This window comes from Streptomyces sp. NPDC127106, from assembly GCF_042677605.1.
Lineage (GTDB): Bacteria > Actinomycetota > Actinomycetes > Streptomycetales > Streptomycetaceae > Streptomyces.
On sequence record NZ_JBHXTC010000063.1, the window covers coordinates 1 to 40835 of the forward strand.

Sequence of the window (40835 nt, forward strand, 5' to 3'; positions counted from 1 at the left end):
ACTTTCACACCCACCCCCCGCCAACCGCGATGACGCGTGGTCTGGTGGGCTGGGTTTTGTGTAAATCAGCCGGGGGGGGGCCGCGGCGGGGCCCACCCACTCCCCGTGCTTCGCACGGGGAGTGACGCTTCGTCCGCTGCGCTTCCGAAGCGGTAGGACTACGTCCTACGCCTGGGCCTTCGCTTCGCTTGGCCCAGGCCGGCGGGTCCGCTGCGCTCCCCCGCCTCAACGGTCCTTCCGGCTGCGCCTCCAGGACCGTCTGGCCCGCTAGCGCGGGCCTGGCTGGCTGGCGGGTGGTGCCTGTCTGGGTTTGCGGGAACTGTTTCTGGGTGATGCAGCATGTAGGGTTGGCAGAAGGTAGGGACACCCCTTCTGGTGTCCTGGGTGGAAGGTGGGGGTCTCTGTGGGTAATGCGATGGCATATCCGGTCTACCGGAGTGAGGGCGGGGATGTGGCGGCGGTGATCGCCGTGGCCGTGTCTCTGGTGGGGTGTGGGGAGCTGTCGGAGGGGGCGAGTGTCGACCTGGATGCCGAGTTGCTTCGGGTCGAGGACGTCGTGGGGGCGCGCGAGGTGTTCCCGCAGGGCTGGTTCTCGGGAGGCGGTGAGCATTTCCGGGGGGTCGACCTTCCGGATGACGCCACGGTGCTGGCTCGTCTGCTGCCGATGACGCTCTCGGCCGTGGAGCCGGTGGAGGGTGATCTGCTGGACAGAGCGCCGGAGGTGCTGCGTCAGGCGGGGTGGGGGCAGATCGCGTGGATGGCGCTCAGTTGGCCGGCTGTGCCGGAACTCGGCCTGGGTCCGGAGCATGCGCGGACCGGAGTACAAGCGTGCTTCGGGACCGACGCCAACCACGAGCCGGCCCAGGGCCACACCGTGTACGTCCACGTCCGGCCCGGGGAGGATGAACGGGCGCAGCACCTCGCCCAGCAGATCGGACACGACGTCATAGGGCCTGGGGAGCACGGCTGGTGAAGAACGGCTGAATAAGGAACGGGGTTCGAGCGGTAGAGCAGCCCGTCCGCAGTGTGCTGATGACGGTGTGCTGATGACGGGCTGGAGAGGGTGGGTGGCTGTGTCGGAGAACGCCGGAATTTCGTACGAGGACTGCTCGATCTATGTGGATGCCGCAGACAGCTCGACGGTCATCGCCTGGCTGAAGGAGCGTCTCGGCCCCGGAGAGGATGCCCGCGGCCTGGTGGTGGGGCCGCTGCGGGTGAGCAGCGCCTGCAATGACTACTCCACGGGCAGGAAGGCGCACCCTTTCGAGTTCGTCGAGTGGCCCACGGTGGTGGAGTGCGAAGCGCCCGCGGGAGTGGAGCCCGGTGCGGTGGTGGCCGCGGTCACGGCTGTGCTGGAGACGCTGTGGTGTGGAGGGTGGGAGGCTGTGGCGGCGTGTGACTTCGAGGACGAACTGCCGGCCCACGGGGGAAGGGATCGCTACCCCCTGCCGTCCCCCTCGGGGAGCCTGCCGCATGCAAGAACGGGCTGATGGCAAAGCCTGCTGGTGCGGGGTGGGAAAAGGAAAAGGAAATCGGTGTGATTCAGCTCCGAGAACACCAGGCTGACCAAAAGGCGGCTTTTCGTAAATGGGTAGGATTTCCTACAAGATCATTTGTGCCCGCTGAAGGGGCCCGTGCCATGGGGGTATCCGCGACAGGGTCCGGGAAGACGATCACAGCCGCCGCGAGCGCTCTGGAGTGCTTCCCCGAGGGCCGGATCCTCGTCATGGTGCCCACCCTGGATCTGATCGTGCAGAGCGCGCAGTCCTGGCGGCGGGTCGGGCACCGGGCGCCGATGGTTGCGGTCTGCTCGGTGGACAGGGACGAGGTCCTGGAGCAGCTGGGGGTGCGTACCACGACGAACCCGATCCAGCTCGCGCTGTGGGCGGGGTCCGGGCCGGTGGTCGTGTTCGCCACGTACGCCTCTCTCGTGGACCGCGAGGACCCCGCTGACGTCACTGGCCGTGGGACTGTTCCTGGGCCGTTGGAGTCGGCTCTGGCGGGCGGGGAGCGGCTGTACGGGCAGCGGATGGCGCCGTTTGACCTGGCCATTTTGGACGAGGGGCACATGACGGCCGGAGACATGGGACGGCCGTGGGCGGCGATCCACGACAACAGCCGGATCCCTGTCGACTTCCGGCTCTACCTGACCGCCACCCCGCGGATCCTCGCCGCGCCCCGGCCGCAGCGCGGGCGGGACGGGCGGGAGCTGGTCGTCGCGTCGATGGAGGACGACTCCCACACGTACGGCACCCGGATTTTCGATCTTGGGCTGGCGGAGGCGGTGGAACGCTCGATCCTCGCGGGGTTCGAGATCGACGTGCTGGAGATCCGCGATCCCGACCCGATCCTCGGCCTGTCCGAGGACGCGCTGCGGGGCCGGCGCATGGCCCTGCTCCAGGCCGCACTGCTGGAGCACGCGGCGCAGCGGAATCTGCACACCACCATGGTGTTCCACCAGCGGGTGGAAGAAGCCGCGGCGTTCGCCGAGCAGATGCCGGCGACCGCCGCCGAGCTGTACGCCGCTGAGGCCTCCGCGGCGGCGCTGGCCGAGGCGGAGGAGCTGCCCGCGTCGTCGATCGACGCAGGGCTGTACGAGCTCGAGCCGGGTCGTCACGTGCCGCCGGAGCGGGTGTGGGCGGACTGGCTGTGCGGGGACCATCCCATCGCGCACCGGCGTGAGGTGATCCACCAGTTCGCCAACGGCATCGACGCCGACAGCCGGCGGGTGCACCGGGCGTTTTTGTCCTCCGTACGCGCCCTCGGGGTCGGGGTCGACATCACCGGGCTGCGCGGGGTCGAGGCCGTGTGCATCGTCGGCTCGCGCAGCTCACAGGTCGACATCGTCCAGAACATCGGACGCGCCCTGCGCCCGAATCCGGACGGCAGCGTGAAGACGGCGCGGATCATCATCCCGGTCTTCCTGCAGCCCGGGGAGGACCCGAAGGACATGGTGGCCTCGGCCAGCTATCAGCCTCTGGTCGACATCCTCCAAGCCCTGCGCTCCCACTCGGAACGCATGGTCGACCAGCTCGCCTCCCGCGCCCTGACCCGCGGTACCGAACGGCTGCGCATCCACGTCCACCCCGCCGGCGCGGCCGGCCCGGAGAACGGGGACATGCCCGAGGAGACCAGCCAGGCGCAGAAGGAGGTCGACCGGGTCACCCAGGTCGTGGTCAACTTCGCCTCCCCCCGCGACGCCGCCGACATCGCCGCCCTCACCCGCTGCCGCGTCATCCGCCCCCAGTCCCTCGTCTGGCTCGAGGGCTACCAAGCCCTCATCCGGTGGCGTGCCGAGAACGGCATCACCGGGTTGTACGCCGTTGCCTATGACGTCGAGACCGAGGTCGGCGTCACGAAGGATTACCCCCTGGGCCGATGGGTGCACCAACAGCGGAAATCCTTGCGGGCCGGTGAACTCGACCCCCACCGCAAACAGCTCCTCGACGACGCCGGGATGGTGTGGGAACCCGGCGACGAAGCATGGGAGAACAAACTCGCCGCACTCCGCTCCTACCACCGGGCCACCGGACACCTCGCACCCCGACAAGACGCCCTCTGGGGCGAAGGCGACGGGGACGGCGAGCAGCTGGCCATCGGACAACTCCTCGCCAACCTCCGCCGCAAAGACGGCCTCGGCAAAGACCCGAAGCGCGCGGAGACCCGGGCCGCGCAACTCGCGGAGATCGACCCGGACTGGAACTGCCCCTGGCCCCTCGACTGGCAACGCCACTACAAGGTGCTCGCCGACCTCGCCGCCGACGAACCCGACGGGGTACTGCCTGCCATCGAGCCCGGAGTGCTGTTCGAGGGCGACGACATCGGACGATGGCTCCAGCGGCAGAAGAACCCTGGCACGTGGGCGCAGCTGTCGAGCGATCAGCAGGAACGGCTGTCGAAGCTGGGCCTACAGCCCGACCAGGCCCCGGCCCCCGCCCCGACGGCAAGCCACACGGCGAAGGGGCCGAGTAAGGCGCAGCAAGCCTTTCAACGCGGCCTCACGGCCCTCGCCCAGTGGGTCGAGCGGGAAGGCAATCGGCCGGTCCCACGCGGCGCGGTCGTCGAGATCGAGGTCGATGGCCAGGACGAGCCGGTGCCGGTGAAGCTTGGCGTGTGGGTCTCGAACACCAAGTCGAGGCGGGACAAGCTCACTCAGGAGCAACTCGTTGCCCTTCGGGAGCTCGGTATCGCTTGGGCATGACTCTGGCACCGACCCATTGGTGCGCTAACCAGACAGCGCCGAGCCCGCAGTCCCCAAGGGAACGCCTGCCGGGACTGCGGGTTGCGGATTCGACTGGTGTCTCAGCTGCTGTCGCCACTCTGATCAGTTTCTGTGTCCGGGGCCTCTTGCCCGGCGGTCGCTTCTGGGACGAGGCGATCGGTGTCCGACAGTTTTAGCGCGCGGTGAACTCCCGAAATGGGCGGGGGATCGTTGTCCGCCACGATGATCTGCAGGTCATCGATATGCTGGAGGGCAGCGCTGAGCAGGGTGGTGTACATCTTGCGTAGCCGCTCGAGATCGATGCCTTCGTGGCCGACGTTGTTGCTGAGGCCGTCGATGATCAGGATGTTCGGGAGCGGAATGCTGTTGTCACGCAGGGCAACAAGTTGGTGTGCGAGGACGTGCGCCACGTTGACGAGGACTTCCACTCCCTGAGAGCCGAGGTCTGAGAAGGACCGGCCGTCGACGATGGGCAGGTACGTCTTGCGACTGATGTACGTGCCTGCCGGTTCTTCGAATCGTGGGGTGTCGAAGGCGCGGAGGATCGTCTCGAAGGCTTCGTCGAGTTTCCGCAGTCGTTCTTGGACGGCAGGGTTGCTGTGCCTGGAAGCGTCGATGCTCGCGTTGAGAGATTCTTGTTCCTGCTCAAGCTCGGCGATGCGGCGTGCCTGCTTCTGGGAACGCTCGTACAACGACAGGGCTTGTTCCAGGCTGATCAAGCGTTCTTCAAGCCGGGCTTGTTCGGCGGCGGTGGCGCGGATGCGGTCGGTCTGATCGCTGACGAAGGCTGACGTGGCTCGGTCTAGCTGTGCTCCGAGGTCGTTGCGGAGACGGGCGTGGCCTGCGCGTGCGGCCTGGAGTTCTTCGATTCTTTTCGTGCTGCGCTCGATGAGTTGCTTGGTTTCCGAAACCTGCTCGATCACCCGGTCCTGCTCGCTGGCGAGGGATGACGGTGCCGCGGTCTGCGGAGGGGTCTGCAGGCACAGTCGGCAGGTGTGGTCGTCACCGCGCTCTGGGATGCCGGACCCGCAACGGGGACAGGTGTGGAACTCGAAGTCGTTGAGAAGCCGTTCCGCGACGAGTGCGCGGGTGAGGCGACGGCTTTGGGCGATGAGCTGGTCGTGTAGCTCACGCAGGTTGGCTACCGCCGCAGATTCTGCGGCGGTAGCCATGTCGATGCGCGCGAGTTCGCTTTCAGCATCAGCAATCCGAGAGCGCAGGGTCACCGTGGAAGGGTCGGTGAGCTCACTCGTTAGTTGCTGATCCGCTGTGCGTGCCGCCCGAAGCTTGGTCTCAGTGGCTGTGCGCTGCACCTCCAGCTGGGCTTGTGAGCCGAAGGCTGTCTCAGCCAAGAGTCGTTCCAGGGTGACGGAGTCCGCAGTGAGGGCCTTGAGCTCCGTGGACACTTCGCGAAGCCGTTCCCGAAGTCCGGTGGATTCAGGGTCATGGATGCCGTACAAAATCTCGAAGACGTAGCGGCGTTTGATGTTCTTCGCGTGGTTGTCAGCGGTGCCGAAGACAGAAGCGTCGATCTCCTTCTGTCTCAGGACGCAGTACATGAGGTAGTCGCTTGCCGTCACGGGGACAAGCGGGCTCGTTTGGTCGGTTGGGGCTCGCGGCACCTTGATGCGAGGCAGGCCGAGGCGGTCGAGGAGCCAGTCGCGGAAGGTGTGGTCGTAGCCGGCCTGGAGTTCGCTGGCCGGCAACCGCCAGGCTTCCTCTTGGCCTCCGATCTCGGCGATATCGACCTTGGCGGTCGTCGTGGTGACAAGGGGCCGGACGATGCGGAAGCGGCGGTCGCCGATGAGTACGGTGCCGGCCATGGTGCGCCCTCGGAGCTCGGGGACGACGCTTACATCGGCGCCGAGCAAGGCCCGAAGGCAGCTGATCGTCGCCGTCTTACCGCCGCTCATGGCGCCAGTAATGGCGTTCATCCCACGCTCGAACCGGATGCGGCGGCTGGTTCCGACCAGGTGCAGTTCTTCGATCCGGATTCTCACAGCTGTGTCCCCCAGTCCGCCTCGACGATGTCGGGGAACGCTCGATAGATCATGTCTTTGAGAGTGGTGCCGGTGAGGTTGAAGTGCCGGCGCAGGAGCCGGGCCCGATCGCGTACGGGGCGCCAGCTTTCGGATTCGGCAAGGGCTTGCGCAACCGCTCTTCCGGCTGGCGTGGTGCGGTAGGTCGCGACCGCGTTCTCGTGCTTGGGCTCGATGAGGCTCTTGCCTGTCAGAGCACCAAGGAGGGCGTAGTAAGCGGGGTCCCAGGGGCCATAGCGATAGCGGATCATGCTCTGCTCGATGGCTCCTGTCAGCCACGGATCGTCGCCTGGGTCGGCGTCGGGTCGGCGCTCGGCCATCAGATGGTTGAAGTGCTCGGGGTAGCGCAGGAGAAAGTCAAGTTTGGCGAGCTTCATCCTGCCTTCGATGCCTTTGGATGCTGCTGTCTCGGAGAAGGCGTCGATGAGGATAAGAAGCCTGGCTTGGGCGTCAGCGGAAGGAGGGAGTCCGTCTGGATACTCCGGGGGCGCGGTGGGGGGCGGGGCGATATCAGACAGGAGACTCATGGCCAGTCCCCCAGTCGAAACGGCATTCGTCGGAGATGGCGCACGCCCGGCCCATGAGCAGCACGCTGTCCCGGGCATAGAGGGGCCAGCGGTCGTGGGTAGCGGCGCTGGTTTCGAGAGTGGTCTGGAGGCCGTCGAAGATGGCGTTCGCTGGGCGAGGATCTGCCGCGTGCCTGCGGATGGTACGGCGCGCGACCAGCAGCAGCCGCTCGTCCAGGTCCGCCTCGATGGCCGGGTCAGCCGGCCACGTGCCCAGGGACTGCTGCTTCATACGGTGAATGTCGGCATGCGCGCGGACCATCTGAGCTTCCTGGATTACATCGTCCGTCGCCGCGCCCCGGCGTAGCTTGCGGACCAACGCTGTCTCGACTCCGCTGAGACGCTGCGATACATCAGTCAGCAGTACGTGGTCAGGGCGCATCAGACGCTGTCGGAGGTCTGCGACGGTGCCGGGGCCGATGCGCTTCCTCAACAGTTTCGCGGGCAGGTCCTGCACTGCTAGCTGCTCGGCCCACCGCGGGCCCAAACGGCCCTGCATTGCCTCCCGGGTACGGCGTACGAGTTCGGTGTAGAGGCCGGTGATCTCCGCACCGGTCAAGGACGGGCCGAGCTCGTGGAGGAAGGCGGTGTTGCGCAGCTCGATGTCCTCGCGTCTGGGCAGTTCCCGGATGCGGACCAGGCCCAGGAAGGCTGAGACCTCCTTAACGTCAGCCTTCAGGTGGGCTGTCACCCGCTCCAGGCACCGCTCGTTATCCGCCCCTCCCCCATGTGCGAGAGCGGTGACGAGTGCGTCGGCGGGATCGAGGTAGCCCTCCAGCCCAGCTGTGAGCCCGTATGAGAGCGCCTGGTCCTTCACCGCCCCGTACGTGCGCCACAAGCTCTTCAACGGCCCTTTGGCGAGAACGTCCGTAAGCGCCCAGGGCGTGGTCGTGTCCCGTGTCTTGATCTGCTGAAAATCCCAGAAGAGGCCGCCCTTGGTCTGCTCCTCGCTGCCGCGGGCAACGATGACGTCCTCGATGTGCTCGCAGGTCACATGGCGTACCGGCTCGTCAGCGAGCATTTCCAGGATGGCCTGCGCAGCCACATGAACCTGATACTCGTACCGCCGCAGCGTGACCGAACCAGAATCGTCCGGAGCAACGGTCTCAATCGGATCAGCCATATACCCCCCAGCCCACTCTCCCCAAGCACGCAGCGTAAGCGGTACAACACTGGCCAGTCGATCACTTCGACGGAACTCGTGGAGCCACTGTTCCCTCACTGGGGACGCGTCCCTCTTCGGCGGACGCCTACGGCTCGGGCCTCCAGCTCATTACCACCGACAACGACACCGCCCTCTGGCCGGACGAAGCCTTCAGCACCATCGAAGTCGACTACGCCTGCCCATGGTTCCCAGCGTCACTCGCCCGGCCCAGCCACACCGGGACGCGCTGAAGACGAGGTACCAGGCATAGTCGCGCCGCCCCCTACGTTGACCCGGCGGTGCCGGTCGCGCCCGGCGAAGGCGGTGAGACTGCCGAACGGATCCGGTGATCGACTCGCATTTCGTTGGCCAGTGAGGAGAAGTGGCGTGCACAGTCGGGATGGTCGCGCAGCGCTCCTGCGACTGATCCGGCGACATCCCCTGTCAGGGTGCGCAGCCAGGGCCTGATCTCATCCTGCGGCCTCCACTGGTCCCACAAGGCGTCCCAGGTGAAGGCGCCGTTGCAGCAAACTTCCAGAAGATCCAACTGCGCAGCATTAGCGGCGTGGCGTGCGACGGTGAACAGCCACAGGATGACGGCGTCGACTTCACCACGCTCTATTGAGCGGTGTGTGCCCAGAAGGTCGGGCATCGCCCGGACAATCTCAAGGGCTCGGGGAGGGTCAGCCAACAACGCCGGCATGAGCGCCACAGGATCAACATTGAGAAGTACGTCGCAGTACAGAGCAGCGTCGTCGGGGTGGGCAGCCGCCAGAGCCACCAACTCCTCTGAGGCATTCGCTGCTCCATCGTTCAAAGCATCACGGAGCGTTTCGGCATGTACTACGGGCGGCGTGGGGGGTGTGTCGATCTCCTGGGCGATGAGGTCAAGGAACGCTTGCACCGTTGCCGGCCGTCTCCCGGGGTCCGTACGCGTTGCTCCTCGGACAACCGCGCGCCAGGGTCCAGAGTCCGGTATGAGTGGAATATTCTGCTGCGGGTTCCTGCGTGTGACCGCCCAGCCGATCAGCTGCCCCAAGCTGTAGACGTCAGTCGGCGGACCGGCACTGTGGGCATCGAAGCTCAACTCCGGAGCGGCAAAGCCCTCAGATCCCATGCTCGCCCCAAGCCGGGTGCGCTGCGCATGCGTGGTCTGGCCAGGCGGACGACGCACAATGCCCCAGTCGGCAAGAACCCATCGCCCATCAAGCCGAAGTACGTTAGACGGCTTGATGTCCCGATGTATCCATCCGTGGGGGGCGCCCGGTGCCTGCATCCCATGCGCAGCGATCAGCACCGAGCACAGGCTCTCAATCAGGTCCCGTAGTACGGCCGGATCCTTGAGGTCATCGAGGCATTCCGTTGCGACAGCCTGCGCCTTGGGCATGACGAACCACGTGCCGTCGGCGCTGGCGTCCCAGACCGGCATTACATTCGGGTGGTCGCTCAGAAGACGGCCCACCTCGATCTCACGGGTCATCCGGGCTTTCTTGTCGAGGTGCGGGTACTGGCCGCGTAGCTTCTTGAGGACGACGGGCGTGCCGGTCGGCTTGTGCGTCGCATAGAAGACGTCAGCCATGCCGTCCTCTTGACGGTGGAAGGGGAACTTCTCGCAGTCATAGTCCTTGCGCAGACCGCGTGCCTCGTACGGGGCTGCTGCGCCACTCCGCACTTCACTGATCTGCGCTGTGTCGACTCCTCGGCGCTGTGAGAAGCCGGTCAACAGCATGCGATCAGGTAGTTGCAGGCGCTGTCGGATGTCGGCAACCGCGCTGGGCCCGATGCGCTTCCCCAGCAGCCCCGCAGGCAGGTCCTGCACTCCTGACTGCTCAGTCCACCGAGGATCCAGGCGGCCTTGCATCGCCTTCCTGACACGGTGCACTAGCTCGGCGTAGAGACCGTCAATTTCCGTACTGCTCAAAGGCGAGCCCAGTTCGTGAAGGAACGCGACGTTGCGCGCCTCGATGTCTTCACTCCTGGGAAGTTCCTGGATGCGGATCAGGCCCAGGAAGGCAGAGACCTCCTTGACGTCAGCCTTCAGGTAGGAAGTCACCCGCTCCATGCAGTGCTCGTTGTCGGCCCCCTCTCCGTGCGCAAGAGCAGTAACGAGCTCGTCGGCAGGATCGAAGAATCCCTCAAGGGCAGCCGTCAGCCTGTAGGAGAGTCCCTGGTCTTTCAACGTTCCATGCGTACGCCACAAGCTTTGCAACGGCCTCTTTGCGAGCACGTCTCTGAATGCCCAGGGCGTGGCCCTTTCCCGCATCCTGATCTGTTGAAACTCCCAGAACAGACCGCCCTTGGCCTGCCCCTCACTGCGGGCGATGATGACGTCCTCGATGTACTCGCATGTCACATGCCGTACTGCCTCATCAGCGAGCATGTCCAGGACGGCCTGTGCAGCCACATGAGCTTGGTACTCGTAGCCTCGCAGTGTCACCGAACCCGAATCGTTCAAGGCAGCAGTCGCAATCGGATCAACCATGTACCCCCCAGCCCACTCTCCCCAAGCACGCAGCGTAAGCGGTACGACATTGGCGAGTCGATCACTTCGGCGGAACTCGTGAAGCCAGCATGTTCATCCCTCACCGAGGTCTCCCTCTTCGGCAACGGATCACGGTGCGTTCACCCGTTCAGGGTGGGAGCAGCCAGATCACGTACCCGGCCGCCCGGCATGCATTTGGCTGTCAGAGGTGAGGCGACAAAGCTGCGGTGCAAGCGGAGAGTGCGCGGAGGGAGCCGACGATCACCTGGTGGCGCGCTTCGTCGATCCTGCGGGCGGTGAGCGGCTGATGCGCTGGCGAGACGTCGCGCAAGGTATCGCTTTGGAGGACTGCAGCCCGGTGCGGCCCTTTCCCGTGCGTTCTGGCCGTCGTTTTGCGCCTGGTTGGTGGTGGTCGGCAACGACCCGGCGGCTGGTGCACTACGGGTCTGGTGTCATACGGAACCAGGTGATGCTACTGGACCGGGATCCTTCGGTCGTGGCCATTGCATGCCGCCCGGTGGAATTCACCTGGCGTAAGCGTGACGGAACCTGGGTGCGGCACGCACCGCATCTGATGGCCCGGCTCGCGGACGGCAGAGGTCTGCTGGCGGACTGCGCCGGGCACGGGGACATCTCACCGCGCCTGGCCTGTCGGGCGGCGGTGATGGAGGCCGCGGCCGCGGCGGTGGGGTGGCAGTACAGGGTTCTGCGCCCTCCGGATCCGGTTCTGGCGGCCAATCTGCGCTGGCTGGCCGGGTACCGGCACCCCCGCTACAGGGGCTGCGAAATTGACGGGCGCGCGGCCGAGGTTTTCAGGCGACCGCGGCCTCTGATCGAGGGGGTGCGTGAACTCGGCGATCCTGTGCAGGTCTTCCCGGTGGTCTTCCACGCGCTGTGGCACGGCAAGTTGTCGGTCCCCCTCGAGGTGCCCTTGCACGAGCGGGTGACCGTGACGGCGGACCGCCCCGGACGGGGGCAGGTGTGAGCGGCACAGTGCTGGAGCCCGGAACACAGGTGCGTTTCGCGAAGCGGACCTGGACGGTGGTCATGCTGGAAGGGTCATGCGTACGGCTGGTCGACTCGGACAACTCCGTGGCCACGGTCCTGGCGAACTTCCTGTTCGCCGACCCCGGCTTCGAAGTGGTGGGCGCCCCGCAGCGCGGGGTGCCATCGTTCGGGCTCCTGGAGGAGCTGCCGGAGCAGGTGCGGGCGCGTGCGTATGCCTGGGAGCTGCATGTGCGTGAGGTGGAGACCGGGTGCCCCCTCCCGGGTCAGGACCAGGTGCCGCGTGCCGAGTTCGATCCGGCCCGGCGCACCATGGCGGAGCGGGAGGAAGCCAAGGCCGCCGAACTGACGGCGGCCGGGCAGCCGACCAGTGCGGTGACGGTGCGGCGGATGCGGGCCCGCTACCGGGAGCAGGGCCTGTGGGGGCTGGTGGACGGCCGGGCCGCCCGGCGGCGCTCTCCGGTGGGCCGTGCGGACGAGCGGGTGGTCGCCGCGATCGAGCAGGCGCTTGTTGCGCAGCGGGAGCGGTCGACCGGGACGCTGAGCCGGCTGCGGCGCACCGTCGGCTGGATTCTGGAGGACGCCCACGGTGTGGGGACGGTGAAGGTGCCGCCGGCCTCGACGTTCAACCGGCTGGTGCACGCCCTCGCGGACCGTCAGGGGCTGCTGGGGACAGCGGCGCAGCGGCGCCGTCATTCCTCACGGCCGGCTCCGCCGTTCACCCCAACGGTGGCGCTGCGGCCCGGTGAGCTGGTGATGCTGGACAGCACCCCTTTGGACGTGATGGTGGTCTTGGCCGACGGGGTGGTGGGTAAGGCCGAGCTGACGATGGCCCTGGATGTGGCGACGCGCAGTATCTGTGCGACCGTGCTGCGGCCGATGGGCACCGGGTCGGTGGATGCGGCGGTTCTGCTGGCGCAGATGGTGACGCCCATGCGGATGCGCCTGGGGTGGGAAGAGGCGCTGGCGATGTCGCGCTCGGTCATCCCGTACGAGCGGCTGGTGTCGTTGGACGCGCGGCTGGAGGGTGCGGCAGCCCGTCCGGTGATCACACCGGAGACGGTCGTCGTCGACCAGGGCCGAGTGTTCATCTCCGCCTCGTTCACCGCGGCGTGCGACAGCTTGGGGGTGTCGGTGCAGCCGGCGCCGCCAGCCAACGGTCCGGCCAAGGGGAACGTCGAGAGGACGTTCCTCACCATCGGCCACCGGTTCTCCCAGTATGTAGCCGGCTACACCGGCTCCGACGTCACCCAGCGCGGCAGCAAAGTCGAGGGGGAGGCGTGCTGGACTCTTCCCCAGGTGCAGGACCTGCTGGATGAGTGGCTGATCGCGGACTGGCAGCACCGCCGACACGCGTCGCTGCGCCATCCGTTGGCCCCGAAGCTCGCGGTGTCGCCGAACGAGATGTGGGCCGCGCTTGTCGGCGTGACGGGCTATGTTCCGGTGCTGCTGGGTCCGGAGGACTACATCGAGCTCATGCCGGTCAAGCGGCTGGGCATCAACGACTACGGCATTCGCTTCGACTACCGCACCTACGACCACGAGGTCCTCAATCCGCACCGCGGGTACAGGTCGGCGGCCGGGGACGGGATGTGGGAGATCCACCACAACCCTTATGACCCTCAGCAGATCTGGGTGCGGCTGCCCGATGGCTGGGAGGAGGTGCCGTGGATCCACAAGGAGCGTGTCAGCCTGCCCTTCACCGACTTCACCTGGCGGCACATCCGCGCAACCGTCGAGCGCCGCGGTGACCGCGACGAGCACGAGCAGCAGCTCGCCCAGGCCTTGGACCGTCTCCTGCGGCGGGCCGGCAACGGTGAAGGCACCCGCCGTGAGCGGACCGTCGCAGCAAGAGCCGGCGCCGCAGCGTCCCTGGCCGGGCCCGCCCCGCACCAGCAGGAACCGCTCGACCTCCTCACTGCCCCGACCCTCTCCTACGGCCTGGTCGGCGCCTTCACCCCATCCAGCCCCGATGAGCACGACGGCGAGGATGAACCAGCGGGTGAGGAATTCGAGGACAACTGGGACGAGGACGACGACCCACTCGGCACGCCAGACGATGCCGGCGACGGCCCCGCCGACGACGAACAGCTATCAGGGCCAGCCGCAGTCCTCCGCCCGTCCCGGATCTACGATGCCCGCCAGGAGGCGACCCAGTGGTAGCAGCTGTTGAAGACAGTCCTGTACCAGATGAGGAGCAGCAGATGGCGGCGTATGCGCCGCCGACCACGCGAGAGGGCTGGCAGCAGTTCGTCGGCACTCCCCCGCTGCAGCCCCCGCCCGCCGCCGGCGAGGTCTGGTCGCTTGAGGAACGCCTCGACTACCACTCCCGGTTCGTCGTCCTGACCACCCCGGCGATGGAGCGCATCTCGCTGTCGGTGCGGCGGCTGATGCTCCTCAACCGCCGCCAGCAGGGCACCGCGCGCCGCGGGCTGATCGTCTCCGGGCCTCCCACCACCGGCAAGACGACCACCCTGCTGGAGATGGGCCGCGCTTTCGAGCTCGCCGAGCAGCGCCGCCACCCCGGCCGCACTGACCGGCTGCCCGTGGTGTTCCTGGCGGTGCCGCCCGCTTCCACTCCCAAGATGCTGGTATCGGAGTTCGCCCGGTTCCTCGGCATCCCCATCGCCAACCGGATGAACCAGGCGCAGATCACCGACGCCGTCTGCCACCTGCTGTGCCAGTTGGGCACCGCGCTGGTCCTCGTTGATGACGTCCATCTGCTCGACACCCGCACCCGGGCCGGCGCGGAGACCTCAGACCAGATGAAGCATCTCGGCGAGAGGATTCCGGCGACCTTCGTGTACGCCGGCGTCGACGTCGACGCCTCACCCCTGCTCAACGGGCCGCGCGGCGCCCAGCTCGCCGGCCGCTTCACCCTGGTCCGCAACACCGCTCTGTCCTGCGGCACCAGTGAACAGCGCGCGACCTGGCTGGACCTGGTCACCGCCATGGAAGACGCCCTGCGGCTACGCCACCACGCCCAAGGCACCCTGGCCCGGCACGCCGACTACCTCCACCAGCGCACCGGCGGAGTCATGGGCAGCCTCTCCCACCTCATCCGCGAAGCCGCCCTGACCGCGCTACTCGACGGCAGCGAGAAGATCACCAAACGGCTCCTGGCCGGCATCCAACTCGACATCCGCGCAGAACAGCAGTCCCGCCCGCCCCGAAGGCGTGCCCCGCGCCCCCGCAGCCTCGCGCCGTGAAGGCGGCAGAGCAAAGAGTCGAGAGCGCCATGGAGACGCCGGAGAAGCGCACGGCCGGGGAAGAGGATTCGCGCCGGCCAGGCCACGACCAGCCTGCCTCCCCTCCGCGCAGCCTGCCGCTGGGCGCGGTGCGGGTAGCGCCCTTGAGCGGCGAGGTGACGCTGTCGTTCGTCAGCCGAGTCGCCTCCCGCTACCGGCTCACCGCCAAAGAACTCATCGGCGCACTGGTGGATTTCGAGCGCCGACCCAACCTGTACACAGTCCGGCCCGACAGCGAAGTGATCTTCAACGCCGAGGCCCGGACGGTGCTCGCCGCTTTCTGCCGCATCCCCGAAGAACACCTAAACCGTGCCCTGCCGTCCTGGAACACTGGCCTGCCCGCAGGCAAGCAAGGCAGCGGGCCGGCCGCCTGGGTCCGCACCGCCGACACGATCGCGCCGACTGGCCCCGGGTGCCGGGCCTGCACCGCGACCGCCACGCAGGGCCGGGAGCAAGCACGCCGCTACCTCGTGCCACACGGCCGGGTCTGCACCAGACACCAGTGCTGGATGCTGGAAACACCCGTCGCCGACGGGGCACCGACAGGCCCAGTGCAGCTGGACCTGCGCAACGTGCCGCAGGTCGCGGCGGCCCAGCGCCGTCACATGCGGCTGCTGCGCCGCTATCCGCACACTCCCGAGGCGTTCACCACGGCTCAAGCGGTCCTGGCGTCATGGTGGAACGAGCCCTGGCCCGAGGAAACCACGTGGCGCGAGCGGCTGCGGCAGATGACCCACGGCGAGGCCGCATGGCGCGGTGCGGCGCGGGACGCGACTATCTACCCCGAGGCCGTCACCCTGACCGCAGTCCTGGCTGACCCGCGCGTGCAGGCGCATCTGCTCGCTGATGCCGGAGCGCACCAGCCGCACGCGCTGGCCGATGTTCCCGGCTTCGTCAACGAACTGTCTCGGCGCCTTGAGCGCCCATGGATCGCCGATCGCCTCAGCGCCCTCACGACAGGTCCGCTGAACGCTTGGGTCCGCGCCTGCGTACGCACTCAGGCCGGGCACAAGCCGCGGACACGCAGCATGTGGCACGTCTCCCCGCCCCACCGGCCCGCAACGATCACCCGGCTCCTGGCCGAAACCCGGCCCGCCGACGACGCGCCCGAAAAGCCGGAGTCGGAGGGGTCGTCGGCTCAAGAGGTGGCCGAGACGGCCAAGGGGTTCGCGCGCGGCCTGCTCCACGCCCGCATCTACGCCGCCGAACACGGCCACCTCTGCATTCCCTATCAGCACGAGCAGGACGGGTTCCAACTCGGTCTGTGGCTGTCCAACCAGCGCGCCGCGGGTCCTCAGCTCTCCCCCGAGCGCAGCCAGGCTCTGGCCGCTCTTGACCCGTGGTGGAATCCTTCGTGGAGCACTCTGTGGCAGCGCATCTATCTGCGCGCACGACGGCTGAAGGACTCAGGCGCCGACATCAGACCCGATCAGGGCTTCCGGGGAGCCAGCGAGAATCTCGGCACCTGGCTGTACCGGCAGTGCCAGATCTACAGCAGCCTCCACCCCCAGCAGCGTGAACTGCTGGCGCAGATCGGCATCAGCGCCGAAACCGCCCGCCACGCGCTGCCTCGACGCCGCAACCTCGCCGACGCCCGTGACCAGGGTCTGGCCAACGCACGCGCCTACTGGAAGCAGCATGGGCACCTTTGTGCGAGTGCTGCCGATTCGTACGCCGGCTTCCCCATCGGCAAATGGCTGACCAACCTCCGCGTACGCGCCCGACGCGGCATCCTCAATCCCGCCATCACGCAGCAGCTGGAGGCAATGGATCCGTGGTGGGCGCCGCCATGGCCTTCCGACTGGCAGCGAGCCTGTCACACGGTGCGCGCTCTTGTCCGCTGCGGTCACTCCCTCGATCCCGAAAGCGGCTTCACTGCCTTCGGTGACGAGCTCGGCCAGTGGCTATATACCCAATGTGTGTCCTATGCCGGCCTGGCGGGAGGACAGCGCCAACAGCTCTCAGCTTTCGGACTGACTGAGCAGACTGCCGCAACCGCCCGCCCCAACCCCGCCACCCGCCGGCCGTCCCTGGAGACCGGGCTCCAGTACGCCCGCTCCTACGCGGCACTGCACGGCGACCTCAACGCATCACCCTCCGACCGGCACGAGGGCTTCCCTATCGGAAAATGGCTGGCGGGCCAGCGGCACCAGGCAAACCTTCACACCGCCAAGTACGCCGCGCCCTACCCGGCCGACCCGTTCCTAGCCGCCGTCGACCCGTGGTGGAACCCGCCATGGAACGGGGACTGGCAGATCAACCACCGCGCCGCCCGCAAACTCGTCGAGAAGGGGATCACCCTCCTTCCCGTGCAAGGCTTCCCGGGTACCCCCGACTGGACCGGGCAATGGCTCTATGCCCAGTGCATCGACTATCAGCAACTTCACCCCGGGCAGCAGCACAGGCTCACGCGACTCGGCATCACCGCCACGAACTCCCGTGCGGCACGGCCCCGCCGTACCACCCAGCAATCCTCCTTCGACACCGGTCTTGACCACGCCCGCTCCTACGCCGCCCAACACGGGCACCTCGCCGTCCGAAGGGACGAGATCCATGCCGGCTACCGGCTGGGGACATGGCTCGCCGCCAAACGCAAACGCGCCGCCGCCGACCGGCTTCCCCACAGCCGATCCGAGGCAATCGCTGCCCTTGACCCATGGTGGAATCCGCCCTGGGAGCTGCCATGGCAGACCACCTACCACGCCGTCAAAAATGAGATTCGCGGCCACGCCCTGAACGCAAGCGCAGGTTTTGCCGGACTCCCTCCTGCGGTCACCCGATGGCTGCTCACGCAGTGCATCAACTACGACGACCTTCACCCCGGCCAGCAGGAACTCCTCAACAGCCTCGGTATCACCCTCCAGGACGCGCGCACCGCCCGCCCCCAGCAGGAAACACGCAGACGCCCGCGAACCGGCGCCAGCCGACCACGCCCCACCACCGTCTCGTCATCCATCGACTCCGGCCTGCCTTACGCCCGCTCCTACGCCCGCGCCAACGGCGGACTCGGCACCGCCGACTACAACACCGAACACGACGGATTTCCCCTGGGCTGGTGGCTGTACGAGCAGCGCAAACGCGCCGTCGCCCATCTACGCCGTACCGGCCGGCCCTGGCCCCACGACACACAGCTCACCGCACTCGACCCGTGGTGGAACCCACCCTGGCGTGCCTCCTGGAACCACAGCTACCACCAAGCCCGCACCCACCACACCACCGGCCGCTCATTCCCCGGCACCACCACCAAGTGGATCCGCACCCAACAACACGCCTGGAACCAGCTCCACCCCCACCAACAACACCTCCTGACCACGCTCGGCGTCCACGGACCCACACCCCTGATCCCGTACAACAGCCGCCCTGTAGGCCCCTCCTCAGTCCGCGCAACAACATCCGCGAAGTCGCCGCCGGCCTCACCAACCCAGGCCAACTCGCCGCCACCGGCGACCGCATCCAGCCAATGGGCGACCCAGTGAGGGTGATCAACCAATCAGCGAGCCTGACCACACCCACGAATCTGCAGGTCAGACCTCACCGCACGCCGCATCGCCACCGCCCCCGTGACCCGTCCGCACCGCGAAAGCAACTCAACCAACTACCTGATCAGACCAGGCCGCAGCCCTGTAGACCGATCATGATCCCTGGGCGCGGACAACCGACCCGGTGGTCACCCCGGACCGGCTCCACAGCGGGGAGCGGTGGGAGGAGCAGCTGCGCGGGGAGCGACTCGCCGCCATGCAGACGGTGCTGCTGGAGACCATGACAGCCCACGGCCTGAAGACGACCATCACCTTCCACCACCGGACCGTAGAGGCGGAGGCCTTCGCCGAGGGGCTGCCGCGGGTGGCGGCCCGGCTCCACACCGTCGACCCCGAACGCCACCCCGCCCCGGAGCGGGTGTGGTCGGGATGGCTGTGCGGGGAGCACAAAGGGGAACACCGGGCAGGTGTGCTGGCCGAGTTCGGGCGTCGGGCCGGGCGCGCGGTGCTGTCGAACTGCAAGGTCCTCGGGGAAGGCGTCGACACCCGCACCGTCGACAGCGTTGCCCTGATCGACCCCAAGGGATCGGCCGTCGACATCGTCCAGGCCATCGGGAGGGCGCTCCGGCAAAAACCCGGCGAGGGAAAAACGGCCACCCTGATCGTACCGGTGTTTCTGGCCGCGGATGAGAATCCGGAAGACATTCTTTCGTCGAGGTCTTACGGGCCTCTGATCCGCGTTCTGAACGGGCTTCGGGCACATGATGAGCGGGCCGTCGAAATGCTCGCAATTCCACAAGAAGCCCAGAAGCGCACCGTACAGCCGTCGCTGGTGATCGGGTCGGCGCCGGAGGAAGGGCAAGCGGAGTCACGGCTGCTGCTCCGGTTCGCCGCGCCCCGGGACCCTGTCCTCATCGCAAAGTGGATCAGCTACCAGGTCCTCAACACAGAACGCGCCGACTGGCGCCGCGGCTACGAGGCCGCCTGGCGGTACCGGGAGCGCGAGCAGCACCTCGAGGTCCCCTACGACCACGCCGAAGGCGCATACCCCCTCGGCAGGTGGCTCTCCGACCAGCGCCGGAGCTACCGCGCGGGAACGATAACCGGCGAGCGGGCCGCCGAGCTGGAGGCGCTGGGGATCGTGTGGGACACCGCCGACGCCGGCTTCGCAGAAAACCTCGCCGCCGCACGCGCCTACCACGCCCAGCACGGCACCCTCGCCGCCCCCCGACACGCAACCGCCCTCGGCAAGCCCGTCGGACAGTGGCTCACCAACATCCGCCGACCCGGCGGACTCGGCAAGGACCCGGTCCGCGCCGAACGGCGGGCCGCCGCCCTCGCCGCGATCGACGAGGACTGGAACCCAAGCGCGCTCGGGTGGACGGTCGACTGGCAACGTCACTATGCCTACCTCGCCCGGCTCCTGGACGACGGCGCCCGCCTCACGGCCATCGTCCCCGGGGTGACCCGGCACGGCGAGGACATCGGCCGGTGGTTGGCCACCCAACGCCGCGACTTCGACCAGCTCAACGAGGAACAGCAACGCCGCCTCGCCGCCCTCGGCGTCACCGCAGCGCTCGAACGCGCCCGCCGGGCCCCCACGACGACGAGCATGGTGACCTCAGCCGGGCGCGGCTCGGGAGCCTTCCACAGGGGCATCCAGGCCCTGGCGCAGTACATCGCGCGGGAAGGCAGAACCCCGTCCCGCGCACATGTCGAACATCTACCGGACGGACCTCACAGGACTGGAGTGTGGCTGGCCAACCAGCGCCAACGCCGCGACAAGCTCGGCGCGGACCAGCTCGGCACCCTCGCCGCCCTCGGCATCGACTGGGCGCAGTAGGCGGGCCGGGAGGCCGTCCCGTAGGAGAAACCCAACCGCTGACATCAACCGGCACGGAACTCTGTCATCGGCGGACACTGCCGCACGACACCACATGCCGCACCAGCCACGGCCTCGCCTCTCGTACCCGAAAGGCCCGCTCCCGCGTGCCTGGCCGGCAGCAGAGATCAGGCCGGGCGAGTGTGCTCAGCGTGCGGCTTCTGGGAGCCCTGTCCCTTCATGACAGCTGTCGGATACCGCATGGCAGCGGGAGCACACCCGATCAACACCACAGAGCCGCCATCGCGGCACTCGGCCACCTGCCAGTCGCTCTGAACCAAGGGGGAATCCGCGCGACCTCTTGGCCGAACCCGAACCACTTCCAACCGGTCCACCGGAACCGGACTTCGGCGGAAGTCCGCGAACTCCGTCGGCGTGACATGAAGCGTGCAACGCGAGGCCCACAGGACGACCAACGACGTACCCCGACAGTACAGACGGTCGCCGAGGACACAGGCAGCAAATCCCACCTCCGCCCCCGCCGCAAAGCGCCGAGCCTGCCTCTTGGCCCTCCAGTGTTCATGACCCCACGTCAGCAGACTTCCGACACCGAACTCCAGCAGCACACCCAGCACAGCCGGCCCCCTCAGCGCAGCCTCCTCACCCACAATCGAACCAGGAAAAACGCAACCCCGCCCTCCTCCCCGAGAACGAGTCCGTAACCGGCCACAAGAGGCAACAAGGGATCGGAGTCAGCTAAACGCCCAGCGCGGGCCGCCGCCTGGCAGGCTCGGCTGCTCGGTGTTCCTGGCGGCCCGTGAGAGCAGTCCCGAGTCTCTTGCGGTGCAAGGGTACTTGCTGACTATCTTGCACCGCATGACAAAGGAACTGGCCGCGGCCGGTGACCAGCGGCGCAGCCAGCTCCTGCGCGGCGTGCTCGACCTGTGCCTGCTTTCGCTCATCGCCGAACGGCCCAGGTACGGCTTCGAGTTCGCCCAGGCGCTCGCCGCCGGCGGGCTGGAGTTGGTCAGCGACGGCAGCATCTATCCGCTGCTCGCGCGGATGGAGCGGGCGGGGCTCATCTCCTCGTACCGCGCTCCGTCCCCGAGCGGCGGTGCCCCGCGCAAGTACTACCGCCTGACCGAGGCAGGACACGCCGAACTGAGCGGCGGCCGGGCCGACTGGCTCGCCTTCGCCGGGCAGGTCGGCCGCATCCTGACCGCCACCACGGAACCCACGGGGGAACCACACCATGACCAACGCGCAGATCCTCGCCGCCTGCCGCACCAACTGGGAGTACCGGGGAATCGACGACGCGTCCATGAGGGAGATGCTCGACGAGCTCTCCGTCCACCTGGAGGACGCGCAGGCAGCCGGCCGCACGGGGCAGGACGTCGTCGGCCGCGACGTCCGTGCTTTCGCCGCCGCATGGGCGCGGGCACGCGCTCCGCTCCAGCGCCGGGTGCTGCGCACCGCGTCCCTGGGGTGCTTCGCCATCGGCTGCGTCCTGCTGCTCTCGCACGTCACCCGGTGGACCACCAGCCTGGACGTGACACCCGGCAACCTCGCCTTCTGGGCAGTACTCGGCACCGCCACCGTCGCCTGGGAACTTCGGCGCGGCAGCCTCGGCATACGCCGGAGCTGGGCCGTCGCCTTCGCAGCCGCCTTGCCCACGGCGCTCCTCACCGACCACCTGGCCGGCGACGCGGTGCTGTTCGAGCTGCCGCTGTGGGCCGCACTGGTCCTGCTGCTGCCCGGGCTTCCCTACGCCGTCACCGACGCGCGAGCCAGGACGAGCAGCCGCGCCTGAGCGCGGTAACGCTTGCCGCTCGGGTGTGGCCCCGGAGCCTGACGGGCAGCCGCCGTGCATGACCCACGCAGACAGCCATCAGCGAGGCCGGTCAACCGCCGGCAGCGGTCTTCCGCATGGCTCCCCTGAACAGAGAGACGACGTGGTCGCTGATGTGCCGGCTCGCCGCATGCTACGGCCAGGGCAGTGGAAGAACCATCAGCCACGGCACCCCGGCGGGACACCGCGCGGATGCGGAAGTGCTGCTCGATAAGGCCGGCCGAACCGTGCTGGCAGGACTGTGCACGGTTGACGAGGAGACCCTCGGACAGGCTCTGCCCTCATGGAGGCAAGGCAACGAGCAGTTCACCGACCAGCAGCTGGCCGGGGCTGCGGGAGCGCTCTGGCGCGTCGGCGCCACGGTAGTGAGACCTGTGGCGTTCGGCTGCCGGCTCTGTACAGCCCGGCGCACCGGGTAGGCCGTGCGCGTGGTCCGCTACGCCGGCCGCTGGCAACGGGTGTGCGAGCGGCACCAGCGGTGGCGACTGGACGCGGACGCCGACCATGGGATGGAAACCTCGACCTGTGCGAGAGCCCAGAGGCAGCCGAGGGGCAGCGGCGGTGGGCGGGTGTAGAGCGCCGTGCGCGTCGGGCCGGGGTGGAGCCGGCCGAGGTGTTCGAGGTCGCGCGGGCGGTGGTGTGCCAGTGGTGGGAGCAGGCGCTCGGCTGGGGTGAGGGGCGGATCTGGCCGGCCCGGCTGCACCGGCTGGCGGGCGAGGACGCGGGGCCCGGGTTTTGGTGGTGGCGCGCTGTTGCCCGGGACGCGGTGCTCTTCCCCGAGGTGGTCGCTGTGGCCGACGCGCTGCTGGACCCTGCCGTGGAGGAGCTGGCGTGGACCGACGGCAGGCGGGAGCGGATCCGTCCCCTGCCTGCGGACGGTGCGTTCTGCCAGGAGCTGGGCGTGCGGGTGGGACGCCCCTGGCTGGGACCACTGGTGGCGGTCCACGGCGACGGGCCGCTCGTCGCTGGCTGGATGGGCGCGATCATCCGCCGGCACCGTAGCGTCGGGGAGCCTGGCGGCCGCGGCCAGAACCGGTGGCGGGTCAGCCGCGAGCACCGGTCCGCATCCATGGGGGCGCACGTCACCCACGGACGCGCCTCCCCGGTGTGATTCCGCCACAGCCTCGGGCGACGCCCGAACACATCGTGAGCCGGGCCGCCTCCGGCCCCAGGCGAGACCCGCGCGCTCGCCCGCGGTCAGGTCACGGCGCACCGCACGGAGGAACGTCGACACGACGGCACTGGATCCAGTAGAGGGACCGTGGCCGTCGGCGCGCCGCCCGGAACCGCGATGGCCGGCTCACCGGCCGCCGTCCGGGCGCGGGCCATCAGCTGCCGGTGGACCGCCGAGGCGTTGCCCCGCCAGTACGCGAGCAGCACCCGTACTTCCGGCGTCACCTCGAACCGGGCCACCCCCGACGCGTCCGGCCCCGATCCGGACCTGGCGGTGGAGCTCGTCGTGGATGCGGTCCCAGGTGCCGTCCCGGCGCCACTTGGGGAACCAACGGTGGGCCGCGTCCCAAGGCATCAGATCGCGCGGAAGCATCCGCCACTGACAGCCCGAGCGCAGCACGTAGAAGACCGAGTCGAGCACCAACCGGGTTTCCGCACCTGCGCACCCCGCCGCCTTTTCGCAGGTCACGCACGGGAAGAAGCGGCTGGGTGATCTCCCACATCTCATCGGTCAGGCTGGATGGACAGCATGGGCCGCTGACGGCCTCGGAGTTGTCGCACTGGCACACACCACGTGATCATTCCGGGGCCGTCGCCATCTCCCGACAGGCTCTCAGAGCGGGCGCAGCACCTCCAGCCGGACGGCCTCGGCGGCCTTGTCCAGGGCGGCCCGGCACTCCTCGGCGCCGTCGGCGGTGGCCGTGACGAGCGCGTACCGGCTGGAGACGTGGCCGCGGGGCGGCAGCCGCAGTTCCTGGCCCGGCAGCGCGATCGCCAGCGCCGTGTCCACGGAGGCCGGCAGGGCGCGGGAGTCGATGAGGACCTCGCGCGCGATGCAGTCGGCCTCCGGGTAGAGGAAGCGGACCCCCGCGACCTTGCGGTGGGAGGGCGTGAGCTGCGGTTCCTTCCCGCAGGCCACCCGGGCCGCCGTCAGGGCGGCGTCGACGCCCAGGGCGAGGCGCCCGATGTCGGGGATCCGGTCGCCGCCGATCCGGGCGTTGATCTCGACGATCTTCGGGCCGTCGGCGGTGAGCCGCAGCTCGGTGTGGGTCCAGCCGGTGGTGAAGCCCACGGCGGCGTGCGCGGCCGCCACGGTCTCCAGCAGCCGCGGGTCCTCCAGCAGCGGGTCGCCGCCGTCGACGAGGTGACCGGTCTCCTCGAAGTACGGGGCGAACCCGCACTCCTTGCGGGCGACGAACGCCGGGCTCATCCGGCCCTCGGACCAGGCGCAGTCCACGCTGATCTCGGGGCCGTCCAGGTACTCCTCGACGAGGACGTCCCCGGGCGCCAGCTCCGTCGCACCGGGCGCGGTGGCGCCGCGCGCCAGCCGGTAGCGGCTCGCGAGCTGCTCGGCCGACTCCACCTTGGTCACGCCCGTACTGGCGTTCAGCGCGCGGGGCTTGAGCACCAGCGGATAGCCGGTGCGGGCCGCCGCCGCGCGGGCCTGCGGCAGCGAGGTGACCAGCTCCGAGCGGGCCTGCGGCACGCCCGCCTCGCGGAGCGCGTCGCGGGTGGCCCACTTGTCCCGGCAGCGCATCGCCGCCTCGGGCGGGCTGCCCGGCATCCCGAGCAGCCGGGCGAGTTCGGCGGTCTGCACGACCCGGGTGTCGTCCCAGGTCAGCACCCCTTCGCAGGAGATGCCGCGGGCGGCGGCCGCCATGGCCGGCACGTCGGTGGTGTCGACCACCGTGTGCCCGGCCAGGTACGGGGCCTCCCAGGCCGGTTCGCGTTCGGCGAGGAGGTGGATCTCATACTCCCCCGCGACGGAGCGCAACAGGTACTCCCGGTACGCCTGTGATCCGGCGCCCACCAGCAGGAGCGTCATGTCCGTGCCTCCGCTCCGTCGAGCACCGCGGCGAGGGCGCGCACGGTGCGGTGCAGGTACAGCTGCGGCAGCGGGAAGGGCGGCAGGCCCGCGGCCTTCATCGCGGCCAGCAGCCGGATGCCGAGCAGGGAGTTCCCGCCGAGCCCGAAGAAGTCGTCGTCCAGGGCGACCCGGAAGCCGAAGACCTTCTCCCACAGGGCGCGCAGCCGCGACTCGGTGTCGTCGCCGACGGGTTCGTCGGCGTCGGCGGCGGGTCCGGTGCGCGGCAGCGGGAGCCGCGCGGCGTCCACCTTGCCGTTGGGGGTCAGCGGCAGCGCGGGCAGGGCGGTAACCGTGGAGGGCACCATGTGCTCGGGCAGGAAGCGCCCGGCGTGCCGGCGCACCTCCTCGGTGTCGCCGCCCTCCGCCGCGCCGTCGGACCGGAAGACGACGTAGCCGTCGAGGCGGGCGCCGGCCGTGTCGCCCGGTTCGCCGGGGCGCAGTACCACGGCCGCGGCACTGACGCCGGGGGCGTCGAGCAGGCGGGCCCGGATCTCGTCCAGTTCGATGCGGAAGCCTCGCAGTTTGACCTGGTTGTCGAGCCGACCGAGGTGTTCCAGGCGGCCGTCGGGCAGCAGTCGGCCCCGGTCGCCGCTGCGGTACAGGGGCGTGGAGGCGTACGGGTCGGTCAGGAAGCGCTGGGCGGTGAGTTCGGGGCGGCCCAGGTACGCGCCGGCGACGCCCAGGCCGCCGACGTAGATCTCGCCGGGGACGCCGGGCGGCAGTTCGCGGCCCTGGGTGTCGAGGACGTACAGGTGCCAGCCGGGCAGGGGGGTGCCGACGGAGCGGGAGCCGGTCAGCGCCTCGCGGCGGGTGACGGTCTGCGCGGTGACGTGGACGGTGGTCTCGGTGATCCCGAACATGTTGACCAGTCGGCACTGCCACTCGGGGTGGCGGTCCTGCCAGTGCCGCAGGGGGCGGGTGTCCAGGGGCTCCCCGCCGAAGACGACCAGGCGCACGGAGTCCGAGACCCGTTCCTCGCGGTCGGCCTCCACCAGCTGGGCGAAGGCGCTCGGGGTCTGGCTGAGCACGGTGACCTGCTCGGTGCCCAGCAGGGCGGCGAACTGCGCCGGGTCGCGGGAGGCCCAGTACGGGACGACGACCAGCCGGCCGCCGGTGGTCAGGCAGCCCCAGATCTCCCACACGGAGAAGTCGAAGGCGCTGGAGTGGAAGAGCGTCCAGACGTCGTCCGGTACGAGGCCGAAGTCCTCCCGGGTGGCGGCGACGAGGGCGGCGACGTTGCGGTGCGGTATGCCGACGCCCTTGGGGCGGCCGGTGGAGCCCGAGGTGTAGATGACGTAGGCGTGGTCGTCGGGCGACGGCGCGTGTGTCTGCGCGGCGGGCTCGGGGCCAGGGCCGTCCCCGGCGTCCCCGGCGTCCGCGGCCAGGGCGTCGGGGCGGACGAGGTGGACGTCCTCGCGCTGCGGGAACTCCCCGGACTCCGTGACGACCAGCGCCAGTTCGGCGTCCTCGGTGGTGTAGGCCAGCCGCTCCGCCGGATAGGCGGGGTCCATGGGCACGTACGCGGCGCCCGCTTTCAGGACGGCGAGCAGGACCACCACCAGGGAGGCCGAGCGTTCCAGGCAGACGCCGACCCGGTCGCCGGGCCGCACGCCGTGGCGGCGCAGGCCGTCGGCGAGTTCCTGCGCCGTCGCGTCGAGCGCGGCGTAGGTGAGCACCTCGTCCTCGAAGGTGAGGGCGGGGGCGTCGGGGGTTCGCTCGGCCCACTGGCGCACGGCCTGTTCGATGCGCTCCTCGGGGACTTCGGGCGGCCGCCCGAGGCCGCCGAGGACGGCGAGCCGGCGCCGCTGCTCCTCGTCGAAGAGCGGCAGCTCACCGACGGGGGTGGCGGGGTCGGTGCCCGTCAGGGCGCGGTGGGCGGTGGCGAGCATCCCCGCGAACCACTCCACGGCCGCGTCCCCGAAGGCGGAGTGGCGGTAGTGGCAGGTGGCGTCGAGGACCGTGGAGCCCTCGTCGACGACGTGCACCGACAGGGGGTGCACGGGTGCCTGGAAGGGCCGGGCGGTGAGGGTCTCGGCCTTGACGCCCTCGGCGGTGAGGGCCTCGGGATGGTCGGTGGTGACCAGGCCCACGAGGGGTTCGAGTCCGGTGTCCGCGACCGGGGCGGGCACGGCCCGGGCGACCCGCTCCAGGTAGGCGCCGACCGTCGTGGCGGGGTCGGCGTCGATGGTCAGGGCGTGTGCGGCGTCGATGCCCAGGGCGACCTCGGTGCGGCCGGTGCAGCGCGCGAGGACGAGGCCGAGCGCGGCCCGCAGGGTGAGGGCGGCGGGCAGGCCGCCCTCGGCGGGCACGGGGAAGCGCAGCCGGCCGGTGGTGTGGGCGGTGGCCTCGCCGAGCCCCCACTCGGGGGCGGGGAGCCGGTCGAGGGCGGTGAGTGCCTCGCGGAGCGGGTCGCCGTCCCCGGTGGGGACGGGCGCCGGGGCGGGTGCCTCCACCAGCAGGGCCTGCGCCAGGTCGTGCGGGTCGGCCAGGGTGGCGCGGTGGGCCACGAGGACCAGATCGGCCGGGCCGTCGGTGTACCGCAGCAGCAGGGCCCGTACACCGGGTCCGGTGTGCGGGTCGGCCGGCCGGGACAGCTCACGTTCGCGGCGTACGGCGGCCGCGTCGGAGTCGGCGCCGTCGGGCACGTCCTCGGTCCACAGCCGTGCGCCGGGCAGGGCGCGGGCCAGGGCGCGGCCGAGCCGCTCGGGGTCGGCGCCCGCGTGCACGCGCAGGGCGAGTGCCTGGCACAGCCGGCCGGTGTCGTTTTCTTTCGTCGTCATCGTCGTTCGGCCCCCTTTCATCGGCTGGTGAACCCGCCGTCGACGGTGACCGTGGAGCCGGTCACCTGGCGGGACGCGTCAGTGGCGAGCCAGAGCGCGGCTCCGGCCACGTCCTCGGGCTCGATGAGCCGGTTCATCGGCTGCGCGGCGACGAAGGTCTCCTCGTGCTCCTCGACGGGGACGTCGAGGGAGCGGGCGATCTCCGTGAGCATCCGGCCCTCGGCCGCCTCGTCGTCCCGTACGGAGCCGGGGCACAGTGCGTTGACGCGGACGCCGAACGGCGCGAGGTCCAGGGCAGCGGCCTTGGTCAGGCCCACCAGCGCGTGCTTGGCGGTGACGTAGCCGGCGAAGTGCCGGTAGCCGACGAGGCCGGCGGTGGAGGCGACGTTGATGATGCTGCCCGCGCGGCGGGCGGTCATCGCGGCGCCCACGGCGCGGATCATCCGCCAGGCCCCCGAGACGTCCACGTCGAGCATCAGGTCCCACTCGTCGGGCGTGATGTCGTGCACCGTCTTGCCCGAGGGCGCGGCGATGCCCGCGTTGTTGAGGAGGACGTCGATGTGGCCGAAGCGGTCCAGGGCGCTGTCGACGACGCCGCGTACGGCGTCCAGGTCGCGGACGTCCGCCTCGGCGGTGATCACGGTGATGTTCTCGCCTGTCTCCCGGCACAGCCTCGCCGTGTACGCGAGCTGGCTGGTGGAGCCGAGCGGGTAGGGCACGCCATCGAGGTCGTGCCCGATGTCGGTGAGCAGCAGGTCCGCCCCGGCGCGGGCGTACGCGACGGCGCACGCCCGGCCGATGCCCCGGGCCGCGCCCGTGACCAGTGCCGTTCTGCCCGTGAGCGGGCCGGTGGTGAGGGCGGGGGTCACCGGCCCACCTCCTGGGCGGTCAGCTCCCCGTCGATGAGGCGTACCAGGTCGGCTGGGGAGTCCACCACGTACATGTGCCCGCCGGGCAGTTCGACCTGGCGGCAGCCGCCGGTGGTGGCGGTCTCCCACTCGGCGGCCTGCGCCGCGGAGACCAGCTCGTCGGAGTCACCGCGGATGGAGACGACGGGGATGTCCAGGGGCTTGGTGGAGGGGGCGCGGTAGTTCTCGTGCATCTCCACGTCGGCGCGCAGCGGCGGCAGCAGCCATTGGCGGAGGTCCGGGTTCTCCAGCGCCGGGTGGGTGTAGCCGGCGAACTCCTTGACCTGCTGGAGGAAGGCCTCGTCGGTGAGGCCGGTGGCGCGGGTCTCGCGCTGGGTCCAGGGGCCGGGCGAGCCGCTGACGAAGAGCTTGAGTACCTGGGGGCGGCCCAGCGAGGTCAGGCGGTGGGCCATTTCGTACGCCATGACGGCGCCGAGGCTGTGCCCGAACAGGGCGATGGCGGGGCTGCCGGCGATCTGCTCCAGCACGGTCGGCAGGAGGTCGTCGACGGCGCTGACGACGTCGGTGTAGAGGGGTTCGCCGAAGCGCTCCTCACGGCCGGGCAGCTGGACCGGGGTGATCAGGACGGTGTCGCTGCCGTATTCCTGGCAGCGGCGGAACGCGGAGGCTCCGGCACCCGCGAACGGGAAGCACAGGACGGGGATCTGCATGTCAGCCCTCCAACTCGGCCGCGGAAATCCACGCCCGCTCGATGAGTTCGCCGGTCGCGGCGGGGTTGCCGCGGACGAAGTAGTGGCCGCCGCCCTCGACGGTGGTGAAGCGGACGTCGGCGGCGACCAGCTCCCAGCACCGGTACTCGTCGACGGCGTGCGCCAGGCTCTTGTCGTCGTCGGCGACGACGACGGTGAACGGGGCCTCGATACGCGGGTCGGGTCGCTGTTCGGTGAGGTCGATGAAGTAGCGGTAGCCGCCGCACACGTCGTGGCGGAACGATTCGCCCATGAAGGAGGCGTAGCCGCTGGAGAGGCCGTCCAGCTCGGTGTAGCCGGTCTCCTCGACCATGTAGGAGATGATCTCCTCGTCGCTCCAGCTGTCGATCATCTCGATGGATTCGCGCATGTCCGAGGCCGGCGGCAGCAGCTTGGAGCCGATGAAGACGTGCCGCAGGTCGAAGCCGCGGTCCTCCAGGACCCGGGCGAGCTCGACGGTCACCGCGGCGCCGCCGCAGTGGCCCCACAGGATCAGCGGGAGGTCGGCCTTCTGCTCGATCTCGGCGACGGTCCGCGCGACCGTCTCGGCGACGTCGGTGAACTCGCCGCCGCGCGCCGGGTTGTGGCCGGGTGCTTGGAGCCCGTACACGGCCAGCGTCGGGTCGCTGTTGCCGATGGACTCGGCGAGCGGCTTGAAGTTGACCGGGTGCCCGCCGGGGTACGGCAGGCAGATGACGGCGGCTCGCGCCCCCTCGGCGGTGGCGGACAGCAGCTGGAGCACCTCCTCGGCGGAGTCCTCGCGGCCGTCGACGAGCGCGGCCAGTGCGGTCAGGCGCGAGGTGCGGGTCAGGTCGGAGAGGGTGGCCAGGCCGTCGAGTTCCAGGACGACGCGCAGCGCGGACAGGGAGTTCCCGCCGAGGGCGAAGAAGTCGTCGTCGGCCTTGATCTCCTGGGCGGGCAGGCCCAGGACCCGGGACCAGGCTGCGCGGATCCGGGCCACGGTGGCTTCGCTGGCGATGCCGACGGCCGCGGGGGCGGCGAGGGCCGGGTCGGCCTGCGCGGTGCTGCCCAGCAGGGCCAGGTCCTCGGCGGCCAGCAGCTGCCGGGCCCCGTGGGGGGCGTCGGGCTCGTCGGCCATCAGCTGGAGGACGCGGACGAAGTAGCCGCCGATGCGGTCGATCTGCTCCTCGTCGTAGAGGTGTGTGTGGTAGTGCAGGCACAGCTGGACTTCGTCGTCGAAGAAGTGCCGTGAGAACTCGGTGCGGAAGGGGAACTCCGTCTCGGAGTCCACGCGCATGCTCAGCAGCGAGAACTCCGGCAGCTCCTGGAGGTTCTTCAGCAGGTAGAAGTGGGTGAAGTTGAAGGTGGTCTCGAACAGGGTGCGCTGGGTGGCGAGGTCCTGCTTCATCTTCGCCATCGGGTAGCGGCGGTGCGGCAGCAGGTCGAGTTCGGCCCGGTACACGCGGCGGATGAGGTCCGCCCAGCTGCCGCCCTCGAGGTCGACCTGGAAGGGGACCGTGTTCAGGTGCAGGCCGAGGGTGGTCTCGGCGCCCGGCAGCTCGGGCCGGCCGCTGTGCTCGTAGCCGGTCATCACCTTGGCCTGGCCCGACACCATGCCGAGGACCTTCATGTGCGCGGCGAGCAGGACGTCCTTGAACGGCACGGACAGCGCGTCGGCGGTCGCCGAGATCCGCTGGGTGAGGCCCTCGGGCAGCGGTACGTCACGCAGGACGACCTGGAAGTCGTCGGTGTGCGTGGCGCCGGGCTTGGGGGGGACGTCCGCGGGCTGCGCATCCTCCATGGCCTTCAGCCAGAAGTCGCGGGAGGCGGGCGAGCGCAGCGCCTCGGTCTCCAGGCCGACGAAGTTGCGCAGGTGGTTGTCCGTTTCGGGGCGCGAGGTGTCGCGGCCTTCGCGGACCTGGTGGTACAGCTCGAACAGCTGGGTGTGCAGGAGCGAGATCGACCAGCCGTCGAGGGCGGAGTTGTGCTGGCTGACGGTGTAGCGGTAGTGCTCGTCGCCCAGTATCTGCACGTGGAGGGTGACCAGGCCGCCCTCCTCCCACACGAACGGGCGGGCCTTCTCGCGCTCCAGCCAGTCCTCGTGCCAGGCGTTCTGCCCGGCCTCGTCGAGGTGGCGCAGGTCGGTGACGGTCAGCGGCGGGGCCACGTCGCGGTGCACGATCTGGAGGAACTCGCTGTAGCCGGTGAGGTGGTAGGTGGTGCGCAGGATCGGGTGCCGCAGGGTCAGCAGCCGTACCGCCTCGGTGAAGGCGTCGGTGTGGAAGGCGCCGGTGATGGAGTAGCTGAGGACGTCGTGGTACTGGCCGAGGCCGCCGGTGATCTCCGTCTGGAAGATCAGGCCGGCTTGGAGCATGGACAGCGGGTATGCGTCCTCGGCGTCGCCGGGCAGCAGCTCCCGGTCGGCGTCGCAGATCAGTTCGAAGGGGCGGAAGGCGCCGCGGGCCGCGACGTCCGTGGTCACCGTCGCGGACCGGGACTCGGCCTCGATGGACGCGCCGAGCAGGGCGATCGTCTGGTGCTTGAACAGCTGCTGGAAGGTGAAGTCGATGCCTGCGGCACGGGACTTCGCCAGCACCGACACGAAGTGGATGGAGTTGCCGCCGAGCTGGAAGAAGTTGTCGTGGACGCCGACCCGCTCCAGGCCCAGCACCTGCTTCCAGATGCTGGCGAGGGTCTCCTCGCGCTCGTTGCGGGGGGCGACGTGCGCGGGGGCCTTCTTGCGCAGGGCCTCCGGGCGGCGCAGCGCGGCGCGGTCCAGCTTCCCGTTGGGGGTCAGCGGCAGCTCGTCGAGGACGATCACCCGGCCGGGGACCATGTACTCGGGCAGGGCGGCGCGGACGTGGTCCTTGAGGGCGGCCTCGGTGACTTCGCCGGGCGCGCCCGCCGGGACGGCGAAGCCGCGCAGGGAGGTCTGCCAGCCGTCGTCCACGGCGACGACCGCCGCGTCGCGGACCCCGTCGTGGGCGCGCAGCCGCTCCTCGATCTCGCCGGGCTCCACGCGGAAGCCGCGGACCTTGACCTGGAGGTCGACGCGGCCCAGGTAGTCGATGGTGCCGTCGGGCAGCCTGCGGGCCCGGTCCCCGGTGCGGTACAGCCGCTCCTCGCCGGTGTGGGCGCGGACCGCCTCACCGCTGACGAACTTCTCCTCGGTCAGCTCGGGCCGGCCGAGGTAGCCGCGGGCCACGCCCACGCCCGCCACGTGCAGCTCGCCGGGGATGCCGATGGCGCACTGGCGGCCCTGGGGGTCCAGGACGTAGAGGCGGATGTTGTCGATGGCGCGGCCGATGGGCAGCCGGGCCCGGTCTCCGAGGCCCTCGACGGGCTGGTGGGTGACGTCGACGGTGGCCTCGGTGGGCCCGTACAGGTTGATCAGGCGGGCGGTGGGGACGAGCTCGCCGAACTTCACGGCCTGCGCCGGGGTGAGGGCCTCGCCGCTGGCGAAGACCTGGCGCAGGGTGCGGGGGCCCTGGCCGTTGCCGAAGCGGTCGAGGTGGCCGAGGAACATGGTGAGCATCGACGGTACGAAGTGCACGGTGGTGACGCCGTGCTGGTCGAGGGCGGCGAGCAGGGCCGCCGGGTCCTTCTCGGTGCCGGGCGCGGGCAGGGCCAGCGCGGCTCCGGTGAAGGACCACCAGAACAGTTCCCAGACGGAGACGTCGAAGGAGATGGACGTCTTCTGGAGCAGGACGTCGTCGGGTCCGATCGGGTAGGCGCGCTGCATCCAGGCGAGCCGGTTCACGACGCTGCGGTGCTCGACGAGGACGCCCTTGGGGCGGCCGGTGGAGCCCGAGGTGTAGATGACGTAGGCCGTGTCGGTGGCGCCGCCGGCCGCCGGGACGGGCCCGGTGGCCGTGGCGTAGGAGTCTTCGGCGTCGAGGTCGAGGCCCTCGCGGCCGTCGAGCAGCGGGGCGAAGGCGGCCTGGTGCAGGACGAGGCGGGCTGCGCTGTCGTCGAGCAGGTAGTCGATGCGGGCCTGCGGGTAGGACGGGTCGACGGGGAGGTAGGCGCCGCCGGCCTTCAGTACGGCGAGGATCGCCGCGATCATCTCCGGTGAGCGTTCCGCGACGACGGCGACGATCGCGCCGGGGCCGATCCCGCGGCCGCGCAGGGTGTGCGCCAGCTGGTCGGAGCGGGCGTCGAGGGCCGCGAAGGAGACGGTCCGTGCGTCGGTGAGCAGGGCGGGCGCGTCGGGGGTGCGGGCCGCCTGGGCGGCGAAGAGGCCGTGCAGGGTGGCGTCTTCGTCGAAGGGGTGCGCCGTGGCGTTGGCGGCTGCGGTGATCTCCTCGTCCTCGGCGGTGCGCAGGTCGATGTCCGCGAGCGGGTGGTCGGGCTCCTGCGTGGCGCGGTCGAGGAGGAGCGCGTAGTGGGCGCCGAGCCGCTGGACGGATGCTTCGGCGAAGCGGGTGGCGTCGTAGGTGAGGGTCACCAACAGTTCGTCGCCCTGGCGGGAGACGGTGAAGCGGGTGCCACCCGGGGTGGCGTAGCCGGCGTCGTGGTGGCCGTCGAGCTCGATGGCGGTCTCGAAGGCGTCACCCCGGCCCAGTTCGGCGGCCAGCGCGGCGACCGCGAAGTCCTGGTGGGTCTCGGCATCGCGGACGGCGCCCGCCACCCGGGCGAGCAGCTCGCGCAGGGTGCCGTCGGGGGCGGCGCGCAGCAGCAGCGGTCCGCCCGCGAACTCGCCGGCGGCGCCGCGCGTGGGCTGGGCGACGGTCACCTCGTCCTGGCCGGTGTGGCGGGCCAGGAGGGAGATCAGGGCTGAGGTGAGGACGACGGAGAGCATCTCGGGCCGGCTGCGGCTGATCCGGTCGAGGCGCTCGGTGAGGTCCGCGCCGAGCTGTACGGCGTGGACGGCGTAGCCGTCGCCGTCCCGGCCGGTGGACGGCGGGCGGAAGTCGGCGAGGAATCCGGACGTCTGCGCGAGCGAGGCCAGCTGGGATCGCCAGTGAGCGGCCTGCGCGGAAGGGGTCGACTCGTGGTCAGGCGAATGCATGGGTATCTCCTGCACTGAGCTGTGAGTTGTCAAAGACGTCAAAGAATGTGAAGGACCGCGGCACTTCGGGGAGTGCGGGGAGTGCGGGGAGTGCGGGGAGTGCGCGGCGGTCACGGGCTCCGGGGACCGGGGCGGTGCCGCCATGGGTGGCGGCCGCCGGGGTCAGAAGTCGAAGTCCAGGGTGAGATCGGGCGCCGTGGGCGGGGCGGGCGCGCGGACGAGTGCGGGATACAGGGAGGCGAGGGTGGCCGAGGGGTCGGCGAGGATCGCGTCGAGCAGTGCGGTGAACTCCCCGCACCAGCCCTCGACCGTGTCGCGGCGCAGCAGCCCGGAGGCGTAACTCCAGTGCGTGCGCAGGGTGTCGGCGCTCTCGTGGATCTGGAGGGTGAGGTCGAAGACGGTCTGGCCGGTGTGCTCCAGGCGCAGCGGGACCCTGACCCCTTGGAAGTCGGCCGCGAGGTAGCGGCCGCTGTGCAGGGCGATGAGCGCGTCGAAGAGCGGGGTCCGGCTGTAGTCGCGTACGGGCGCGGCGGCGGCGACGACCTCCTCGAAGGGGAAGTCCTGGTGCGCGAAGGCCTCTTCGGCGCCGCGGCCGACCTCGTCGAGGTAGGCGTCGTAGGCCAGCTGGGGCCGGACGTCCGCGCGCAGGCACACGGTCTGCGCGAACATGCCCACCGTGCGGTGCAGTGAGGGGGCGGTGCGGCCCGAGGCGGAGGTGCCGACGGTGACGTCGTGGGTGCCCTTGAGGCCGGCGAGGAGCATGCCGTAGGCGGAGGCCAGCACCGCGAAGAGGGTGACCCCCTGCTCCCTGGCCAGCCGGCGCAGGGCGGCCGCCCGTACGGGGCCGAGGTCGGACTCGACGAGGCCGCCGTCGAGGGCCCGCAGCGGCGGGCGGGCGGTGTCCGTCGGCAGGTCCGCCCGGTCGGGGGGCGTGGCGAACACCTTCCGCCAGTAGGGGCCCTGCGCTTCGCGCAGCGCGGTCCCGGCCGGTCCGGCGAGCCAGGACGCGTAGTCCTGGTAGCGCAGTCCGCCGCTTGGCGGCTGCCCGCCCGCGTACAGCGCCGCGAGGTCCTCGAAGAGCGGTGTCAGCGAGAAGCCGTCGACGACGATGTGGTGCAGGTCGAGGCGCAGGGTGACGCCGGCCGGGGTGCGGTGCACGTCGGCCCGCCACAGCGGGGCCCGCGCCAGGTCGAAGGGCCGTACGAACTCACCCAACGGGCCGGGGGGTTCGTCGAGCACGCGGATGTGCAGGGCCGGTTCGGGCTCGATGCGCGCCCGGACCTCGCCGTCGGCGACAGTGAAGGCGGTACGCAGCCCGTCGTGGTGCGCGGCCAGGAGCCGCAGGGCCTCGGCGAGGCGGTCCGGGTCGGTCCCGGAGGGCAGCTCCAGGGTGACGGGCACGTTGTAGTGCACCGCCCGGTCGTCCTTGATCTGCTCGAAGTAGAGCTGGCGCTGCTGCGGGGTGAGCGGATACGTCGGCAGGTCGGGCGCGCGCCCGATCAGCGTGCCGGTGTCGGGGGCCGCCCCTTCGAGCAGGGAGGCCAGCCGTGCCGGGGTGCCGGCGCGCAGGACGGCGCTGACGGGGCAGTCGCGGCCCAGGCGGGCGCGTGCGTTCGCCGCGATCAGGGTCGCGGTGAGCGAGTCGGCGCCGAGGTCGCGCAGGTCGTGGGCGACCCCGATGCCGCGGATGCCCAGGGCGCGTTCGGCGATGTCGACGAGGATCCGCTCGGTCTCGCCGGACGGTGCGACGTACCCGGAGCGGGCCAGCAGGTGCGAGCCGTCGGGCTCGGGCAGCCGGCCCCGGTCGACCTTGCCGCTGCGGTTGAGCGGGAGGGCGTCCAGCGGCACCAGGTAGGCGGGGACCATGTGGGCCGGCAGGGTCTCGGCGAGCCGGTCCCTCAGCTCCTCGGCGGCGGGCCGGTCCGGGCCGGCGTAGTAGCCGCAGAGCTGCTTGCCGCCCCCGCCGGGACGGGCCCGGACGGTGACGATGGCCTCGGCCACCCCGGGGTGGCCGAGCATGGCCTTCTCCACCTCGGCGGGCTCCACGCGGAAGCCGCGCACCTTGACCTGGTGGTCGCGGCGTCCGAGGAACTCGACGGTCCCGTCGGGGCGCCAGCGCGCCAGGTCGCCGCTGCGGTAGAGCCGGCCGCCGCCGCGGGCGAAGGGGTCGTCGACGAAGCTCGCCGCGGTCAGCTCGGGCCGGCCCAGGTAGCCGCGGGCGACCCCGGCGCCGCCGAGGCACAGCTCACCCGGTACGCCGACGGGGCACAGGCGGCCCAGGTCGTCCAGGACGTAGGCGGTGGAGTGCGCGATCGGGCGGCCGATCGGGATTCGGCCGAGGTCCTCGCGGACGATCCGGTGGGTGAGGGAGAAGGTGGTGTTCTCGGTGGGCCCGTACCCGTTGACCAGGTGCAGGTCGGGGCAGGCGTCCATCACCTTGGCGATGTGCAGCGGGGACAGGGCGTCTCCGCCGACCACGAGCTCGCGCAGCGGGCGGAAGGCGGCGGCGTCCTGCTCCACCAGCTGGTTGAACAGCGGCGAGGTCAGCCACAGGGTGGTGATGCGCTGCCCGGCCAGCTCCCGGCCGAGGGAGCGGGCGTCGAGGACGACGTCGCTGTCGACGAGGTGGACGCTGCCGCCGTTCAGGAGCGGCCCCCACACCTCGAAGGTGGTGGCGTCGAAGGCGATCGAGCCGGTCGGCAGGATGCGCAGCTCCGGCCCGAAGGCGACGTAGTCGGTGCCCTTGACGAGCCGCACGAGGTTGCCGTGGGTGACCTCGACGCCCTTGGGGCGGCCGGTGGTGCCCGAGGTGTAGGAGACGTACGCGAGAGCGGACGCCGCCGCGCGGGCCGGGGGCTTCGGGGCCGGGGCGGGAGCCGGCACCGAGGCCGGGGCGGGAGCCGGCACCGAGGCCGCCGGGTCCAGGACGGCGCCGTCGAAGGCGAAGTCCAGGGGCAGCCCGGCGGAGGCGACCAGCACCCGCACCGAGGAGTCGGCGAGCAGCCACTCGGTGCGCTCGGCGGGGTCCTTGCTCTCCAGCGGGAGGTAGGCGCCGCCGGCCTTCAGGATGCCGAGCGCGCCGACGACGAGGTCGGCGGTGCGCTCGGTGCGCAGGCCGACGCGGTCGCCTTCGCGCACCCCGGCCGCCAGCAGCGCGTGCGCCAGCCGGGTCGCCCGGGCGTCGGCCTCGCCGTAGGTGAGGCTTCCGGACGGCCAGGTGACGGCGGTGGCCCCCGGGGTGCGCGCGGCCTGCTCCTCGAAGAGGGCGTGCGCGGTGGCCGTGTCGGGGTAGGGGCGCTTGGTGTCGTTGAAGACGTCGAGGATGAGTTCCCGTTCGCCGTCGCCGAGCAGCTCCACCTCCCGTACGGCAGATTCCGGCTGCCGTACGAGGAAGGCCTGGGCGCGCAGCAGGTGCGCGCCGAGGCGTTCGGCGGTCGCCGCCTCGAAGAGCGAGGTGCGGTAGCCGAGGAGCAGGTCGGCGCCGTCGCGGGTGAGCCGCAGCTCGTCCGCGCCCTCGGGGACCGGGTGGTCGGCGTACCGGACGGCGGCGGAGGCCGGCGGCCCCTGCGGTGCGGCCTGCGCGCTCCGCGCCAGCAGGGCGGCGATGGGTTCCGCCGGGTCCACGGCGAGGGTCAGCGAGCCCGCGCCGTGCCCGGCGAGGTCCAGGTCGAGCAGCAGGCCGCGTTGGCCGGTGTAGCGGTGGAGCAGTACGGCGAAGGCAGCGAGCTCGTGCCCCGCGGCGGCCGCGCCGGGCAGCCGGACGGTGGCGAAGGCTCCGGCCGCGGAGTCCCGGGTGCGGGGGTGGTCCGCGACGAGGAGGACGGCGTCGCCGTCATCGTGGCGGGCGTCAGGAGGCGGAGGGGACGGCGTCGGGGTCGGAACTGCTCTTCGCGCGCTGGTCATCGGCTGCGGTCACCCCCAGTCTGAAGGGCATGTTGCGGAAGAGGACGATCGTCAGGACACCGGGGGCCGCGGCCAGTGCGGCGACGACGAAGATCAGCGTCGTGTAGTGGCTGCCGCTGAGCAGGAACCCGCCGAGCGCGGAGCCGGCCGGCAGGGCGCCCGCCATGACGGTGCGCATGAGGGTCATCGCCCGGCCGCGCATCTCGTTGGGGACGCGGGTCATGCGGACCACGCCGCCGAGGACGGTCATGGGCGCGGACAGGATGCCGTTGAGCACCAGGCCGAGCAGGATCCACGGCAGGGCGGTGGGGACCAGGAGGAACAGCACCGCTCCGGAGAGGAACTGGAGCACGCCGATGCGCAGCATCTGCTTCTCGGAGGTCTGCACGGCGCCGGAGACGAGAGAGCCGACGAGTTCGCCGATCGCCATCACCGCGAGCATCAGGCCGAGCACCCCGGGGCCGCTGTGGAACTCGAACTTCGCGAGCCAGGGAAGCGCCACGACGAGGGCGCCCGCCGACACGTTGAACGCGCCGAAGGAGAGAGTGAGGACCAGCAGGAAGCGGTCGCGGGTGATCAGCCGGAACACCGGTCCCCAGCCCGGCCTGGCGTCCTGGGTGCCGGCCGGGGCCGACTGCTCGGGGCGGGCGAGCGGGGCCTTGATCCGGCTGATGAGGAAGGCGAAGAGGAGATAGGTGGCGGCGTCGAGGATCAGGACGTTCGGCGCGCCCCACGCCGTGATCATCAGAGCGCCGAGGGCCGGGCCGATGACGTTGGCGGCGCCCATCGCGGTGGACTCCAGGCCGGAGGCGGCCTGGAGCTTGTCCTCGGGCACGATCTCGGGCAGGACGGCGGGAGTGCCGGCCAGCGGGATGATCTTCAGCAGGCCGTAGACGAGCGCGACGACGTACAGGTGCCAGACCTGGAGCGCGTCGGTCATGGCCAGCAGGGGGATCAGCGCGACGACGAACCCGCGGAAGACGGAGTCGTAGATGAACAGCTTGCGCCGGGAGAAGCGGTCGAGCAGCGGTCCGACGATCGCCCCGCCCAGGATCACCGGGAGGGTGAGACAGACGCCCAGCACACCCAGACCGGCGGCGCCGGCCTCTTCGAGCGTGAGCCACGCGAGGGCGGCGTAGGTGGCGCCGTCACCGAGGAGGTTGAGTACCAGGGCCGACCAGAGCAGTCGGTAGTCACCGATGCGCAAGATGGCCAGATATGCTTTCACGTTCCACACCGTTCAATAGATCGAATGGCAAGAGAAGCCAACGGGGCCGGCGCACGAATTGCGCCACGACCCGCGGAAGAACGTACGAAGGAAGACTCCGACAGGCAGACAGAACCGGTCGGCGGAAATCGTTTTCAGGATTGCGGCATTAACGCTACTGAGCTGCCGGTACGTACCTTTCCCCACTCGTCCGGGCACGGATTCCCACCCGACGACCCCCAAGAAATGCCCCCGACCTACCCGGCCGCCATCGAGCGGCAGGGCAGGAATTTCGCCACTTGTTCTAACAGCTGTCCCAGTGATCGTCAAGCAGCTCCCAAGCAGCCTTCCAGTTGGCTCGTTCTCGCCTTGAGGGCCGGGACCAGTGCCCCGTGAGGCCGCCACACAGCGGGAGTTGACGTGCGCCCAAGCCCCACATGTGCCGACATGCCCCCCTCACCCCCGCCCTTTCCGGCGCGCGCGACCGGAAGTCCGGCACTTCGAACAGAGGCAGATCCAGCCCTTTCCGAAACCGGTGATCCGATTGGCCAATAATCCCCCCTTCCCCTTCTCCCGCATTCCTTTAATACGGAACCATGAGCTCCGTACGTGAACCGACAGGCACGATTCCGCCCGCCCTGCCCCTCAATGCCCACCCCTGCCACCCCTCCCTCCCCTCACTCCCCACTCCCGTTTCGGAATCCACCTTCCACCCCCGGCCCCCCGGACCCGCGACATCACGTAAGCAAATGACGCACCGCCCGCTCCCGAAGATCATGAACAGGAAGTCAACAAATCGATCCACCCACCGCGCCACAGGACCCGACGCCCGGCAGGCGACGCACCAAGGGCCCGCCCCGCAGGGGCCGCACGAAGGGCCCGCCCCGCAGCGGCCGGCCCTTCCATACACGCCGCGCCAGAAACCAGTCAGGTACCCATAAGCCGTTCCGGACGGACCAGCCTCCTGATCAACTCCAGACCCGTGACGGCACGGATCGCCGCGCGGACAGCCCGGGGTGGACGACAGCGTCGGGGCCTCGCCGATGCCCCGTACTCCGTACGGCGCATTCGGGTCGACCCTCTCGACGCAGTCGACCAGGATCCTCCGGGGTGCCCAGGACCGCCGGGACCAGGTAGCTGAAGTACCCCCCCCGGATCTTGAACACCTCGATACCGGGACGGTTCTGAACGGCGTTGCTGCTAGTGCTGTGACCGCGAAGGTTCACCGGGGTGGGCGGTCAGGCTGCTGTTTGGAGTGGTCGGCCGCCCCAGCGGATGGCTTTCTCGCTGCGGATACGGGCGCGTTCACGTCGCTGGGCGGCCAGGACGTCGGGGTGGCGGGCGTTCTTGTTGCGCCAGCGCAAGTAGGCGTGCAGGGCCCGGGTCTGGACGGTGTGATTGGGGTGGTTCGAGTTAGCCAGGGTGAACTGCCGCAGCGGTCCGAAGTGGGCCTCGATGG

The 40835-nt window shown here is 70.2% G+C and carries 22 protein-coding genes and 3 pseudogenes; 11 read left to right on the forward strand and 14 right to left on the reverse strand.

The window, feature by feature from the left end; all coding sequences use genetic code 11:
* Nucleotides 1-403 precede the first annotated feature (403 nt).
* The 3 genes from ACFVGY_RS32475 to ACFVGY_RS32485 all read left to right on the forward strand — a co-directional run bounded on the left by ACFVGY_RS32475 (nucleotide 404) and on the right by ACFVGY_RS32485 (nucleotide 4201).
* The gene (locus tag ACFVGY_RS32475) at nucleotides 404-973 is read left to right on the forward strand and encodes a hypothetical protein (protein WP_385684379.1); all 570 of its coding nucleotides are present in this window, start codon (nucleotides 404-406) and stop codon (nucleotides 971-973) included.
* Between the two features lie 100 nt (nucleotides 974-1073).
* Nucleotides 1074-1490, forward strand: a complete 417-nt coding sequence (locus ACFVGY_RS32480) for a hypothetical protein (protein WP_385684382.1) — start codon at nucleotides 1074-1076, stop codon at nucleotides 1488-1490.
* Nucleotides 1490-4201 carry a Helicase associated domain protein gene (locus ACFVGY_RS32485; RefSeq protein ID WP_385684385.1) on the forward strand — a complete coding sequence of 904 codons (2712 nt, stop codon included), beginning with the start codon at nucleotides 1490-1492 and terminating at the stop codon, nucleotides 4199-4201. The genes ACFVGY_RS32480 and ACFVGY_RS32485 overlap by 1 nt, the downstream gene beginning before the upstream one ends.
* A 101-nt stretch (nucleotides 4202-4302) precedes the next feature.
* Here ACFVGY_RS32485 and ACFVGY_RS32490 read toward each other — a convergent pair whose 3' ends face one another.
* From ACFVGY_RS32490 to ACFVGY_RS32505, 4 genes are all read right to left on the reverse strand, one after another.
* Nucleotides 4303-6222 (reverse strand): hypothetical protein, encoded by a 1920-nt coding sequence (locus ACFVGY_RS32490; RefSeq protein ID WP_385684388.1) that lies wholly within the window; start codon nucleotides 6220-6222, stop codon nucleotides 4303-4305.
* A complete protein-coding gene (locus ACFVGY_RS32495) occupies nucleotides 6219-6788 on the reverse strand; it encodes a hypothetical protein (RefSeq protein WP_385684391.1) in 570 nt (189 codons plus the stop codon). The genes ACFVGY_RS32490 and ACFVGY_RS32495 overlap by 4 nt, the downstream gene beginning before the upstream one ends.
* The gene (locus ACFVGY_RS32500; protein WP_385684394.1) at nucleotides 6772-7950 is read right to left on the reverse strand and encodes a dsDNA nuclease domain-containing protein; all 1179 of its coding nucleotides are present in this window, start codon (nucleotides 7948-7950) and stop codon (nucleotides 6772-6774) included. Before ACFVGY_RS32500 ends, ACFVGY_RS32495 begins: the two co-directional genes overlap by 17 nt.
* A 304-nt stretch (nucleotides 7951-8254) precedes the next feature.
* Nucleotides 8255-10453, reverse strand: coding sequence for a dsDNA nuclease domain-containing protein (locus ACFVGY_RS32505; RefSeq protein ID WP_385684397.1), 2199 nt, complete (start codon nucleotides 10451-10453; stop codon nucleotides 8255-8257).
* Between the two features lie 268 nt (nucleotides 10454-10721).
* Here ACFVGY_RS32505 and ACFVGY_RS32510 point away from each other — a divergent pair, with 268 nt between their 5' ends.
* The 8 genes and pseudogenes from ACFVGY_RS32510 to ACFVGY_RS32545 all read left to right on the forward strand — a co-directional run bounded on the left by ACFVGY_RS32510 (nucleotide 10722) and on the right by ACFVGY_RS32545 (nucleotide 22967).
* Nucleotides 10722-11438 carry a TnsA-like heteromeric transposase endonuclease subunit gene (locus ACFVGY_RS32510; RefSeq protein WP_385684400.1) on the forward strand — a complete coding sequence of 239 codons (717 nt, stop codon included), beginning with the start codon at nucleotides 10722-10724 and terminating at the stop codon, nucleotides 11436-11438.
* 62 nt (nucleotides 11439-11500) lie between these two features.
* A complete protein-coding gene (locus ACFVGY_RS32515) occupies nucleotides 11501-13621 on the forward strand; it encodes a transposase (RefSeq protein ID WP_385684438.1) in 2121 nt (706 codons plus the stop codon).
* A 41-nt stretch (nucleotides 13622-13662) separates the two neighbouring features.
* Nucleotides 13663-14667, forward strand: a complete 1005-nt coding sequence (locus ACFVGY_RS32520) for a TniB family NTP-binding protein (RefSeq protein ID WP_385684403.1) — start codon at nucleotides 13663-13665, stop codon at nucleotides 14665-14667.
* A complete protein-coding gene (locus ACFVGY_RS32525; protein WP_385684406.1) occupies nucleotides 14664-18182 on the forward strand; it encodes a helicase associated domain-containing protein in 3519 nt (1172 codons plus the stop codon). Before ACFVGY_RS32520 ends, ACFVGY_RS32525 begins: the two co-directional genes overlap by 4 nt.
* A gap of 187 nt (nucleotides 18183-18369) precedes the next feature.
* On the forward strand, nucleotides 18370-20028 hold the full coding sequence (locus ACFVGY_RS32530) for a Helicase associated domain protein (RefSeq protein WP_385684409.1): 1659 nt from the start codon (nucleotides 18370-18372) through the stop codon (nucleotides 20026-20028).
* A gap of 855 nt (nucleotides 20029-20883) precedes the next feature.
* Nucleotides 20884-21159 (forward strand): annotated as a pseudogene (locus tag ACFVGY_RS32535) (PadR family transcriptional regulator); the annotation flags it as partial.
* A 100-nt stretch (nucleotides 21160-21259) separates the two neighbouring features.
* Nucleotides 21260-21817, forward strand: a complete 558-nt coding sequence (locus tag ACFVGY_RS32540) for a hypothetical protein (protein ID WP_385684441.1) — start codon at nucleotides 21260-21262, stop codon at nucleotides 21815-21817.
* A gap of 652 nt (nucleotides 21818-22469) precedes the next feature.
* Nucleotides 22470-22967, forward strand: coding sequence for a hypothetical protein (locus ACFVGY_RS32545; protein ID WP_385684412.1), 498 nt, complete (start codon nucleotides 22470-22472; stop codon nucleotides 22965-22967).
* 189 nt (nucleotides 22968-23156) lie between these two features.
* On the opposite strand, the gene ACFVGY_RS32550 is transcribed toward ACFVGY_RS32545, so the two are convergent.
* The 10 genes and pseudogenes from ACFVGY_RS32550 to ACFVGY_RS32595 form a co-directional block, all read right to left on the reverse strand.
* Nucleotides 23157-23537: a transposase gene (locus ACFVGY_RS32550; protein ID WP_385684415.1), complete on the reverse strand. Its 381-nt coding sequence runs from the start codon at nucleotides 23535-23537 to the stop codon at nucleotides 23157-23159.
* Nucleotides 23538-23642: 105 nt separating this feature from the next.
* A complete protein-coding gene (locus tag ACFVGY_RS32555; protein ID WP_385684417.1) occupies nucleotides 23643-24854 on the reverse strand; it encodes an ATP-grasp domain-containing protein in 1212 nt (403 codons plus the stop codon).
* Nucleotides 24851-27676, reverse strand: coding sequence for an amino acid adenylation domain-containing protein (locus ACFVGY_RS32560; protein WP_385684420.1), 2826 nt, complete (start codon nucleotides 27674-27676; stop codon nucleotides 24851-24853). The genes ACFVGY_RS32555 and ACFVGY_RS32560 overlap by 4 nt, the downstream gene beginning before the upstream one ends.
* Before the next feature lie 17 nt (nucleotides 27677-27693).
* Nucleotides 27694-28545 carry an SDR family oxidoreductase gene (locus tag ACFVGY_RS32565; protein ID WP_385684423.1) on the reverse strand — a complete coding sequence of 284 codons (852 nt, stop codon included), beginning with the start codon at nucleotides 28543-28545 and terminating at the stop codon, nucleotides 27694-27696.
* On the reverse strand, nucleotides 28542-29255 hold the full coding sequence (locus tag ACFVGY_RS32570; protein ID WP_385684426.1) for a thioesterase II family protein: 714 nt from the start codon (nucleotides 29253-29255) through the stop codon (nucleotides 28542-28544). The genes ACFVGY_RS32565 and ACFVGY_RS32570 overlap by 4 nt, the downstream gene beginning before the upstream one ends.
* A gap of 1 nt (nucleotide 29256) precedes the next feature.
* Nucleotides 29257-34266: an amino acid adenylation domain-containing protein gene (locus tag ACFVGY_RS32575; protein WP_385684429.1), complete on the reverse strand. Its 5010-nt coding sequence runs from the start codon at nucleotides 34264-34266 to the stop codon at nucleotides 29257-29259.
* Between the two features lie 162 nt (nucleotides 34267-34428).
* Nucleotides 34429-38169 (reverse strand): amino acid adenylation domain-containing protein, encoded by a 3741-nt coding sequence (locus ACFVGY_RS32580; RefSeq protein WP_385684432.1) that lies wholly within the window; start codon nucleotides 38167-38169, stop codon nucleotides 34429-34431.
* Nucleotides 38114-39397, reverse strand: a complete 1284-nt coding sequence (locus tag ACFVGY_RS32585) for an MFS transporter (protein ID WP_385684435.1) — start codon at nucleotides 39395-39397, stop codon at nucleotides 38114-38116. Before ACFVGY_RS32585 ends, ACFVGY_RS32580 begins: the two co-directional genes overlap by 56 nt.
* 906 nt (nucleotides 39398-40303) lie before the next feature.
* Nucleotides 40304-40536 (reverse strand): annotated as a pseudogene (locus ACFVGY_RS32590) (hypothetical protein); the annotation flags it as partial.
* A gap of 78 nt (nucleotides 40537-40614) precedes the next feature.
* Nucleotides 40615-40835, reverse strand: a pseudogene (locus ACFVGY_RS32595) (IS630 family transposase); the annotation flags it as partial.

Bases quoted from the DNA above. Each gene is read 5' to 3' on its own strand.
- ACFVGY_RS32515 (WP_385684438.1), top strand. From the start codon at position 11,501: ATGCTGGAAGGGTCATGCGTACGGCTGGTCGACTCGGACAACTCCGTG.
- ACFVGY_RS32500 (WP_385684394.1), bottom strand. From the start codon at position 7,950: ATGGCTGATCCGATTGAGACCGTTGCTCCGGACGATTCTGGTTCGGTC.
- ACFVGY_RS32580 (WP_385684432.1), bottom strand. From the start codon at position 38,169: ATGACCAGCGCGCGAAGAGCAGTTCCGACCCCGACGCCGTCCCCTCCG.
- ACFVGY_RS32495 (WP_385684391.1), bottom strand. From the start codon at position 6,788: ATGAGTCTCCTGTCTGATATCGCCCCGCCCCCCACCGCGCCCCCGGAG.
- ACFVGY_RS32505 (WP_385684397.1), bottom strand. From the start codon at position 10,453: ATGGTTGATCCGATTGCGACTGCTGCCTTGAACGATTCGGGTTCGGTG.
- ACFVGY_RS32555 (WP_385684417.1), bottom strand. From the start codon at position 24,854: ATGACGCTCCTGCTGGTGGGCGCCGGATCACAGGCGTACCGGGAGTAC.
- ACFVGY_RS32485 (WP_385684385.1), top strand. From the start codon at position 1,490: ATGGCAAAGCCTGCTGGTGCGGGGTGGGAAAAGGAAAAGGAAATCGGT.
- ACFVGY_RS32575 (WP_385684429.1), bottom strand. From the start codon at position 34,266: ATGCATTCGCCTGACCACGAGTCGACCCCTTCCGCGCAGGCCGCTCAC.
- ACFVGY_RS32550 (WP_385684415.1), bottom strand. From the start codon at position 23,537: ATGAGATGTGGGAGATCACCCAGCCGCTTCTTCCCGTGCGTGACCTGC.
- ACFVGY_RS32540 (WP_385684441.1), top strand. From the start codon at position 21,260: ATGACCAACGCGCAGATCCTCGCCGCCTGCCGCACCAACTGGGAGTAC.
- ACFVGY_RS32570 (WP_385684426.1), bottom strand. From the start codon at position 29,255: ATGCAGATCCCCGTCCTGTGCTTCCCGTTCGCGGGTGCCGGAGCCTCC.
- ACFVGY_RS32520 (WP_385684403.1), top strand. From the start codon at position 13,663: ATGGCGGCGTATGCGCCGCCGACCACGCGAGAGGGCTGGCAGCAGTTC.
- ACFVGY_RS32560 (WP_385684420.1), bottom strand. From the start codon at position 27,676: ATGACGACGAAAGAAAACGACACCGGCCGGCTGTGCCAGGCACTCGCC.